We start from the raw sequence: 57,671 nt of genomic DNA, 5'->3' as shown, positions 1-57,671 counted from the left end.
GTTCTTGTACTGTGTTGTACCCTACATAACTAATTGTCAAAGTAGCATCTGCAGGAGCTTTTATCTGGTAATTCCCATCAAAATCTGAAGCCGAGGCTTTGGTGGTTCCTTTGATTAAAATCGTTGCACCTGGGATGGACATCCCTTTTTCATCTATTATTTTTCCCTTTACAGTAGCATCCTGTGCCTGCCCGTAAACGGAGAATAAGATTGATGAAAAACAAAAAATAAGTAATTTGGTTAATTTCATTTTTTTTAGTTTTTGGTTATTGTTTAATAATTTGTAGATACACTACAATGCGTTCGACCTAACAGTCGTGAAATATAATGAGACGAAAAATGAACATTTTATTTATTGAATGCATCTCAAAAGAAGATGTTGCAATTTCGTCCGCTTATATTTTTTATATTCTTTTGAGCAATGCTCGATTTTTATGTTTTAATCGTATTCGAATCCTAAGGACTTTACTTTCGTTTATAATGTTGACCTTTTGGGTAAAAAAATAAAAGAAAAACTCGCAAAACAGTATTGTTAATAATCATTTTTTCTTTGCAATACAGTAGCATTACAATTGAATAGATGGCTTAGATTAGTTATAAGTGTTAGTTTAACATTTGTAAATATTATTAAAAAATAATTACAAAAAGTAATTAATAATTAAAAAAAAAGAGTGTAAAAAAACATATTGAATAAATTAAATGTTAAAATTGATTTTTAATATTGTGTTTTTTATAATGTAAATCCTTGTTTTATTATTTATTTGTGTCAAATTGACGCATTTGATCTAAAAAACAAATAATTCTTCAAAAAAATCACACAGATTAATTTTTATAATAAAACAACAAAATATTTATATTTCGTTCGTATTGTAACTCAATGGAGTAAATAAAATCTTACTAAAAAATTTATTTTTTAACAAAATATTTAGATTTAAAATTCTCTTAAAGTTGTTTTATAAGAAATGTATTGAAGGATTTAGATTTTAAAATTGGGTTCAAGACTGTTTTCCCAGATACCAAAGTAATTGCTTTGTCCTCAGTATCAGGATTATAAATTACAACCACAATACTGTTATCGGGGTTTTTAAACGCAAGTAAATTATCTGAGTTACTGTCCAAATTGACTTTGTTTTTAAAGAGTACGTCATCACGGTCTAATTTTGTCCTTACACTACTGCTTTCAATCAGATGTGCTCCGGGTTTTACAAAATGACTAAGATGCTTCATCATATAATATTCTGGATTATACGTATAGGTTTTATTGTTTTTATTGACCGTAATCAGCGAATTTTGTTTCCATCCCCAACGGCTCACGCCACCTTCATTCAGCGCAGTATTCCAATATAGGTAGGCATTTGCACCATTCTCAAAATAATGCTTGATCAAATCCCAGCCATATTCACAATATTCCCATGAATTTTGTCCGTTACCACATTCGTGTTCGCTTTGATAAATCTTAAGTTGAGGATATTCCTGATGAATTTTTCCAACAGCATCTTTTCCGCCCCATTGAAAACCAACTCCTTTGATATAACTGGCAACTTCCTTGGAATACGCCTCTTTGAACAGTTGTTCATTTGGTCTTTCAAAAGTGCCAAAAAAGATATTCGTTTTGGTTTTCGCCATTTCTGGACCCAGAAATTTTAAAAATTTCGAAAGTCCTCCTGGCGTCCAAGTACAACTCGGATACCATTGGGCAGAGTTGAATTCATTTTGTGGCATCACCATACCTATTGTAATATTTTTCTTTTTATACGCTTCGATGAATTTTCGAAAATAGATAGCATACGCTTTAAAATAAGCCTCTTCCTGAATAAACATATCTTCACCTTCTTTGCCAAGTTGGCTATCACTAATACCATTTTCTGCAGTTCCAAATGCCGAAGGAACCTTTGCAAGAGCGTAATGTTTGTTGTATTTCATCCATGACGGCGGGCTCCAAGGGGATGCCCATAATTGCAATTTCGGATTGTATTTTTGAGCACTTTTAATGAAAGGAATTAAAGTTTCCAAGTCATTCTTGATGCTGAAATTTTTAAGTTGCAAATCACCTTCCGTTTCATCGTATGAATACCAGTCTCTCGAGAAATCATTAGCGCCAATTGGCATTCTGCAAATGGTAAATCCTGCGCCATAACCGGGTTCGAACAATTCTTTGAATATATTTTTACGGTCTTCCGTTTTTAGTTCGTTCAGTGATGTCCAGCCCAACTCGTTAAAACAACTTCCAAAACCATCGATTTGCTGCAAAACTTTATTAGGAAAAATTTCAATCTGAGTTCTATTTGTCTCAGAATTTGATGGAATATCAAATGTTTTCCATGGAGCTGTTTCAGTAGTCGAAATCCAAGTTGTTTTTTGTGCTGATACCGAAACCGCAGTCAGTGATAGAAAGAGTCCGACAATTAATACTTGTTTTTTCATTTGCTTGATACTATTAATATGCGTTTGCAATAATTTGTTCAAATAATTCTTGTTTTCCACTTATTTGTTGCGGTTCTCCATTTGCACGTGCTATTTCGCTAAGTGCTTCCAAAGAGAGTTCTCCTTTTTCATACTTGGCTCCATTGCCATTGTCAAATGATCCGTAACGCTGTTCGCGTAGTTTTTTATAACTCGTATTTTGTAAAATATGATCTGCGTAAATAAGACCTCGCGCAAAAACATCCATTCCTGAAATATGAGCAATGAACTTATCTTCTAAATCGGTAGAGTTTCTGCGCACTTTTGCATCAAAGTTGATTCCTCCGCCTTGAATTCCACCACCTTCTAAAATAACTAACATGGCTTGAGTAATTTCATAAACATTGATAGGGAATTGATCGGTATCCCAACCATTTTGATAATCACCACGATTCGCATCAATACTTCCTAACATTCCGGCATCTACCGCAACTTGTAACTCATGTTCGAAAGTATGGCCTGCAAGGGTAGCATGATTTACTTCCAGGTTCAATTTGAAATCATCTTGAAGTCCGTATTTATTAAGGAATCCTAATGTCGTTGCGGCATCAAAGTCATATTGATGCTTCATAGGCTCCATCGGTTTTGGTTCAATAAGAAAAGTTCCTTTGAAACCGTGCTTGCGTGCATAATCTCGACAAATAGTCAGGAATTGTCCCATGTGGTCTAATTCTCTTTTCATGTCGGTATTCAAAAGACTCATGTATCCCTCACGACCTCCCCAAAAAACGTAATTCTCACCACCTAAAGCAATGGTTGCATCAATTGCAATTTTGGCTTGAGCTGCAGCATGAGCAACTACATCAAAATTAGGATTAGTAGAAGCCCCATTCATATAACGCGGATTACTAAACAAGTTTGAAGTTCCCCACAACAGTTTAATTCCTGTTTCTTGTTGCTTAATTTTAGCATAAGCTACCAATTCTTGTACTCGTCTTTCAAATTCTGCCAAAGTTGGTGCTTCATCAACAATATCTAAATCATGAAAACAATAATAAGGTATTCCTAATTTGCTCATAAATTCAAAAGCGGCATCCATTTTGTCTTTGGCCCTTTGAATTGCATCTTCGTTTTTGTTCCAAGCAAATGTTTCTGTTCCAGCCCCAAATGGATCTCCACCAGTATTGCATAAGGTATGCCAGTACGCCATAGAGAAACGCAAATGTTCTTTTAATGTCTTTCCAGCTACTACTCGGTTTTCATCATACCATTTAAAAGCAAGCGGATTATCACTTTCTTTACCTTCGAATTTTATCGTGTCGATGTTTTTAAAATAAGTTTGTTTAGTTGTGTTCATTATTGTTCTAGTTTAATATGATTTTTCCATTCTTGATATAGGTCATGATATTGTGAAGTCAGCGAAGGATTGGGTTCTATTCGTTCGATGCATTTCAACCCTTTAAAAGCTTCATCAAGGGAAGCATAAAACCCAAAACCGTAGGCTGCACCACGTGCTGCACCTTCGGCTCCGGAAGTGTTGTAGAGTTCTAAAGTAGTTTGGGTAGTATTAGTGAAAATTTCTCTGAAAACAGGGCTTAAAAATAAGTTTGCATTCCCTGCTCTCACAACATCTCCAGATGCTCCTACGGATTTCATGACATCAAAACCGTAATTCATTGCAAACACAATTCCCTCACAAGCTGATCTAATGAGGTGTCCGGATTGATGGATGTTAAAGTTTAAATTCTGAATCCCTGAATTGGCATTCTTATTATTAAAAATACGTTCGACACCATTCCCAAAAGGGTAGAAGCGAAGGCCTTTGCTTCCTACTTCAACTTTTGCGGCTTCAGCATTAAGCGTTTCGTATGCAATTAGATTTGCTTTGTCAACGGACATGATTTTTCGTAGCCATTGGTACAAAATACCGGAACCATTAATGCAAAGCATCACCCCATTGTTTTTTTGAGATTCGGTGTTATTTACATGCAAGAACGTATTGATGCGATTTTCTTTGTCATAGATATCCTTGTCGCTTACAGCATAAATTACAGCTGAAGTTCCAGCTGTAGTAGCTATTTCTCCTGGCTTTAGTACATTTAGTGATAATGCATTGTTAGGTTGGTCACCGGCACGATACGTTATTTTGGTGTTTTTGTCTAGACCTAATTCAATAGCTATATCTTGATTTATAGTAGCTTGGTAGCCAAAATTGGGTACAATTTCAGGAATCATTTTCTCTGGAAGTCCCATTTCTTGAAGTATTTCGGTAGCTAAACTTCCTTTTGCAAAATTCCATAATGCGGCTTCTGATAATCCCGAAGTGCTGATTTGTGGAATCCCTGAAAGTTTTGCGGCTATAAAATCACCGGGAAGCATCATGTAGGCAGCTTTTTCAAAAACTTCAGGTTCATTGGTTTGAACCCATTTTAATTTAGAAGCTGTAAAATTCCCTGGACTTCCCAGAATTTGTTGTTGGCAGTATTCCGATCCCATACGATTGTATGTCTCGCTACCTATGATTGCAGCTCTGCTGTCGCACCAAATAATCGAAGGACGCACAGGATTCAATTTTTCATCGGTTAAAACCAAACCATGCATTTGATAGGCTATGCCAATTCCTGCTATTTGTTTTAAATCAATATGCTGTTTTGTTCCTAAAACTTGTATGCCATTCTTAACATTTTGCCACCAAGAATTAGGATCTTGTTCAGCCCAACCAAATTTAGGCGCAATAATATCCATCTCAAATTCAGGAACAGTTACTGAACCAACAGTAATTCCTTTTTCGGGATCAAATACCGATAATTTTATCGACGAGCTTCCTAAATCTATTCCTAAAAAATACATATTACTTGTTTTTAAGGGGTTGTATGTGTTGTTTATGTTTGCTTTTTTAAACTTACATTCAGATTAACTATATGCTTATGGTTAATTTGACTACAAGTGTAAGACATTTTTTTATATTAACAATATTTTATGTTTAAAAATTTGTAATTAATAATTAATTGAGGGTATTATTATACATTTGTATCAAATAAAGGCAGTGTTATCTGATAAAAATTATTTTTTTTAAATTTTAACTGCAAATGAATTTTTTAAAGATAATCTGTCAATAATTCCGTTATTTTTTTAAATATTTACAAAAAAAGCATTTGAGCTTTAAAACACAGAAAGAAAATAAGATTTGGTTTTTAATTTTTTTTCTATATTTCATTCAAATTTTTAGACTATGGTTGAAAATAACACGGAAACGAATTCCTTAAAAACAGTGGAACAATCAGCCATGAATGCAATAACGATTGACTGTGTAATATTTGGTTTTGACAACGGGATTTTAGAAGTTCTTTTGGTGCAACATGCTGAAGGTATTAGTAAAGGAAAATGGGGACTTCCGGGAGGTTGGATAAAAAAGAAAGAAAGTATAGATAATGCTGCCCATCGATTGTTGGGAGAACTTACAGGGTTAGATAAAATATTCTTAGAGCAATTGAAAGCTTTTGGAGAGCCGGATCGTTTTCCGTTAAGAAGAGTTATTACAATTGGTTATTATGCTTTGATTAAAAGGGCCGATTATAATGTAAAGGCTGGTTTTACTGCAGCTGATGCAAAATGGTATAAAATTAATGAGATACCGGATTTAATTTATGACCACAATGAAATTTTAGATTACAGCTTAAAACAATTACGCAATCGGGTGCGTCAGGCTCCCATAGGTTTTAATCTTTTGCCTGAAAAGTTTACTTTGTTAGAACTCATGCATCTTTATGAGGAGGTTTTGGGAGTAGAGATGGATAAATCTAATTTTCGTAGAAAAATTCTGCACATGAAGTTACTGCTTGCTTTGGATGAAAAGCAACAAGATGTTTCCCATAGAGCAGCAAAGTTGTATAAATTTGATGCTGAAATTTATGAAAAGCTAACTCAAAAAGGGTTCAATTTCGAGTTTTGATTTAATTTATTTCTTGAAATTAGATCTATTTTACTTATTAACAATCTCTAAAATTAACTTTTGTTACTTACTCGCATAAAAGCATATTGAGTAATTTTGTACAATGTATGCTTTAGTCGACTGTAACAATTTCTACGCTTCTTGCGAAAGGGTTTTTCAACCTCAATTTGCAGGAAAACCTATTGCAATATTGTCAAATAATGATGGTTGTGTAATTTCCAGAAGCAGTGAAGCTAAAGCGGCTGGAATCCCAATGGGTGCACCCGCTTTTAAAATCAAGGAGCTAGTAAAAGAGAAAGGAGTAACGTTATTTTCTTCGAATTATGCCCTTTATGGTGATTTGAGTAATAGAGTCATGTCAATTTTGGGACAGTTCACGCCTAATTTAGAAATTTATAGTATTGATGAAGCTTTTCTGAATTTTGACGGTATGAATGTTTTGGACTATCATGATTATGGGGTTCAAATGAAAACCCGCATCCAAAAATGGGTAGGAATTCCGGTTTGCATTGGCTTTGCCGAAACCAAAGCATTGTCAAAAGTAGCCAATAAAATAGCTAAGAAATTTCAAGAGAGAACGGCAGGTGTTTATGTAATAGACAGTGATGAAAAACGTATCAAAGCTTTAAAATGGACTAAAATTGAAGATGTTTGGGGAATTGGCTATCGGATGAATAAAAAGATGAAAGCACGAAATATTGCCACTGCTTTAGACTTTATAGCACCACAACACGAATCTTGGATTAAGAAAGAAATGGGAGTTGTAGGCCTTCGGTTAAAATATGAATTAGAAGGGAAATCTGTTTTAGATTTAGAACCTCTTGCAGATCAAAAAAAGAGTATTGCTATTACCAGAAGTTTTCCAAAACAAATCTCTGATTTTGATTTGTTGCGGGAACGTATTGCCACCTTTGCATCAGTTTGTGCTGAGAAATTACGGAAACAAAACTCTTGTTGTCATACGATTATAGTACTGTTGGTCATTGATAAACATACGGTGCAAACTTCTAAATATTATTTTAATATGGCCGTTACCCTGCCTTTTGCAACGAATTCAACCTTAACAATATCGAATGCTGCCATTGATATGTTTCAGCAATTGTATAAGGGAAATGAGAATATAAAATTCAAAAAAGCAGGCGTTATTGTCACTGAACTTATTGATGAAAACAGAAAACAGTTGCAGCTATTTGAGGAGGAAAACCCAAAACATTTGGAGTTAATGAAAGTAATGGATCGTCTCAATAATAAAATTGGAGAGAAAAAAGTAAAGTTAGCCACTCAAAATTTAAGCTTGACTTGGAATATGAATCAGAAGCATTTGTCGCCAAAATACACTACTAATTTTAAAGATATTCTAGAAATAAAATGCCAGTAAACAAAGAACAAAAACTAACATTCTTTCTGCCGGATTTTGAAAGTGATTTAAAAATTCCTTTTATATCCGAAGGCGTTTCAGCGGGATTTCCCTCACCGGCAGCTGATTTTATGGAAACGAATATCGATTTAAACAAAGAGCTAAGTGAAAATCCTTTAGCCACTTTTTATATCAAAGTCAAAGGGAATTCAATGATTGATGCGGGTATAAATGACAAGGATGTACTTGTAGTAGATCGAAGTTTAGAACCGCAAAACAATAAAATCGCCATTTGTTTTATCGATGGAGAATTTACGGTGAAACGCATTCAACTCGAGAAAGATTGTTTGTATCTCATGCCTGAAAATGCTAATTATTCTCCTATAAAAGTGAGTGAGGAAAATCAATTGATTATCTGGGGAATCGTGACTTATGTGATAAAAAAGCTTTAAAACCAGTTGCTTATTGTATTGGAGAAAGAATTTGTAGGGTGCTAATTATTGAAAACAAAAAAACCTGCCCAAACGAATGGACAGGTTCTAAATTCTAAAATATAATTAGGTATTAAAGCGTATGTTTTGGATTAAAACCATCTTCACTTAGTTCAGTGTGAACATAATCGGCAACCATTTCAGCTTCGTAGTCTGTTTTTTCTCCTTTGCTAAATTTAGAAATTAATTTCTCCATAATTTCATAAATTACAGGAACGACAATCAAGGTTAAGAATAACGAAGAAATCAATCCTCCAATAATTACCCAAGCCAAACCATTTTTCCATTCAGCTCCGGCTCCAGATGCTAATGCAATTGGGAACATACCAAATACCATCGCAATAGTTGTCATCAAAATTGGACGAAGTCTCGCGTGATTCGCTTGAATTAATGCCGTTCTTATCGATTCTCCTGCGGCTCTTCTTTGATTGGTGTAATCGACTAGCATAATTGCATTTTTACACACTAAACCAATAAGCATGATTACTCCAAGAATGGTGAAAATATTCAAAGTGTTATTCGTTAACGCTAAAGCTAACATTGCTCCAATGAACGAAAGCGGAATAGCAAATAATACCACAAATGGATGGACAAAACTGTCATATAAAGAAACCATTACAAGATAAACTAAGATTATAGCTGCTAATAAGGCTATTCCTAATGTTCCAAAACCTTCACTTTGGTTTTCTTGATCGCCACCCCAAATATAGTTTACACCAGTTGGTTTTTCTAACTTGTCAAGTTTTTCTTGCCATTGCGAAACAATGGTTCCAGAAGCCACACCTACATTTTGACCTTGTACCGTTACCGAAGCAGTTTTGTCTCTACGTTCTAATTGACTTGGTCCGGAACCTTCCTTGATTGTTGCAAATTGCGATAATTTAATTTGCTGACCAGATGAGTTGATGAAAATTAGATTACTAACATCTTCAATACTTTTTCTGTCAAAACTATTGTACCTTATATTGATGTCATATTCGTATTCACCGGCTCTGAATTTTCCATCTGTGTTTCCGGAATAAGCGGTTTGCATTGTTCCTCCTACTGTTTGTAAAGTAAGTCCAAGAGCAGCCATTTTATCTCTGTCAACCTGTACGTTAATTTCTGGATTTCCATCTTCAACAGTAAGTTTAATCTCGGTAGTACCAGGAATTGTTTTTAATTCAGCTTCAGCTAATTTGGCAAATTTCATGGCGCTTTCCACGTTTGGCCCAGTTACAATTAAACCTAAAGTTGCAATTTCAGCTGTTCCTAAAATACCAACCGGAGCTGTTTTTACTTTGGCACCAACTAATATTTTTTCTAGTTTTCTTTTGATTTTTGCGGCATAAACTGATGCTCCCTCAGTACGCTCTTTTTGTTCAATCATTTTTACGTCAATCTCAGCTTTATAAGCAGTTGCCTGTGAGGCACCAAAACCTTCGCTCGTTTGCCCAACAGTTGTAATTTGACTGTGAACATATTCTTGTGTTTTCAAAAAAGCTTCTGCTTTTTGAGTCATAAAGTTGGTTTGTTCTAATGACGCATCTTTTGGCATTTCTATTTGAACTAAAAACTCACCACTATCTGATGTTGCAAAGAATTCGCCACCTATAAAACCTCCTGCAGCTAATCCGATAGTTGATGCGAAAAAGAGGACAAGAACAATTGCTAAGGTCGTTTTATAATGATCTAAACACCATGTCAATAAATGGGAGATCCAGTTGATGAAACGGGTTAAATAGCTTTCAAATCCAAGGATAATCCTTCCGAAAAGATTTTTACCTTCAATATGTTCTAATTTTCCATAACGGGAAGACAACCAAGGAATAATGGTAAACGAAGCTAGTAATGACAATAATGTTGAGATAATAACGGTTACACAAAACTGTGTAATAATGTTTGAAACCAAACCTGAACTCATGGCGATTGGTAAAAACACAACCACAATAACTAAAGTAATTGACACTACAGTTCCACCAATTTCAGCTGTTCCGTCATAAGCAGCACGAACGCGGTTTTTACCCATTTCCATGTGCCTGTAAATGTTTTCAAGGACCACGATGGCATCATCGACAAGAATACCAACTACAAGAGATAATCCAAGTAAACTCATTAAGTTTAAAGTGTATCCCATCAAATAAATCCCAATAAATGTAGCAATTAATGATGCTGGAATAGAAACCATTACAATAAGCGAGTTTCTAATACTGTGTAAGAAAAACAACATTACAAAGGCAACTAAAAGTACTGCAATCAATAAATCATGTACAACAGAATCAGCAGCTTCAAGTGTAAAAATAGTACTGTCTTTGGCTACTTGAAGTTGTAATCCATTTTTTTTATAATCAGTTGTAAGTTTGTTTATTGTTTTAATCAATACCTCACTTACGGCAACTGCATTTGCATCAGATTGTTTAATAATTTGTAAAACGATAGCGCTTTTTTGATCGATTCGTGATATTTTTTCAGCAATTTTTTGAGTATCCTGGACATCGGCAATATCACCAAGACGAACTTGAACTCCGTTTTGAGACGAGACTACTAAATTGCGCAATTCTTCAACATTTTTATATTTCCCCGCTAAACGAATTAATATTTTTTGATCACGAGTTTGAATATTTCCTGTTGGGAAATCTAAATTGGAACTCAAAATAGTTTGCTGCACTTGCGGAACTGAAAGACCATAACCTTGCAGTTTTGCAGCATCAAGATTGACTTGAATTTCACGTTCTTGTCCTCCAATAACGTTTACTTGCGCAACACCTGCAACTCGAGAAAGAACTGGAGCTATTTTTTTATCAATTAAGTCATAAAAAGCGACTTCATCCATTTTTCCGTTGGCACCAATGGTTATAATTGGTAAATCGCTCAAAGAGAATTTAGATAATGAAGGCGTCTTGGCATCATCTGGTAAATCACTGATGATGGCATTTATTTTTCGTTGCGCATCATTCATCGAGATGTCAACTTTGGCATTTGAATTAAACGAAATCGATACGACTGACAAACTTTCGTAGGATTTAGAATCAATTTTTTTGATGTTTTCTAGAGAAGCAACGGCATCTTCTATTTTTTTGGTTACCGTGTTTTCTACCTCACTTGGTGAAGCTCCAGGATATACCGTTGCAATGGTAATTACGTTTTGTTCGAATTTAGGAATTAATTCGTAGCCCAGTTGACTGTAGCTGAATAGTCCGCCTAATATCAGCATTGTAAACAATACAATTACTAAGGAGGGACGTTTTATAGATATTTCTGCTAATTTCATATATTTGTTTTTTAGGTCTTAAAGTTTACGGTATAAAGTCTTAGTGTTTCTACTTTTGACTTTTCTACTTTTGACTTTATGACTTTCTACTATTTTATAATATCTACTTTAGATCCGTCTTGAAGGTTAATTTGGCCTGTAACAATCACAGTTTCACCATCAGAAAGACCGTTTAAAATTTCTACTTTGTCTCCAATGATTCTACCTGCGGTAACCTTTTTTAGTTTAGCAATTCCATTTTCGACTGTAAATATTTGGTTGCTGCTTACACTACCTACAAATGCATTTCTAGGAACAATCATCAACGATTGTTTTTGTTGGTTTGAAGCAAATTCAGCTGTTCCGTACATTCCTGCTTTCAAATCATTAGAGGAATTGTTGGCAATTTCTATTTCTATAGGAAAGTTTAAACGGGAATCCGCTTTTGGAGCGATAAAAGTAATTTTACCTGAAAAATTAGCATCAGGATAAACACTTGCTTTAACATTTACATTGTTTCCTAATTTTAAGCTGGCTACTTGATTTTCATTAACCGTAACTTTTAATTTTAGCCTAGTAACATTTACAATGTCAAACATTTGGGTTGCAGCACCAAGAACTGATCCTGGCTCAATATATCTTTTGTTTACAATTCCGTTAATGGTGGATTTGATGTTCGTATCACCAATATTGACTTTAGCTTGTTGCAATCTTGATTTTGCAGTAACAAGCCCTAATTTTGCCTGGTCTAATTGTTGTTTTGTAACTCCTCCTGTTTTGAATGCATTTTCAAAACGATTATAATCAGTTAATGCATTTTGGTAGGAAGCTTGTGCTGTTTCTAAGTCTGATGTTATTTGTTCACTTCTTACAATTGCCAGAGTTTGACCTATATGTACTGTCGATCCTTCATCTACTAAAACACGTACCACTCTTCCAGGTTTTTCAGCAGAAAAGCTCAATTCTTGCAGTGGCTCAAAATTTCCATTAGCCGAAAAATCAAGTGAAACTTCATCTGTTTTTACCGTTTCAACTTTAACAGAAACACTTGCATTTTTTTGAGCAACAACATCTGTTTTTGCTTTATTTTCTTTTTTATTGTTTGTTAAAACTACTGCTATGATTGCTAGTGCGCCTAAAATAATTATTCCGGTTATTATATTTTTCTTCATGTTATTAGTTGTTTAGTAATGTTTTTAATTCTCCTTTTGATTTGATTAATTGAATTTCTGCCAGTTTGTAATCTAATATTGCAGAAGTATAATTGTTCTGTGCCTCTGTCAATGAATTTTCTGCATCCAATAAATCAGTTAAAGAAGCCAATCCTTGTATGTAATTATTTCTGGTGTTGTTTAATACTTCTTGTGCTAATTGCGCATTTTCCTTTTGATTATTTATCGTAATGACGCTGTTGTTAATTTGAATGTTAGCATTTTCATACGCTAAATCAAGACTTAATTTGGTGTCTTTTATGTCTTCTTTCAAGGATCTTAAATTAACATCAGCTTGTCTTACTTTGGCTCGAGTTCCAAATCCGGTAAAAATGGGAACTTTTAAGTTCAAGCCAATAGAAGAGTAATCAGACCAGTAAACACCATCAGCAGGTTTTGCTCCCCAAGGCATTTTTGGGCCCTGACCAATATAATTGTAGCCCGCTGAAAGGGAAAGTGTTGGGTAGTATGCCGCTTCATCTGCTTTCTTTTGAAACATTAATAATTGTTCTTGTTTTTTCAAAAGCAAATATTCTGTTCTGTTTGCTGTATTTGGCGCTTCAGAGAATGCTTGAGGCGTAACTTGAAATTCAGTTTGTGGAATAGTAATTTTAGTTTCAATTGGCATTCCAATGTAAAATTTCAAAGCATTTTCTTGTAATTGAACTGCATTTAAAATTTGCTGACGTTGTGTATTGATGTTCGAAATTTTTACTAAAATTCTATCCAAGTCAATTTTTTTGGCAAGACCATTGTCAAATTGTCCTTTAATTATCGTTTTCACTTTGTTGGTATTCACATAAGTACTGTCCAGAACATTTAATTTTTGTCTTTGAACATAAACCTGATAGTAATTATTTGCAACTCTTTCAATTACTTGTTCTTCTGTTAATTGATCATTTATCTGATAGAATTCTCTAGTTGATCTGGCAGCTTTTAATCCGGTAAACACAGATTGGTCAAAAAGTGTTTGTGTTAAAGAAACCCCAGCTGTGGAGTTCCATTTTTGTCCAAAATTAAGTTTAACGGTAGTTCCAGGTTCACCACCAAAAGAGCCTCCGTCAAGGAATGTAGTTTGTAAAATAGGGTTGTATGTTAAACCTCCATTAGCTGAAATTTGTGGTAATGCTCTGGAACGAACTTCTTGAATTTGGTATTCGCTGTTTTCTACTTTAAGTTTGGCTTTTTTAGCATCTGCTTTATTTTCTAAAGCATAAGTAATCGCATCTTTAAGCGTTAGCGATTTGGTATCTTGTGATTTTGCAGTTATTGCAAATATCAAGAAGGTGATTAAAATTATATTTTTCATTATATATTAGGGTTTAGTAATTGTTTTTCAAGTTCAATAATTCCTTTTTCTGTTGCCATAGCTCTGGTGTGGTATTCTAGAATTTCAAGTTCTATTTTTTGGGCTTCTTTTTCAGATTTAGTATTTCCATTAATACTAAAAATAAGGATATAATAAAACCGTACATAGGTTTCTATGTTTAGATCACTTCGATACAAACCTTGTTTAATTCCTTTTTCAATATTTTGTTTGAATATGGTGTTGCACTCTTCTATTTCTCTTGACATTACCTTATTATGTATTTCAGGGTAGTGCTTTTTTAATTGGTAAATAGGGGAGGTGTCTGAGGATTTAAACATTTCCTTGAACATTTTTCTTATCTCAAAATTTTCCTCAATGGCATTGTAATTTTTAGCAATGATGCTATAAATAATTTGATGCACTTCTTTATGTATTGTAGCTGTGCTTTCCTCAATTAGTAATTCTTTATTACAAAAGTATTTGTAGATTGTTTTTTTAGAAATACACATTTCACCTGCAATATCATCCATTGTAATGCTCTTAAAACCTAGTTTTAAGAACATATCGCTTGCTTTTGATATTATTTTCTCTTTCATTTTGTTTAAATTAAACCAATATTTTTTTAATTTATTTGGAAGTAAATTAAAATTCGAGTACAAATCTAAGAAGGAAACCAAGAACACCAAAATAGTTTCCATTTATTTTTTGTTTTTTTAACCTTTACATAATAGGTCTTAAACTGTGAATTCTAAATTTGCAATGAGCTTAATGTCTTGTCCTGTTGTTATACCACCAGTTTGCGTATATGCATTTGATGTTAATCCAAAGTCGTTACGATTAATAGCTCCAGTTATTTCAAAGGCTGCTTTTTGATCGCCATTATAAGCGCTGATTCCAATGAATTCTGCATCAAGTTCAACAATTTTAGTGATATTTTTGATAGTTAAATTTCCTTTTAAAAAATTAATATTCTTATTTACTTTTTGAAAAGAGGTTGATTTAAAACTTATTATTGGATATTCATTAACATCCAAAAAATCATTCAGTCTTAGATGCGAATCAATTTGTTCCAGTTTCGTATCGGTGTTGTTCACATCCAAAGAAAATTCTATTGAAGCATCTTCAATTTCATTGTCCTGAATGTCTATATGGCCTTTGAATTTGTTGATTGTCCCTGCCAAATATGCAATTATCGAATGTCTTATTTTAATCAAAACATCAGATTGTGTTGAATCAATTGTCCATGTTGTTGTCATAATGATTTGGGTTATGTGGGTTGGGTTTTCATTTCAAAATAAGTAGAAATGATTGATGTATTAATATGTTAAATTTCGATGCAAATGTATATTGGAAACTTTGAATACCAAAATAGTTTCCGTTGTATTTTAATTATTTAACATTTCATTAAGAAATGCGGTTTGGAATGAAGAGTGAATACTGTAAATTAGCCAAAAATTAATTTATGCATACCATTTACCAGTATCAGGAGTTCATTTCGGAATATTTGCAATCACAATATGAACCCAAAGAGCCCAAAAATTTGTATGAACCCATACATTATATTTTAGATCTTGGAGGAAAAAGAATGCGTCCAGTACTTACACTTATGAGCGCTGAAGTTTTTGATGCGGATTATAAAAGAGCGTTGCCAGCTGCTTTGGCTGTTGAGGTTTTTCATAATTTTTCTTTGGTCCATGATGATATTATGGACGATGCTCCCTTGCGAAGAGGAAAGAAAACGGTGCATGAAAAATGGAATATCAATACGGGTATTTTATCTGGTGATGCAATGCTGATTTTAGCATACCAATATTTTGAAAAGTACGAACCTGTGATTTTTCGTAAACTTGCTAAATTGTTCAGTAAAACGGCTCTTGAAGTTTGTGAAGGACAACAATGGGACGTGGATTTTGAAGTTAGAAATGATGTGACCATTCCTGAATATCTCAAAATGATTGAGTATAAGACAGCCGTTCTTGTAGCTGCTGCAATGAAAATGGGTGCAATAGTTGCACAAACTTCAGAAGAAAATGCAAATTTAATCTATGAATTTGGTTTGAATTTGGGGTTGGCTTTTCAATTACAGGATGATTATCTGGATGCATTTGGTAATCCAGAAACCTTTGGAAAACAAGTAGGAGGTGATATCATAGAAAACAAAAAAACGTATTTGTATCTAAAAGCCATCGAGTTTTCGAATCCAGCAGAAAAAGAGCAATTGTTGCATTCATTTTCTATTAAAATGGATGATAATGCAAGTAAAATTAGTGCCGTGAAAGAAATTTTCAATTCAACTGGCGCATCTCAAGACACGCAAAAAGCTATTGAAGAGTATACATTGAAAGCTTTTGAAACCTTAGAGAAAATGGATATTTCGGAAGATAAAAAAGCGATGTTAAAAGACTTTGGCGAAAATTTAATGGGTAGAAATAAATAATATCACTATTTTTTTTGGCGAAGAATTTTATTCCAAAGAAATATTTTTTTTTCACTGCCTATTTCCTATTTTCGAATCGAGATTATTTATATGATACAACAGCGATACGGCATTTGATATGGACGATAAATATGGGTATTTATTTTTAGGTATATTCTTGTTCGTAATTTGGATTTCATTTTACATAATAAGGAAAGACATTAGAAGAAAGCTAATTAAAGTGAGTTGGTTTGGCGGCTTTGCTGGTTTTATAGCTGAATATTGGTATTTTAAAGATTATTGGCATCCCTATTCAGTACTTGGCAGAAAGATAGTTTCGGTTGAAGATTTTATTTTTGGCTTTACAATTACAGGAATTTCAGTAGTTGCATATGATATTTTCTTTAAAACTAAAGATCAAGAGTTTGTCGCTAATAATAAGAGAATATTTGGAATTATGTTCTTGATTGGCGTGGTGTCATTATTTGTGTTTAATATATTTTTAGGGTATAATTCCATTTTTGTAAGTTCGATTACATTTGTAATACTCACTGTATTTATGTTAATCAACAGAGCTGATTTGTTGAAAGAGGCTTTTTACTCAGGTTTCATTATGCTAATTATGATGTTTGTAAATTATCATATATTGTTTAATATGATTTTTATTGATTTCTGGGATAAATGCTGGCTTTTGGCCAATACTAAATATGGAATAACTATTTATGGTAATATTCCGTTAACAGAAATGATATGGTATTTTACTTGGGGAAGCTTTTCGGGTGTGGCCTATAATTTTGCTTCTGGCAAAAAAAAGATTCAACTTTCAGAATAATAGTCAGCCAAATAATTTAGTCGTAAAAAAATAAAAAATGAATTTCATTGCTCCAATAAATTCCAATAAATTACTCGAAGAAGCCGAAAAGGAATCTTTGTACCTGAAATTAATTGAACAAATCAATAAGGATTTCAATTTGGCCAACGAAGGAATTGATTTTCCGATGAGTGTTTCTCCCAATGAATTGAAGATACAATTACATGAAAAAATCTATCGACTCATTCAATATAAATTTGCCGAATATCTTAATCTACTCTACATAATTGATGTTTCTGAAGAACAAATAAAAAAACTGGATGGCTCGGATTTAGTAATTCTTGCTGAACAAGTAGCTTTTTTAATTTTAAAACGAGAATGGCAAAAAGTGTGGTTCAGGAATAAATATCGTTGATCGCTTTTTTAAGGGTTTTCATTCCTCTCTTTTGGATAGCCCCCGAAAGTTTGAGAGGGTCAGGGATTAAAAATAAACCCTGACAAACGGCATAAACGCATTACCATAGACATTGTTTTTGTCGCTTAGTACATTATAACGTGCGCCAATAGTTACATTTCCAGCTCTATAACCAGCTCCCAGAAACAACCCGGTATTCCAGTAATCTTGTGAGTTGCTGTTAGAACCAATTAAATTGACATTAATTCTTAATTCTTCCAATTCAGCCGAAAGTTGAATTTCCTTTATAGGATTAAGGAGCGCTACAATGCTTCCGCCGTATAAATGGGAAGCGTAATAATTCTTTTGCTTTATGTAAGTGTATTGGACGCCAAGACCCAAAGCTACATATTCATTGAAGTTATAAATAGCACTTGGAGCCAGAGATACATCTGTATATTGAGAGCCAAAACTTAATCCTATCCCTCCTCCAAATTGTACTTTTTTCCAGAAATCACTTTGTGAATGGTTTGCAATTGTTTGTTGTTGAGCCGATAAAAAACAGGAAGAGAATAAGGCTATCGAAATCAATAAAGATCTTAAAATGGCTAATTGATGAGTTTTTTTCATGTTTTTGGGGTTTTTTTAACAAATTTTTACGTAAAAGTACGTAAAAAATAGATTTAGATATACTGGATTATTGTACTTTTGTCAAACTATTTAACAAAAAGTATATTCACTAGCATTATGGATAGGTTTTCATTTTTAAACGCAGCACACACCGAATTTTTCGCACAATTATACGATCAATATTTAGTAAATCCAGATAGCGTAGAGCCAAGTTGGAGAAGTTTTTTTCAAGGTTTTGACTTTGGAATGACCACTTACAATGAGGAGAATCCAGTAACCTACATTGCAAATGTAGCTTCTGGGAATATGGAGAGCACTCATGTATCGGAAAAACTTCAAAAAGAATTTAACGTACTTAAATTGATTGATGGCTATCGTTCTCGTGGGCATTTGTTTACCAAAACAAATCCTGTAAGAGAAAGAAGAGCTACTTTGCCTACACTTGAAATCGCAAATTTTTCGCTTTCTCCGGCTGATTTAAATACGGTCTTTGATGCGGCAAAAGTTATCGGCATTCAGCCTTGTACACTTCAGGAAATTATAATGCACCTTGAGGCAATTTATTGTCAGCATATTGGTGTTGAATACATGTATATTCGTAAGCCTGAAATGATTAATTGGATTCAAGATAAATTAGGAATAAACGATAATCAGCCTAATTTTTCTGCTGATGAAAAGAAATCTATTCTTGACAAATTAAATGAAGCAGTTTCTTTTGAAAATTTCTTACATACAAAATATGTTGGTCAAAAACGATTTTCACTTGAAGGAGGGGAATCTGTAATTCCTGCTTTGGATGCTTTAATTGAAAAGGCTGCCGAAAAAGGAGTAGAGCAATTTGTAATGGGAATGGCACATCGTGGTCGTTTAAATGTTTTGGCCAATATTTTTGGTAAATCAACTCAAGATATTTTTGGTGAGTTTGACGGTAAAGATTACGATCAGGAATATTTTGATGGTGACGTAAAATACCACTTAGGTCTTACGGCTGATAAAGTTACCCGTACAGGTAAAAAAATAAATATCAATTTAGCTCCAAATCCTTCTCACCTAGAAACTGTAGGTGCAGTAATTGAAGGAATCACAAGAGCAAAACAAGATAAATATTTCCCTAATGATTTCTCTAAAGTATTGCCAATTGCCGTTCACGGGGATGCCGCAATTGCCGGTCAGGGAATTCTTTATGAAATAGTGCAAATGGCACAATTGGACGGATATAAAACGGGAGGTACAATTCACATTGTAATCAATAATCAGGTTGGTTTTACAACTAATTATCTGGATGCCCGTTCATCAACCTATTGTACAGATGTTGCCAAAGTAACACTTTCGCCTGTATTACACGTGAATGCAGATGATGCTGAAGCTGTAGTACACGCTATGTCATTTGCGTTGGATTTCAGAATGCAATTTGGTCGTGATGTATTCATTGACTTATTAGGATATAGAAAATACGGACATAATGAAGGTGATGAACCTCGTTTCACGCAGCCAGTTTTATATAAAATTATTGCAAAACATCAAAACCCAAGAGATATTTATGCTGAAAAGCTATTGTCAGAAGGAATTATTGATGCTACATATGTAAACGGATTAGAAAAAGAATACAAATCTAATCTTGAAGTAAATCTTGAAGCTTCCCGTAAAAAAGACTTGACAATCATTACTCCATTTATGAAAAATGAATGGAAAGGTTTTGAACAAGTAACGGATACGCAAATGCTTGAAAACGTCGATACTTCGTATTCTAAAGACGGATTAGATTCTATTATAAAAACAATCTCAAGCTTACCGTCAGATAAGAAGTTCATCAATAAAATAACTAAAATTGTTACTGATAGAAAAACAGGTTACGACAATAACACTATAGATTGGGGAACTGCTGAGGCATTAGCTTATGGTTCGCTTTTGACAGAAGGTTTTGATATTCGTATTTCAGGTCAAGACGTGGAGCGTGGTACATTCTCTCACCGCCACGCAGTGGTTAAAGTAGAAGATTCTGAGGAAGAAGTAATCTTATTGAATGCTATCGAAAACAAAAAAGGGAAATTCAATATTTTCAATTCTCTTTTATCTGAATATGGTGTTTTAGGTTTTGATTATGGCTATGCTTTAGCAAACCCAAATACACTTACAATATGGGAAGCACAGTTTGGAGATTTCAGTAATGGAGCCCAAATTATGATTGACCAATATATTTCTTGTGGAGAAGATAAATGGAACAATCAAAACGGTATTGTTTTATTATTGCCTCACGGTTACGAAGGACAAGGAGCAGAGCATTCATCTGCTAGAATGGAACGTTATTTACAATTGTGTGCCAGACAAAATATGTATGTTGCTGATTGTACAACGCCAGCCAACTTCTTCCACTTGTTGAGAAGACAAATGAAAACTACTTTCCGTAAACCACTTATTGTGTTCACACCAAAAAGTTTATTGCGTGATCCAAGAGTTGTTTCTTCTGTTGAAGAATTTGCAAATGGTAGTTTCCAAGAAACATTTGATGATGAAACAGTAAATAAAGCAGATGTGAAAACATTAGTTTTCTGTACCGGTAAATTCTATTATGACATCACTGCCGAAAGAGAAAATAACGGTCGTAATGATGTTGCTGTAGTTAGAATCGAACAATTGTTCCCATTACCGGTAGAACAATTAAAAGCCATTATCGCTAAATATCCAAACGCGGATGATTATGTTTGGGCACAAGAAGAACCTAAAAACATGGGAGCTTACAGCTATATGTTGATGAATTTCGATTTAGTAAAATGGAGATTGGCTTCACTAAAAGCATATGCAGCACCGGCAGCAGGAAGTTATACAAGAGCAAAACGCCGTCAGGCTGATGCAATACGAATGGTATTCGATAAAAATTTATTTAGATAATAAGGAGCTATTTCCTGCTGTGCGCTATATCTTTTTCTTTTTAAAGAAAAAAGAAAAAGGTAATTGCGAGAGCAATTGGACATCAGGGCTAAAATGGTACATATAATAAGCATAGGTTGTTTTTAGAACAATTTAAAATTTAAAATTCATAATTTAAAATAATAGAACATGATTTTAGAAATGAAAGTCCCATCACCAGGGGAATCTATAAAAGAAGTTGAAATTGCAACTTGGTTAGTAAAAGACGGAGACTATGTAGAGAAAGACCAAGCAATTGCTGAGGTTGATTCTGATAAAGCGACATTAGAATTACCTGCAGAAGCAAGCGGAATCATTACATTAAAAGCAGAAGAAGGTGATGCTGTAGCAGTAGGAGCGGTAGTTTGTTTAATTGATACTAGCGCTGCAAAACCATCTAGTTCTGCACCAGAAGCAGTGGTTGAAGCACCAAAAACTGAAGTTAAAGCAGAAGCGCCAAAAGCAGCTCCGGTAGCAGCAGCTCCGGTAGCAGCAGCTCCAGCAGCAACTTATGCTTCAGGAACTCCATCTCCAGCAGCAAGAAAAATATTAGACGAAAAAAATATTGCACCAGCTTCAGTAACAGGAACTGGAAAAGACGGAAGAATCACTAAAGATGATGCCGTTAATGCAGTGCCATCTATGGGAACACCTACAGGTGGATCTCGCGGAACAGAGCGTACGAAATTATCGATGTTGCGTAGAAAAGTAGCAGAAAGATTAGTAGCTGCTAAAAACGAAACAGCGATGTTGACTACTTTCAATGAAGTAAACATGACGCCAATCAACTTGATTCGTAATGAATACAAAGATGCGTTCAAAGCAAAACACGGCGGAATTGGTTTAGGATACATGTCTTTCTTTACTAAAGCTGTAACTAGAGCATTAAAATTATTCCCGGATGTAAATTCGATGATGGATGGTGATCATAAGATTGCTTTCGATTTTTGCGATATTTCAATTGCGGTTTCAGGACCAAAAGGATTAATGGTTCCTGTAGTTCGTAATGCTGAAAACTTGACTTTCCGCGGAGTTGAAGCAGATATTAAAAGATTAGCATTAAAAGCTCGTGATGGGCAAATTACTGTTGATGATATGACTGGAGGAACGTTCACGATTACTAATGGTGGTGTTTTTGGAAGTATGTTATCTACTCCAATTATTAATCCTCCACAATCTGGAATCCTTGGAATGCACAACATTATCGAACGTCCAATTGCTGTAAACGGTAAAGTGGAAATTCACCCAATGATGTACGTAGCTTTATCTTATGACCACAGAATTATTGATGGTCGTGAGTCTGTAGGTTTCTTGGTTGCAGTAAAAGAAGCTTTAGAAAACCCATTAGAATTATTGATGGACAACAATCCTAAAAAAGCATTAGAATTGTAATACTATAACTTTGTCAAATGACAAAGGAAAAATGCCAATCCCGTCTTGTAAAACAAGACGGGATTTTTTTATGTCTTAAAATCAAAACTAAAAATGTCTGGTAAATTTGTTTTTTTATGGTTACATCTTTTTATTGTGAAAAAAAATATGATAAGTGTAAATTAAAACATTAAAAAATAAGAATTCACCATTACATTACCACAACATAGCAAAAGTAAATAGAATTAAACAATTATTTAAAAGATTAAGTAATAATGATAAGTGTCAGTAATACTAGTGAATACGGCTATTTATAATTAAATAATTTGTTTGTAAAGCTGTATAGTTTTTAGATACTTCTATTTTAAAATCACAAAACAATACATTCATAAATTTGAGAATAACTAATAACTCAAAATTATGAAAAAAATTACTTTGTTCATTTTGGTGTTAATCTCCTGCATAGGATATTCGCAAAATGCACCTATAACTTTCGAGACTGGAGATCCCGGTTCTACTTGGACATTTGGGTCTTTTGAAAATGGAAGTGGAGCTGGATATTCAAAAGTTACTAATCCATTTCCGGGCGGAATTAACACTTCAGCGACGGTAGGGAAATTTATAGCAGGAACAACTGCATCTGGTGCGGCTCCCTATGCTGGATTTGAGTCTGCACATGCTTCGGGTGCAAATGGCATTGGAACTTTTACTTTAAGTGCTTCCAATAGTATCATAAAAATAATGGTATATAAAACTGTCATAAGCGATGTGGCAATCAAATTCGCAATAGCAAATGGTGGTGCTCAACCGGAAATTAAAGTGCCAAATACTAAAATTAACGAATGGGAGGAATTAACTTTTGACTTTTCAGGAAAGATAGGATTGTTTGAAACCATCAATATTGATCAAATTATATTCTTTTTAGATTTCAATGCCAGAACAACAGAAACAACCAGTTATTTTGATAATGTTACTTTTTCAGCAAAACCAACTGCTACTGTTCCAGCAGTTGCTGCGCCAACACCCACGAAACTAGCAGCAGATGTAATTTCGTTGTTTAGCAATGCTTATACTAATGTGACTGTTGATAATTGGAGAGCAGATTGGGGACAATCAGGTAATGTTTTATCTGATATTCAAATTGCTGGAAATGACACTAAAAAATATACTGATTTAAGTTATTTTGGAGTTATTACGGAAGCCAATAAAATTGACGCTTCTGCAATGCTTAATTTTCATGTTGATGTTTGGACACCAAATGTGACTACCTTTAAAATCAAAATAGTAGATTTTGGAGCTGATGGCGTTTACCAAGGAGGTGATGATAAAGAATTTGAAGTTACCCGTACATTAACATTGAGTGGCTGGAATAGTTTAGAAATTCCGCTGTCAGAATTTACAGGTTTGACTACAAAAGCGCATATTGCACAGTTTGTTTTCTCTGGAACTGCAGGAACCATATACATAGATAATGTTTATTTTAACAAAACGGCGGCAGTTATTCCTCCTCCTGCTGCTCCTTATGCGCCAGTTACATTTGAAACAGGCGAGTATGGTTCTACTTGGACTTTGACTTCTTTTGATAATCCTTCTGGACCGTCAACAACATCTTTGTTAAGTATAAATCCCGATAAAACTGGAATCAATAGCTCTAACACAGTTGCAAAATTTACAGCTTTAATTACAGGTGCATGGTATACAGGTTTTGAAACCTCACATGCTTCAGGAGTTAATGGTATTGGGACTTTTACTTTGGACGCAACAAACAGCACGGTTAAAATGATGGTGTATAAAGATGTTATCAGTAAAGTAGGAATCAAGTTTGCACGCCCTGATAATGGTTCGACAGGTGAAATCACAGTCACTAATACTAAAATTAACGAATGGGAAGAATTAACATTCAACTTTGCAGGAAAAATAGGTGAAGGAGTTTCAACAGGAATTGATCAAATTATTGTATTCCCTGATTTTATTCCGGATGGAACAACAAGAGAGGCCAATCATGTATGTTATGTGGATAATATTAGGTTTTCTGCAAAAATAGATGTGCCTGTTGTATCAAGTGTGCCAACAGTTGCAGCGCCGACACCTACGGTTATTGCAGCAAATGTTATTTCGTTATTTAGTAACGCTTATACAAATGTCACTGTTGATAATTGGAGAGCTGATTGGGGACAATCTGGTAATGTTTTATCGGACATTCAAATTGCTGGAAATGATACTAAAAAATATACAGATTTAAGTTATTTTGGAGTCATCACGGAAGCCAATAAAATAGATGCTTCTGCAATGCTTAATTTCCATGTTGATGTTTGGACGCCAAATGTAACTACATTTAAAATCAAAATAGTAGATTTTGGTGCTGATGGCGCTTATCAAGGTGGTGATGATAAGGAATTTGAAGTGACTCGTACATTAGCATTAAGTGGTTGGAATAGTTTAGAAATTCCGCTTTCAGAGTTTACAGGTTTGACTACAAAAGCGCATATTGCACAGTTTGTTTTTTCCGGATCAGCAGGAACAATATATATTGATAATGTCTATTTTAATAAAACAGCTGTAGTTGTTGTCCCAACTGTTCCTACAGTGGCTGCGCCAACGCCTGCGACAGCTCAGTCAAATGTGATTTCATTATTTAGTAATGCTTACACAAATGTAACAGTTGACAATTGGAGAGCTGATTGGGGACAATCAGGAAATGTTTTATCGGACCTTCAAATTGCGGGAAATGATACTAAGAAATATACAGATCTAAGTTATTTTGGAGTTATTACGGAAGCAAATAAAATTGACGCCACTCCAATGCTTTATTTTCATGTTGATGTTTGGACTCCAAATGTAGCTACATTCAAAGTAAAAATCGTAGATTTTGGTGCTGATGGCGCTTATCAAGGCGGTGATGATAAGGAATTTGAAGTGACTCGTACATTAACATTAAGTGGCTGGAATAGTTTAGATATTCCAATGTCAGAGTTTACAGGTTTGACAACAAAAGCACATGTTGCACAGTTTGTTTTCTCCGGATTAGCTGGCACGATTTATATGGATAATGTATATTTTAGTAAAGTAGCCACTAATCTGAGCATTGCTAATTTTGAGATTTCAAAAGTTAGAATGTATCCAAATCCGACTAGTAATTATATGACAATTGAAGCAAATAACACGATTGAAAGAGTCGCTGTTTATAATCTTTTGGGTCAAGAGGTTTTAGTAAAAAGTCCCAAAAATAATTCAACAATCTTACAAACGAGTGAACTTCAAAAAGGAGTATATATAGTAAAAACAGAGATTAACGGAAAAGTCAATGTCGCTAAAATTATTAAAGATTAAATTTGGTTATGTTAGTGTAGTGGAAAAGGGCATCAGGATAACTGATGCTCTTTTTTTTATTTCAATAAGTACAAATAATGATTGTAATAATCCACAATCGCTTTGCCTTTCATTAAAACATCGGCACCTATAATGCCATGTACTGGTTTTGATTTGTGTTGGATCAAGGCTTCATTTACATGGGATAAATCAAAAATAACGAGGTCAAACTCCAAATCTTTCCAATTACCCAATTGAAGTTTATTTTTAAAAGCAATTTGTGTAAACATTCCGTTTGCCCCTGCACCTGAAGCTTTAGTTTTAGATTTCATTGCTTCCAATGAAAATAAATCAATACTTTCAAATCCCACACAACTATTTGAGGCACCTGTATCCAAAATAAAGTTTCCTATGATACCATTGATTTTTGCCTTTATTAAAAGATGCTGTGTTTTGGTAATTTTAAATTTTATTTTCTTGTAATTTTCTTTTTTAAGGATTTCGTGCAGGTTTTTCATTTATGCCAAATTTGTTTCAGATTCTAGTTTTCTGTTAAACAAATATACAAGTAGTTTGTTGGAGTTTTTGATGGAAATATGCGAATCTTTGTTAAACCACTTTCCCTACTAGTATAAATCTTGTAGTTTTGTACACTTAAACTTTACACTTGGAAACAAATACAATAATCACCGACACACACACGCATTTATATTCTGAGGAATTTGATCAGGATCGAAATGAAATGATACAAAGAGCTATAAATGCCGGTGTTTCTCGTTTTTTTATTCCTGCAATCGATTCGTCTTGTACAGCTTCAATGTATGAATTAGAGAAAAATTATCCGGAGAATGTTTTCTTGATGATGGGTTTGCATCCCACGTATGTAAAAGAGAATTATCTCGAAGAGCTGCAGCATGTTGAAAATGAATTAGAGAAAAGGAAATTTTATGCTATAGGTGAAATTGGGATTGATTTGTATTGGGATAAAACCCATTTAGAAGAACAACAGATTGCTTTCAGATTTCAAATTCGATTGGCAAAAAAATATAAGTTACCTATTGTCATTCATTGCCGAGAAGCTTTTGATGAAATTTTTGAAATTTTGGAAGATGAAAAATCGGATGATTTATTTGGTATTTTTCATTGTTTTTCAGGTACATACGAACAAGCTCAAAAAGCAATTTCCTATAATATGAAGCTTGGAATAGGAGGTGTCGTCACTTTTAAAAACGGTAAAATTGATCAGTTTTTGAATCAAATAGATTTAAAATACATTGTTTTAGAAACGGATTCCCCATATTTAGCGCCTATTCCTTATAGAGGAAAAAGAAATGAAAGTAGCTACCTTGTAAATGTTGTAAATAAGTTATCCGATATTTATGGTCTGACGCCAAATGAAATTGCAACAATAACAACAGAGAATTCTAAAGCTATTTTTGGGATTTAAAACAAATTTACTTTTTTTTTAACTTTTTTTTTGTTCATTTGCCCACACAAACATAGAAAACTAACAATGCAGAAATTTGACGCTATTCGGCCATTTTATGACTCTGAAATTAACGAGGCTCTTCAAAGTGTGATTCATCATCCTATGATGAAAGCATTAATGAATTTTTCTTTTCCGGATGTTGCTGACGAAGTTTGGAAAGAGCAACTTCGAAAAACGCATTCTATTCGTGATTTTCAATGCAATTTTATTTATAACTCCGTTCAGAAAGTGCTAGAAAAAAGCTCAGAAGGATTAACTACTTCGGGTTTCGAAAATTTAGAGCCTAATACGGCTTACTTATTTATTTCGAATCATCGAGATATTCTTTTAGATACTACTTTGTTGAACGCAGCTTTATTTGAGCATGGATTAGTGATGACGGCTTCTGCAATTGGAGATAATTTGGTGAAAAAATCTTTTTTGAACACTTTAGCAAAATTGAATCGTAATTTTCTCGTTCAACGTGGCTTAACGCCAAGGGAAATGTTGCAAAGTTCAAAGTTATTATCAGAATATATAGGTAATTTATTGCTTCATGAAAATCGTTCAGTTTGGATTGCTCAACGCGAAGGAAGGACTAAAGATGGGAATGATGCGACAAATCCAGGTGTTTTAAAAATGTTGGGAATGGCTTCTGATGAAAAGAATTTGATGGATTATTTCAAAAAACTTAAAATCGTCCCAGTTTCCATTTCCTATGAATACGACCCAACTGACGCTTTGAAAATGCCTCAATTAATGGCTGAAGCCAATAATGAAGTGTACATAAAAGAAGAGAATGAAGATTTTATGACCATTCTTAGCGGCGCTTTGGGACAGAAGAAAAGAATTCACATTCACATAGGAAAAGTTTTAGATACAGAAATAGATGCAATCGGCGCTATAAATGACAATTGTAACAAGCAAATATTAGCTTTGGCACAAGTTATTGATGACTCAATATTGTCAAATTATAAACTGTGGCCGACCAATTATATTGCTTATGATATTGTTAATAAAATCAATACTCATTCCCATCTTTATACAGAAAATGAGAAATCACTTTTTGAACGTAGGTTAGAGATGCGTATTGATGAAACTAATCCCATTGCATTACAAGGATTTTTAGCTATGTATTCTAATCCTGTAGTTAATAAATCAAAATACCATAATGTTATCTAAAGCTAAAATACTGCTCATTTATACTGGTGGAACCATTGGTATGAGTAAAGATTTTGAAACTGGTGCGCTCAAGGCTTTCAATTTTAGTAAATTATTGCAACGGATTCCTGAACTGAAACAATTAGATTGTGAAATAGAGACTATTTCTTTCGAAATTCCCATTGATTCTTCTAATATGAATCCTCACGAATGGGCCAAAATTGGTTCGATTATAGAAGAAAATTATGCGGCCTTTGATGGATTTGTCGTACTTCATGGATCAGATACTATGTCGTATTCAGCATCGGCATTGAGTTTTATGCTCGAAAATTTGTCGAAACCAGTTATTTTTACCGGTTCGCAGTTGCCTATTGGAGATTTGCGTACGGATGCCAAAGAGAATCTGATTACCGCAATCCAAATCGCATCTTTGCGTGAAAATGGAAAAGCTGTAATAAGAGAAGTTTGCCTTTATTTTGAATATAAATTATATCGAGGTAACCGAACAATTAAAATAAATGCAGAACATTTCAAAGCATTTACATCCCCAAATTACCCTGCTTTGATAGAATCTGGGGTTCATTTAAATAGGAATAACGAATTGTTTTTACCGATACCAAGAGTTAGGAAATTAAAGGTTCATAAGGATTTAGATACTAATGTAGTCATCATAAAAATGTTTCCTGGAATTAGTGAAACGGTTTTGTCAGCTATTTTTAATATTCAAAATCTTAAAGGAATTGTATTAGAAACCTATGGGTCAGGTAATGCTCCAACCGAAGAGTGGTTTATAGATTTATTGATAAAAGCCATTGAAAAAGGATTGTATATCATTAATGTTACACAATGTTCGGGCGGAAGCGTTAATATGGGTCAATATGAAACTAGCACTGGAATGAAGAAAATAGGAGTAATTTCAGGAAAAGACATCACTACCGAAGCAGCGATCACAAAATTAATGTATTTATTGAGTCAAAAAATTGAGGCAAAAGATTTCAAAACGATTTTTGAAACTTCTTTACGGGGTGAAATGGTATAATATTCAGATTTTACTTTTCTAACTCATTTTTTTTCATGTTATTTGCAAACCAAAATAGAGAGGTGTCCGAGTGGTTGAAGGAGCTAGCCTGGAAAGCTAGTATATGGGTAACTGTATCGTGGGTTCGAATCCCATCCTCTCTGCTGAATAATTAAAAACCCAATCACTATAATTGAAGTGATTGGGTTTTTTTATGATTATAATTAGTTCAATTTTTTCTTGTACTGCAAACTTTGGATCAATATAAAAAGAAATCAATCCTTGATTTTGTTGATACTGTTTTTTTTGAAATACGATACTATTGAGTTGAATCAAAAAAATAAGAAATTGTTTTAAATTACCTTAAGGTTAAACAATTTTTATCTAGACGTTTTTTCAGTGTTAATTTTAATATTATTTCATGAATTTTCTAAATTAAAGCGTTTCGTTTTTTATAAATATAAAAAATAAGAAAAAAACTACTATATGTGTTAAATAGTGTATTTAGTCGGTTAAATTTGTAGTTTAATCTAAAATGTTTTAAATTTAAGTAAGCATTTAAGATTTGGTATACCTCTAAATAAAATTTTGAAATTAGAAAACTTGATAGTTCTAAAAAAGTTAGAGTATAGGTTTTACTGCTGAAAGGAATAGTTAAAGGATTTAAATTAAATAGTTAAAATATGGAAACAGATAACAAACAAAACACAGTGTTTTTGATCATCGGCGGATTTTTTGTTGCTAGTGTGAGTTTATCAGTAGCAATTTTAATGGGAGTTTCTATTTGGGAAATTTATACTTTGACTTAATATGACAAAAGTATCTATAGAAACCTATGAATCTTCAAATACCACTAAAGTTTTAGCTTTAATGGTATTTGAAGATAAAAATGCTTACGCTTAGATTTTAACTAAATATCTTTTAACAAAGGATAGACCTTTTTGAATTTATCAAAACTTTGCTCATAGATTTCTTTAGAATCTTTATTAGGTAAAAAGGTTTTTCCAATTTTGGGATGATTTGAAACGGTGATTCCTCTAGCTTTAAACCCAATTAAAACAGCCCCCCAAGCAGATGCTTCAATAGTTTCTGCGACGATTACTTTCATTTGGAAAATATCAGCGACCATCTGTAGCCAGAGTTCACTTTTTCCAAAACCACCGCTCGCCATTACAGTGATTTTATGTCTTTCGCCAGAGTTAGGAAGTAAGATTTCAGTGATGCTCAGCAATCCGAATAAAATTCCTTCTAAGGTGGCACGAATCAAGTGTGCTTTGGAATGGATAATGCGGATGCCTAAAAGTGTCCCTTGTGCTGAAGCATCCCAAATAGGTGCTCTTTCGCCTAATAAATAAGGGACAAAAAGCAAGCCTTCAGAGCCTGCAGGAATTGTTTCTGCTAGTTCGAATAATTCTTCAAAAGATTCATCTGTTTTTAAAATGGATTCTTTCAGCCATTGCAAAACAATTGCGCCATTATTTACGGCTCCTAATTTTAAGTATTTATTGTCTATCAAATGGTAACATTGCGTTCGCATTTTGGAATCAATAAAAGGTTTGTCAACTGGCAAACGCACCGCACCGCTGGTTCCAATAGATAACGCCATACGTCCTTTTTCCATTGCTCCTGTTCCTAAATTTGCCAATACGCCGTCACCACCACCCAAAATATAATGAAAACCATCGAATAGTCCTTTGCTTTGATGCATTGGACTAATAATAGCGGGAAGTTGCGATTCTTCTATTTTTAAATAATCCAAAATATCCAAATCCCATTCTAGAGTATGAATGTTCATTAAGCCAGTTCCGGAAGCCATCGAGGAATCAGTTACATATTCTCCCGTAAGATGATGCCAAATGTATTCTTTAATACTAATGAATTTGAAAGCCTTGGAAAAGGGTGTTATGTCATTTTCTTTCAACCAGGCAATTTTTGTCATGGGTGAAAAAGTATGAATAGGGATTCCTGTTTTTTGATAAAAATGAAGTCCTTGTCCTGATTCTTTTAATGCTTCGGCCAATGAATGAGCTCGATTATCTGCCCATAGAATCGCATCAGTAATCGGTTTTCCAGTTTTATCTATTGCAATTATACTTTGCATTGCCGAACTAAAACTGATGAATTCCGGCTTGATTTCCTTTGTGATCTCGTTAATGCATTGTAAAACGGCATCTAAAATTTCCGCTGGTTTTTGTATACTCCAATCAGGTTTTGGGTGATACATGGGGTATGACTGGGTAAATTGACGAATCACTTTCCCTGTTTTGTCAAAACACACTGCTTTAGTTGCTGTGGTGCCAATGTCTATTCCGATATAAAACTGCTCCATTTAATTATTTTTTTCAAAAGGCTGAACCTTATCCCACAAATAAATTCAGTAACAATACGCCAGCTAATCCCATTATTCCGATTATCGTTTCCATCACCGTCCATGTTTTAAATGTATCTGAAATACTGATTCCGAAATACTCTTTGAACATCCAGAATCCCGTATCATTCACATGCGAACACATTAAACTTCCTGCACCTATAGACAATACCATTAATTCAGGACTTATCCCCGAACTAACAACCAAAGGCTGCACAATTCCTGCCGCCGTTAATCCGGCAACGGTTGCTGAACCCAATGCAATGCGAATAATTGTCGCAATTAACCAACCTAAAAGTAAAGGAGAAAGTGTTGATTGTTCGAAAGAAGCAGCTAAATCAGTACCAATACCGCTGTCAATTAATACTTGTTTGAATGCCCCACCAGCCGCAATAATCATAATAATCATGGTAGCAGAACTCAGTGCCGAACTGGATTTGTCCATAATAACCTGCATTTTCCGGCCGCGATTGATGCCTAAAAATACAATTGCAAATAATACTGCAATGAGCATCGAAGTCGTTGGATTTCCAATGAATGCAAGAATATGACGGAATGAAGATGTTTCGGGTAAGGTTAATTCGCTTGTTGTTGCCAATGCCATTAAGATAACCGGAATTAGAGCCGTAAGAAAACTGATGCCGAAAGAGGGCATTTCATTTTCTTCAAATGTTTTACTTTCAAATAATCCTTTGGGAGGATTGGCTACAATTTTCTTGATGAATTCCGGAAAAATAATACCTGCAAGTAGTAACGTTGGAATAGCAATCACCAATCCGTAAAGTAATGTTTTTCCAATATCTGCCTTAAAAATTACGGCAATGGCTGTTGGTCCCGGATGAGGTGGCAAAAAACCGTGTGTCACCGAAAGTGCAGAAGCCATAGCAATTCCAAGATAAATTATGGGTTGTTTTGTGCTTTTTGCGACAGCGAAAACCATAGGAATCAAAATCACAAAACCAGCATTGTAAAACATCGAAATACCTACTGCAAAACCGGTAAGCAGCATCGCCCATTTGATGTGTTTTATACCGAAAGACCGTATCATTACCGTACTTATCCGTTGTGCCGCACCACTATCCGAAAGGATGTTTCCTAAGATAACTCCCAAAGCGATAATCAAAATCAAGGATCCCAATGTACTACCAATTCCCTGTTGCAATGAGTTTATGATATCAGGAAAGGCCATGCCTTTAGTAATTCCCACAAAAAGAGAAGCAATAATCAATGAAATAAAGGCATTGAGTTTTACCGCGGATATCAAAACAAGCAATAAGAGTATACTTGCAATTAAAATCAATATGGACATAGGCTGGAATTTTCTAAATTAGAAATTATATTGTGGAAGTCAAATCGAGTGGAGTTTAGGTTTCTTTAAACTTTTAAATAATGTCTTTTTATCACTCATTCTTTTCGACGGCATGACCGCCAAATTCATTGCGAAGTGCTGCTACCACTTTTCCTGAGAAGGTATCCTGCATTTGGGAACGGTAACGCATCATGATTGAAAGTGCAATAACTGGAGTAGGAACGCCTAAATCCAAAGCAGTTTCTAATGTCCATTTCCCTTCGCCTGAAGAATGCATGATTCCTTTAATGCTGTCTAATTTAGGGTCTTTCGAAAAAGCATTTTCGGTGAGTTCCATTAACCAACTGCGTACCACAGAGCCATGATTGAAGAGTTTAGCTGTTTTTTCGAAATCAATGTCAAATTCAGAATGTTCAAAAACCTCAAAACCTTCGGCAATAGATTGCATCATGCCGTATTCTATTCCGTTGTGAACCATTTTAGTAAAATGTCCACTTCCGGCTGCACCGGTATAAAGATGTCCATTTTCGACAGAAATATCCTTGAAAAGCTGCGCTACATATTCAAATACGGCTGCGTCTCCGCCTATCATCGTACAAGCACCATTCAAGGCTCCTGACGTTCCGCCCGAAGTTCCGCAATCCAAGAAGTCGATGCCAAGCTCTTTTAATTGGGAATAACGGAGTTTCGAATCTTTATAGTTCGAGTTTCCTCCGTCAATAATAATGTCATTTTTTTCTAAAAAAGGAATTAGGGAAGTGATTACTCCGTCTACAATTTCGCCAGCGGGAACCATTAACCAAATCACTTTTCGGTCAGTCAGTTTTTCACACAATTCGTTTACGGAATGTGCAGTTGTAATTCCTTCCAAGCCTAGTTTTGTTACAAAGTCTGTGTTTACATCTTGGGCTACTACTTCGTAACCATTTCGCTGTAAATTAAGGGCAAGGTTGAAGCCCATTTTTCCTAATCCTATAATTCCAATTTGCATGACTGTTTGTTTTTAAGTGTATTTTTAAATCCTTTTGCAAAAGCGTTCTAAAAATTTTTCAAGTAAAAATATTGGTTTTAATTTTTTAAGAAGCTATTTATTCAAGAAATATTTAAACTTGCTTAAATCAATATCTTAATTAATGTTTTTTATATAAGACTGATTAGGATTACAGCACAATTTTTTTGATAAATTATTGTTTATTACAAGGCTTGCGTTTTTTATGCATTGAAGAAATTGAAGTTGTTTCAGCGTGTGTGATTTTAGTTTATAATCAGCTTTATTTGTCAGTAAAACGTATAAGAAAAGTATCAAAATCCTATATTTGTAAAGTCATAATGAAAAATAGAAACCTCCAATAGGTTTGGGAAATTCATTAAATAATTTTTTAAATCAAAAACACTATGCGATTATTCCTGAGTTGTTTTCTTTTATTATCTGTTTTTCCTGTTTTTTCGCAAGAAAGTGTGGCTCCGGTTAGTGCTCCAAAAGTAAAAATTGATTCGTTGTACAGAGAAGATCAGTTTTACTTTGGATTTACCTACAATACGTTATTGAATAAGCCTGCGGGCTTGTCTCAAAGTAAATTATCAGCGGGTTTTTCAGCGGGTTTTCTTAGGGATATGCCAATAAATAAAAATAGGACTGTTGCAATAGCTTCGGGAGTTGGTTTTTCATATAATAATTACAATCAGAATCTTGCCATTTCAAAAACGGATCAAACACCAGTTTATTCTATTATTGATGCTGGAACAACCTTTAGTAAAAATAAATTTTCGCAACTGTTAGTTGAGGTTCCTCTAGAGTTCAGATGGAGAACATCAACGTATGAAAGCTATAAATTTTGGAGAATTTACGGCGGATTTAAATTTAGTTATTTGATATATGATCGATCCATTTATAATGATGCTCAAGGGAAAATAGTTGTTTCGGGCAATAAAGATTTTAATAAATTTTTATACGGTGCCTACATTTCATCGGGGTATAATACTATAAATGTATATGCGTATTACGGTTTAAATTCGCTGTTCAAATCGGCTAAAATTGATGGTAAACCCATCGATATGACTTCTATGAATATTGGAATAATTTTTTATATTCTATAGCCATAAATAGAACAAAAGCAGTTGCGACACACTTCCTAGCAGAAATCCGATAATTAGTTCAGTAGTTGTGTGCGCCTTCATTTCTAAACGGGAAGAAGCCACGAGACCATTGATAAGGATTAAAAAAGCAATCAAAAAAGTGCTTTGAACCTGATAATGCATGCTTAATCCAATAGAAAATACCGTTAAGGAACTAATCCCCATCATGTGTAAACTGGCTTTTGTTTTGAAAAAAGATAATATTAAAGCCTGCAATGTACTCATTAAGGCGCCCAAAAAAAAGAAATGCAACTCCGGATATCGATCTATAGTAATGCTTTTTCGAACTAATAAAATAATCAGAAACGAATGAATCAGTAACGGAATTTTGCGTTGCGAAACCTCCTCAACCATAATGGAATCAATTTTTCCCGCAGCCCGCAATATTAAAAACAGCAACCCAGGAACGATTACCGTGATGATTATAATCTGAGAAAAAATAAAAAGTTTTTCCTGATTTATGATAGCGGAAGCATTGTAAAAAAGATAAACCAGCGTTGCCATTACCGGAATAAATATCGGGTGAAAAATATAGGAGAATATTGGCAGGATTTTTTTCAAGATTTCTTAGGGTATTTATGCAAACAAATATAGCAATAATGATAAAATAGTTAGTGGGTATTTATATCGTTTTTAACGTATTTTATACTTTTATAGGTGATTTTAGCGATGTTTTAATGAATAAAAATAGCTGTAAATTGTAGCGTTTGAAAGTCTCCATTTTGAAAAGAAGTCTTATTTTTGAGGAAGTTTTATAAAGAAGCCAAGAGTTCATTTGCGCTTTCGCAAAAGTTATGTTGTGTTTCTTTCGTAATAATAATTCGTGTCAATCAATAAATCGGCGTCATTCGCATCGCTTCAATGAGTCTAAAAATCCAAAATATAATTCCACAAATTCAGGCTGAATTTGTTGGCAATAAAAGCTCTGCTTCAATTGATGCAATTTCCATTGATAGTCGTTCGTTGCAAAATGGTTCGCAAACCCTGTTTTTTGCTTTGGTTGGAACCAATAATGATGCGCATATTTACATCAAGGATTTAATTGAAAAAGGGGTTCAGAGCTTTGTCGTTAACCATATTCCGGATAATTGCGAAGGCAAAGCTAATTTTCTGATTGTTGGAAATACAGTAAAAGCCTTGCAGCAAATGGCCGCCTATTATCGCGGTCTGTTTCATTTTCCTATTATTGGATTGACAGGAAGTAATGGTAAAACGATAGTAAAGGAATGGCTTAATTTTTTATTAGGCCCAGATTATAATATTATTCGAAGCCCCAAAAGTTACAACTCACAAGTAGGAGTCCCTTTGTCAGTTTTGGCAATTAATGAACAACACAATCTCGGTATTTTTGAAGCCGGAATTTCTACCGGTTCCGAAATGGAAAAACTGGAGCCTATTATCAAACCCACGATTGGGATTTTGACGAGTATTGGTTCCGCACATGATGAAGGGTTTTCAAGTTTAGAAGAAAAAATAAAAGAGAAAATGCTCCTTTTTGAAGATTCAGAAGTAGTTATTTATCAAAAAAATGACACTGTTGATTCTTGTATTTCTAAAAATACAAAAGCATTTACATGGAGTTTTCTTTCAGAAGAAGCGGATGTTTTTGTGTTTAAAACGGCACTCATAAATGACAACACAAGTATTCAATACCAATACAAAGGAAATTCGTTTGAATTGACCATTCCGTTTCAGGATAAAGCGTCGATTGAAAATGCAATTTCGTGTTTGATGGTTTTATTGTATTTTAAATATGATGAAAAGACGATTCAAAACAGAATGGGATTGTTGTATCCGGTCGAAATGCGTTTGAAAGTTAAAAACGGAATCAACAATTGCAGTATCATTGATGACAGTTATAGTTCCGACTTTCAATCGCTTAAAATAGCGTTGGATTTTCTCGAAAGTCAAAATAAACGCCAAAAAAAGACATTAATATTATCGGATATTTTTCAAAGTGGTTTAACAAATGAAGACTTATATTCGAAAGTTGCCCAATTGATAGTTTCTAACAAAATAACCCGAGTTATCGGGATTGGAGAAGTTATCTCCTCATTCGAAAATAAATTTACGAATTGTATCACTTTCAAGAATACCGAAGCATTTATATCCAGTTTCGATGATTTGAATTTCAACAATGAAACGATTTTGATTAAAGGAGCGCGCACATTTCATTTTGAGGAAATTGTAGCTTTATTAGAAGAGAAAACACACGAAACCGTTCTTGAAATTAACTTGAACGGCATCAGTCATAATCTGAATTTCTTCAAATCAAAGCTGAAACCCAAAACTAAAATAATGGTGATGGTTAAAGCTTTTGGTTATGGAAGCGGGGGGTTTGAAATAGCTAAATTACTGGAACATCACAAAGTGGATTACCTGGGTGTGGCTTTCGCCGATGAAGGAATCTCGTTAAAAAATGGCGGAATTAATTTACCAATTATGGTATTGAATCCGGAAACTACCAGTTTTGCGGCAATCATTCAACACCAGTTAGAGCCTGAAATTTATAGTTTGAAAGGATTACGTGCCTTCTTGAAAATTGCCGAGCAAAAAAAATTGAAACATTTTCCTATTCATATAAAGCTCGACACTGGAATGCATCGATTGGGATTTGAGCACAATACAATTGATGATTTGATTGCGACTTTAAAAGGAAATCAAACCATTAAAATAAAAAGTATTTTATCGCACATGGCTACCAGTGACGATTTAGAACACAGTGATTTTGCGCATTCGCAAATTGATTTGTTTGAGAAATTATCCTCAAAATTAATGACCGAATTAGAGATAAAACCCATTCGGCATATTTTAAATACTTCGGGAATTAGTAATTATCCAGAGGCACAATACGATATGGTTCGCTTGGGAATTGGTCTTTATGGCGTTTCAAATGACAGTGAAGAACAGAAGTATTTAGAAAATGTAGGAACGCTTAAGTCAGTTATTTCACAAATCAGAACCATTCCTGCAGGTGAAAGTGTAGGCTATGGCCGACGATTTATGGCTGAGAAACCTACAAGAATAGCAACAATTCCTATTGGTTATGCAGATGGAATTTCAAGAGGTTGGGGAAATGGAGTAGGTTTTGTGACTATTAAAAATGAAAAAGCACCTATTCTTGGCAGTATTTGTATGGATATGTTAATGGTAGATGTCAGCGAAATTGATTGCAAAGAAGGGGATGCTGTAATTATTTTTGGCGAAAGCCCAACGGTAAATTATATAGCCCAAAAATTGAATACCATACCTTACGAGATACTTACCAGTGTTTCTCAACGAGTAAAGCGGGTATTTTATCGATAATTTGATTTTTTTTATAAAAAAATCAAAATAATGTTAAATTTTAACTATTTTCGTTTTTAATGTATTAACAAACTAAAAAAAATATTATGGGATTTTTCAGTGATTTCAAAGCATCTTTAATGAAAGGTGATGTATTGAGTTTAGCAACTGCTGTAGTTATTGGTGGTGCTTTTGGTAAAATTGTAGGTTCAGCTGTGGATGATGTTATTATGCCTATCGTTGGTTTATTAACTGGTGGAATAGATTTTACACAAAAATTTGTCACTTTAGACGGAAATAGTTACGAAACTTTGGCTGCTGCAAAAGCTGCTGGTGCTGCTGTAATTACTTATGGAAATCTGGTACAAGCTATCATTAATTTTATCATTATTGCATTCTTTATTTTTGTTGTTTTAAGAGCTGCTGAAAAAGCTAAAAAGAAAGAAGAAGTGGCACCAGCTGCTCCAGCTGGACCTACACAAGAAGAATTGCTTACTCAAATTAGAGATTTATTGAAAAAATAATTACCGCTACATTATATATTCTAAATTTATCCTGAATTAATTCAGGACTAAACCGCTTCGTAATTGAGGCGGTTTTTCTTTTGTTTAAAAATAGAAAATAATAAATTGTTGTATTTATAACATTTTGTTATTTTTTGTGAACACGCTTGTTTTAATTTGAATATTACTTACTTTTGCCATTCAAATTTAGTACTCAATAATAAAAATATACTATGAGAATAGCAGTTGTAGGTGCCACTGGAATGGTTGGCGAAATCATGTTGGAAGTATTGGCAGAAAGAAATTTTCCTGTAACAGAATTAATCCCTGTTGCTTCAGAGAAATCAATTGGAAAAGAAATTGAATTCAACGGAAAGAAATATAAAGTAGTTGGTATGCAAACTGCTGTAGACATGAAAGCGGATATTGCTTTGTTCTCTGCAGGTGGTGATACATCATTAGAATGGGCTCCAAAATTTGCGGCAGCGGGTACAACTGTTATCGATAATTCATCAGCTTGGAGAATGGATCCAACTAAAAAATTAATCGTTCCTGAAATCAATGCATCTGAATTGACTGCAGCAGATAAGATTATTGCAAATCCAAACTGTTCTACCATTCAAATGGTATTGGCATTAGCACCTTTGCATAAAAAATACAACGTTAAACGTGTGATCGTTTCTACTTATCAATCCATTACAGGGACTGGTGTAAAAGCGGTGCAACAGTTTGAAAATGAATGTGCCGGTATCGAAGGAGATATGGTTTATAAATATAAAATAAACCGTAACTGTATTCCGCAATGTGATAGTTTTGAGGATAACGGGTATACCAAAGAAGAAATGAAATTAGTTAAAGAAACTAAAAAAATATTAAGTGACGATAGTATTAAGGTGACGGCTACTGCTGTTCGTGTTCCTGTTGTAGGTGGTCATAGTGAAGCGGTTAATGTAGAATTCTCAAATGATTTTGATGTTGCGGATGTAAGAACTATTTTGAGCCAAACGGATGGAATTACAGTGCAAGATAATCTAGAGACCTTTACTTATCCAATGCCTAGATATGCACAAGGTAAAGATGATGTTTTTGTAGGTAGAATTCGTCGTGACGAAAGCCAGGAAAATACCTTGAATATGTGGATTGTTGCGGATAACCTTAGAAAAGGAGCTGCTACAAACACCATACAAATTGCAGAATATTTGATTGCTGCTAAATTGGTGTAATAATTCCAAAAGAATATTTTTAAACCATTTGTTTTAACGAAACACTACAGTTTTGCTAGAACAAATGGTTTTCTTTTTTACAGTTTTTCCTAATCAAAACAGTTAGTTTTTTAAAACTGCTAAGGAATATAAGTTCATTTAAGAGAACGGTTTATTTGGGTTTGTAAAATGTACGTTTCCTTAATTTTCTTATAGGGTAAAAAATGAAGCGTATTACTTTTCTAAATTGTTTCGTTACCTTTGCCAAGGATGAAACAGAATAAACTCATAGTAAGTCTTTCTTTGGTCGTTGTGGTATTGTTTTCAATACTGTTTCAGTCTTTTCATACCTATGAGCATATAGAGAAGCAACTTTTCCAAAAAGAGTGCCATCATAAATACAATGTTACCAATAAAGAGATAACGCATCAACACCATAATTTTGATCATTGTTATGTCTGTGATTTTACTTTTGGAAGTTATATTTCTCCAAAAGAGTTTTCCTATCAATTATATGCAGTTTATAAAGAAATTCCTTATTTCTTTGCTGCAAAGGAAACGGTTCTTTCGTTTTCCGGAAGTTTATATTCCCTTCGCGGGCCCCCTGTAAATAATTTAAGCTGAATTCTTTTCAGCTTCTGTTGGTTTATTTCAGCACATTTCATTTCTATTTATTTACTAAATAATTTCTGTCTCAGCTCCCTCTTCTATAGAAAGGGTTGGGATAAGGAACAATACAATCATTTTCAATGAGAAAATTTATTATAGCCCTGTTCTTAGGGTTTTCGGCGATGCTTCAAGCGCAAAACACACTTTCTGGAATAGTAACAGGTAAAAATAATCAACCCATAAAAGGGGTTTCAGTTTACGCATCAGAATTGCACAAAGGAACCGCAACTGATGAAAACGGAAAATACGTATTTACTAATCTGCCTAATGGAAACTTAAAATTGACTTTTACATTTGTTGGATATGGAACACAGAATAAAACCATAAACAGTTTGCAAAAGGAAAATACACTTCACGTAATCCTTGAAGAAACGATATTCCAGATGGATGAAGTAATTGTTTCCACCGCTTTCAATAAAATACAATCGCAAAATGTGATGAAGGTGGAGCACGAAAGTATCAAACAGATGCAACGAAAAGGAACGGCCACTTTAATTGAAGGATTGGCAACGATACCCGGGGTTTCTCAGGTGTCTACTGGAACTTCCATTGGGAAACCGGTGATTCGTGGACTAAGTGGGAATCGGGTTTTGGTATATTCCCAAGGTGTTCGTATGGAAAATCAGCAGTTTGGTGACGAACACGGTTTGGGATTAAACGACTCGGGAATAGAAAGTGTTGAGGTTATCAAAGGACCGGCTTCGTTATTATACGGGTCAGATGCTTTAGGCGGTGTACTGTATTTTAACCCCGAAAAATTTGCCGATGCCAATACCTTCAAAGCTAATTTCAGCCAGAAATTATTTTCGAATACTTTAGGTAGCAATTCGTCTTTGGGGTTGAAAACATCCACTGATAATTGGAAATTTCTCGCTCGCGGAAGTTATAATACCCATTCTGATTATAAAATTCCAAATGGTGACCGAGTAACAAATACCCGTTACAATGAAACCGATTTCAAAACAGGAATTGGTTACAGCAATGCCAAGTTTTCCAGTGTGTTGCGTTACAATTACAACAAGCTGGATTTAGGAATCCCGGAAGAAGGCATTGCAGACCAAACGACCAGTAAAGAAACAGGATTTCCAAGGCAAGGCGTTTTCAATCATTTGTTGAGTTTAAATAATGTTTTCTTTTTCGAAAAATCAAAACTGGATGTTGATTTGGGTTATATCGCCAATGACCGAAGCGAGTTTGTAGACAGCAATGTCGCTGGCTTACACATGAAACTCAAAACATTCAATTATGATGCGAAATACCATTTACCAAAAATAGGTAATGTAGAATCTATTTTTGGAATTCAGGGCATGCACCAAACCAATACCAATTCCGGGGAAGAATATCTGATTCCTGATGCGTCTACCAATGATTTTGGTGTCTTTGGAACGGCTAATTATGAGTGGAAAAAGAATGTTTTTCAAGCTGGATTGCGTTTCGATAATAGAAAAATTACCTCAATAGAACATGGAATTGCAGGTCAGGAAGGCTATTTTAAAGCCATCGATAAATCATTCGACAGTTTCAATGCTTCCTTAGGTTACAAAACCAATCTGGCCGAGGATTTAACCTTGCGCCTGAATCTGGCTTCCGGATTTAGAGCACCAAACCTTGCCGAATTAACTTCTAATGGTGTGCATGAAGGAACGAACCGCTATGAAGTAGGAAACAGTGATTTGAAAACAGAGCAAAACGTACAGACCGATTTGAATTTAGAATACAAAACAGATCATTTTGAGTTTTTTGCCAATGGTTTTTACAACCACATCAACAATTATATCTACACTTCGCCAACAGGAGCAGTTATGAATAATAATGATGTTTTTGAATACATTCAGAACAATGCCAAGTTGTACGGAGGCGAAATAGGACTGCATTTTCACCCGCATCCATTGGATTGGTTGCATTATGAAACCAGTTTTGAAACCGTAACCGGAAAGAAACAAAATGGTGATTTCCTACCGTTGATTCCTGCAAATAATTGGAATAACACCATTAGAGCCGAATACAATATCAAAAACTGGCTCGAAGATGGTTTCGCCACTTTGAATTTGTCCACGACTTTCAATCAAAATAACGTGAGTGGTTTTGAAACCAAATCCAATGGGTATTCCTTGGTAAATCTGGGTTTTGGAGGCAAAATAAAATTGGGAAAAACGGCTTTTGATATCAACCTGAACGCAAATAATTTGTTGGACAAAAGATACATCGCGCACCTTTCGCGCTTGAAAACGGATGGCATTCCTAACATAGGAAGAAACATTGTTTTTGGGGTGAATTTTATTTTGTAGGAGCTTAATCCTGCTGTACACTGTATCTTTCTTGTCCAGAACTCGTTTCAGGATCCGGAACTAAATTCAGGACAAGAAAGGATGCCGCTCCCATCAGGGCTAGGGCATTGGATTCCCCGGACGATTGTTATTGCGAGGAACGTGGCAATCACATAATAGATTGATAAGAAGTTCAAAAAACGCTATTCGAAAGAGTAGCGTTTTTTTGTGAGAACAATTTACTTGCCAAAAATCAAGTTGAAAATTAAAAATTATTGAGGTTAATTGTAGGCGTGTCAATTGCCATAATAAAGAGATCTTTAACTATTTATTATTTTGATAGATTAAAAACAACTGAAATTTATTTTTGTAAATTTCAAAAAAATAATTAGGGCAAAACTTCATTTTTAGGGCTAGATATAATTGGACAAGAGAACAAACTATAGTGGCATTGAATCTTTATTGTAAAATTCCATTTAATAAAGTTTCTTCAAATCATCCAGACATTATTCGTATTGCAAAAATAATTGATAGAAGTACAAATTCAGTAAAAATGAAAATCGGAAATTTTGGAAGTTTTGATCTAGAATTGAAAAAGAGAGGAATTGTAGGATTAGCAAATGCAAGTAAATTAGATGAAATTGTATGGAACGAATTCAATAATAATTGGGAGAATCTTGCATTCGAAAGCGAAGTGTTGATTTCTTTTGAATTATGAATATCATTTAATCGTCTTGCCAGATAAATTTTCACCCTCAAAAGAATTTTTAGAGTATCATTATCAAAATATTTTAAAAAAAAAATGAGCTATCACACTAAAATAATTTCGGGAAAGAACAAGTTAGGAAGTTTTACAACAAAGAACTTTTAATGATTTAGAAAAAAGCATCAATTTTAAACAATATGTTTTTGACACCAATGCAGAAAGGAAAGTTTTTTATAAAGGGATTGCTGAATCGACTGGTCGGTTAGAATTTAAGTGATTAATGAATTTGAAGATAAAATAGACGAAGAAAAAGATGAAGAATACATAAAAGGGTGGGATGTTATAGAGGAATTATTTGAACTTGATAAAAAATTACCTTGTGAAGCCTTTGAAATTTTTTTCAACATTTTTTATCCTGTAAAACTTCAAGAATAACTAAATCTAACTCCAGTTTATTTTATAATTATTTAAAAATAGTTTAACAAAAAACTCAAAATAGCCATTTTCGTGGACAGCGAATTCTTTCACAGTAAAGATTGGAAAAACCAAAAAAACCGCGTCAAAACCAATACGGAGTTATGGCAAAAGAAAATAGAACGCAACATCCAAAGAGACATTGAAGTCAATAATTATCTGGAATCACAAAACTGGAAAGTGCTTCGTTTCTGGAGTTCGGTGATAGAAAAAAATCTCGAGGATTGCGTGGTCAAAATTCAATCTGAGATTATTTTGAGACAAAATATAAAAATGTAATCGCAAACTTGAAACCAGAATCCACTCCCTTCCGCAACTCCACTTTTCTTTCTTTTATTTTCATAATGTTTTATTAATTGGTTCGGTTTTTCATGGTGCAATGGGTAAATTTGAAAGACAACATTAAATTTATAAAAACATGACAGTACAAATCAATACAGACAATAATGTAGAAGGACATGCACGTTTGAAAGCGTATATTGCAGAGGAATTAGGAAATGCGTTGGCGCGTTTTGAAGAAAAAGTAACCCGTTTAGAAGTGCATCTTGGTGATGAAAACAGCGATAAAGGTGGTATCAACGACAAACGATGCCTTATTGAAGCACGACCAATAAACATGCAGCCTGTAGCAGTTACCAATCATGCTGATACTACAGAGAAAGCATTTCACGGCGCCTTGGACAAAATCAAAAAAGTGTTGGAAACAACTTTCGAAAAAAAGAAAACGTATTAAATAGTTGCCTTTTGGCAAACAAAAAAATGACACTGTCTTTACAAGATGGTGTCATTTTTTTTTTGTTGCGATACTCCGTAGTAAGAGAACAGGCTTTTATTTGTCAAACAGCAATCTTGCTAATGTTTCATCTCTGTCATAAACATCATCATAGAAATGAAGCACTCCATCAGTATCTACCCAAGCAGTAAAATAACCAATATAAACCGGAATTTTATTTTTGAGCGTGTACCAGTATTCCTCACCGCTATTCATGGCAGTTTCAATTTTTGCAGGATTCCAATTTTTATCGTCTTTCATAATCATTGCGGCTAGTTCTTTTGGCTTGGCTACACGAATGCATCCGTGACTAAAAGCGCGGTCTTCTTCACTGAATAAGCTTTTTGCGGGCGTATCGTGCAAATAAATCGCATTCGAATTAGGGAATAAAAATTTTACTAAACCTAATGAGTTTTCAGGTCCCGGTTTTTGTCTTACATAATCGTCTTTCCATTCCATGTAGTGTTCGGCAAGGTAATTTGGATTCTTCTCAATTGCCGGTAGAATTTCTTTCTTTAAAATGCTTGCTGGGACATTCCAGTAAGGTCTGAATACTATGTATTTCATTGGAGCGCTAAAAACAACGGTTTTATTCATGGCTTTTCCTACTACAACTTTCGATTTTAAGACCGCTTTCCCGTCTCTAAGAAACGTTAATTCGTAAGCAGGAATATTGATGACGATTAGTTCTTTGGATTTGGTAATGTCATTTGAAATCCATCGGCAACGTTCCATATTCACCATGATGGTCTTGATGCGCTCGGCTACGGTCACATTCATACTTTTGATGTGCTCGGGCAGAATGGTTTTATTGAGGGTATTACCGTTTCTTTTTTTGTATTCCAAAATTCCTGTAGCTAATGCGGCGTCATATACAGCGCTTTTTGAATCAGAAGTGATGTCGCCGGTAATGAATAGGCGTTGTCTTATTTGAGCAATTGCTGCTGCACTGTCTCCGGGCTTGAGGGACTTAGTTTCCGAATCAATAGTTATGGGTTTCCAGCCGCCCTTTTTTTCTATTTGGCGGTATTTTTGCAGGACGTCCTTCAATAAGTAATACTGACGCAATACGCCTTTTTCATTTTTATTGATTAAGGAAGGGTCGATGAGTAATGAATCTAAATAGCTGACATAAGACTGCTTTTTTCGAGGAAGATACCATCCAATTTCTTTTGTTTTTTGGGCATCTAAACCATGAAATACTTTGTTAGCATAAAAAAAATAGAGCGCTGAGTTGAGTAGTTCAACGTCAATATTTGGTTTCTGATTGTTGTCAGCGTCATCGTAAATTTTGTCTAATTTTTCTTTGTACGGAATAATAGTTTGAACACCTTCCTGCGGCAAATTATTAATCTTGTTGTAAAATAAATTTCCAAATTCATTGATTCCGTTTTTATCAAACCATACATAATGAAATTGGTGTTTGCGATATAAGGATTCCACTTCGGGTTTGTATTTTTCTAGTTTTGAATATTTTTCAAAAAAAGTCCCGATTTGAGTGCTGTCAAAAACAGTGTTTTCTGGCGTGTTTTCATTTTCCTGATTGGCTGCAGCATTGTTTTCGCTTTTCTTTTTGCAGGAAGTTATGGTCAACGTTAATGTGAAAACAGTAATTATAATTGGAATTAGTAACTTTCTCATAGGTTGAATTTTAAGGCATTATAATTCATTTCAAGGCATTACAAAAATACGTCAAATCGAGGGTTGTAATACCGGTTTTGAAAAGAGGGTTTTTTAAGCTTTAAATCCTATCTTTACTTTTTATGTGTAAATCAATGAAAATTAATATTTAAATCACTGTTTATTAGAATTTTGAGTGTTGTGTTTGTTTTTTTATTTGAAATTCTATATTTGAAAAATCCAAAAATTATGAAAAAAATAATGCTATTCTGTGGGACTATTTTGCTGTTTTCTGCTTTCAACACAAGGAATCAAGGCGCTGAAAAAGAGAAAGAAAAAATCAATATGCTGATGGATAGTTGGCACAAAGCTGCCGCTGAAGCAAATTATAATGCCTATTTCAATTTAATGACCAAGGATGCTGTTTTTATAGGAACTGATGCCACCGAAAATTGGAATAAAGCAGCTTTTCAAGTTTGGGCAAAACCTTTTTTTGATAAAGGAAAAGCGTGGAGTTTTACGGCATTGGAACGTCATATTTACTTTGATAAAACAGAAAAAATGGCTTGGTTTGATGAATTGTTGAATACCCAGATGAAAATTTGCAGAGGTTCAGGCGTTTTGGTGAAAATAGGAAACAATTGGAAAATTCAACATTATGTTTTGTCAATGACTGTTCCTAATGACAATGTGGATGCTGTTATCAAAATAAAAGAGCCCATTGAAGAAGGCTTGATAAAGGAACTGCAGAAAAAGTAGTAATTGGATTTCTTTTTCAATTCCTATACAGAATTCATTATAATGCATTCCTCAATAAACATTCAATATTGAAGGGATTAAATTGCATACTCTTAATAAAAAGCCTTTAAAATTGCTGAATTAGTGATAATTGTTTTGGGTACCCCTATTTTAAATTGTTTTATGGTGCTAAATTATTTTTTTTTTAACTTTGCCCCCTAATAAATCGGGGTTAAGTAAAGAAAATGAAAATAGAGAAACGCTGGATCATATCCTTTGTCATAATAAGTTTAGTTTGTATCACTGGTGTATTGTGGCCAGCAGTGTCAGGAACTAGTCCTGTTCTTTTGCAATTTGCTACTACAGATCATATCGTCCCTGCCGATGTTGCGTGGATGTTAACTTCTTGTTGCCTGGTGTTAATAATGACGCCGGGATTGTCGTTCTTTTATGGAGGAATGGTAGGGAAGAAAAATGTTATATCTACCATGTTGCAAAGTTTTATTTGTTTGGGTGTAGTTACTTTATTATGGGTAGTTGTAGGCTTTAGTTTGGCTTTTGGCGAGCCTATGGGAATTCATATTGGGTCTGGTTTTTATAGTTTTGTAGGTAATCCCGGGACTTTTGCATTTATGGATTATGTAGGGATGTTGCCGCATAAAAGCATAGCCAGTACTGTTCCGTTTATGTTGTATGCTTTGTTCCAAATGAAATTTGCCGTGATTGCGCCCGCTATTATCACAGGGTCATTTGCGGAACGTGTTCGATTTATTTCCTATTTGCTTTTTATTTGCTTGTTTACGTTATTTATTTATGCGCCTTTGTGCCATGCCGTTTGGTATCCTACTGGAATTTTAGGTTCGTATTTCGGGGTTAAAGATTTTGCAGGAGGAACTGTGGTACACATGAGCGCTGGTTTTGCAGCTTTGGCAGGAGTCATTGTTTTAGGAAAACGAAAAAATAGCCGTCATGTACCTACTAATATTCCTTTTGTTTTATTGGGAACCGGAATGCTTTGGTTTGGTTGGATTGGTTTTAATGCCGGCTCTTCTTTGGAGGCTAATGGTGTTGCAGCAATGGCTTTTGCTACAACAACAACTGCATCGGCAGCAGCCATGTTAACTTGGATTTTCTTTGACAGAATAAACGGCCGTAAAGTTTCGGCATTAGGAGCTTGTATAGGTGCTGTAGTGGGACTTGTTTCAATCACTCCGGCTGCAGGATACGTGTCCGTTCCTGAAAGTATGTTTTTTGGTTTTATAGCTGCTCTTGTTTCAAATACAGTAGTAAATGCTAAATTTTTAAAAGGCATTGACGATACATTAGATGTTTTTGCATGTCACGGTGTGGGTGGAATCATGGGAATGGTTTTAACAGCTGTTTTTGCACATGGCGAGGATGCTAGTTTGCTTCATGGTGGTTGGAATGTTTTTGCACACCACATGATGGCATTGGTTTTGGTTTCTATTTATACTTTTTTTGGAGCTTATATTTTATTCAAAATAACGAATAGAATTATTCCAATGCGCGTTACTGAAGAATCCGAAATTATGGGATTAGATTTGTCACAACATGATGAAACGCTGTTTCCTATAGAATGTTCGGATGTGATTGTTGAAGCAGAATAAACTGGTTTTTGGTGGTTTTTTATTTGGATTCATTCAAAAATAATAGTTCAGCCAGTCGATTGTCTCTTTCGTAGACATCATTGTAAAAACTAATTTCACCGGAATCGTTTACCCAAGTTGTGAAATAGCCTATGTGGATAGGGATTTTCTTTTTTAGGGTACAAACCGTTTCCTTTTCTCCGTTCATAGCATTGTTAATGCGTTCAATAGGCCAGTCAGGATCATCTTTTAAAAGTAATAAAGCCAGTTCTTTGGCCTTGTTCATATTGATACAGCCATGACTGTAGGCTCTGTATTCTGATTCAAATAAGCTTTTTGATGGCGTATCGTGTAAATAGATGCCACTGTCATTCGGAAAAATAAACTTCACAAGTCCCAAGGCGTTTTTTTCTCCTGGTTTCTGCCTGATTTTACCGTTATTCCATTCCATATTATGGTCTTCAAGGTAATTTTTTTCGCGTGATATTGCAGGAATGAGCTCGGTTTCTATAATGCTGCTGGGGACATTCCAGTAGGGACTGAATACAATTTGAGTAACATGACTGCTGATAATAGCTGTTTCATTCATGGTTTCACCTACAAACACCTCCGACTCTAATTCTTTTTTGCCATTTCTTTTATAAATGAGCTTGAAGGATGGGATATTTATAAAAATATATTCATCTGCTTTAGTCATTTCTGGAGCAATCCATCGACAGCGTTCCATGTTGACGATGATGGCTTTGATGTACTTTTCTATAGGGGTATTCATCCGCTGAATTAGCATGGAGGTTATCGCATAATCAGCTTTCATGCTGTTTCTTTTTTTGTAGTTCAATACGCCGCTCATTAATGTTTTGTCGTATAAATTACTTTTGGAGTCCTGCTTCAGGTCACCCGTAACTGCCAGTCGATGTCTGATTTGGGCTATGGTTTTTGAGCTGTCTCCGGGTTGGTATTCTTTTGTCAAAATTTCAGCTGTTATGGAATTCCAATCGCCGTTTTTTTCTATTTGTCGGTATTTTTTTAAAGCAGTACGCAATTTGTAATATTGCCCAAAAAGTTGTTTTTCGTTTTTATTCAGCAATTGTGGATCAATTAATAAAGAGTCTAATAGATTTTCATAGGGAAGATTTTTTTGGACTAAAAACCAGCCAATTGCCCTTATTTTTGTAGTGTCAATTCCTTGATATACTTTTTTGGCATAGAAAATATAAAGCGAGGACAAAAGTAATTCGGTATCGGTAGGAGATAAGTCAGGAGTGTTTTGTTTGTTGAAAATTCCGTCAATTTTATCTTTGTAGGCTAAATTGGATTTTATTCCGTCCTCTTTAAGTTGATTTGCTTTAGAATATAACAAATCAGCAAACGCAATAACACCTTTGTGATCATACCAAATGGATTTGTAATTCCTTTTTTTATACAAAGCAGTTACCTCTGATTTGTAGTTTTTTAAATCAGGGTATTTCTTGAAAAATTCTGAAATAATTGTGCTGTTAATCAGGATTGTCGAATTTTCTTCTGTCGATTCTCTATAGGATGAGGGAGTAGCAGTTAGTTTTGTACTGCCTTTTTTATTATTGATAAGGTTAGCGTTGGCAAGTGAAATGCTAAAAAAGATAATTACAAACGATATAACGGAGTTTCTCATGACGTAATTATTTATATAAAGATAACGAAATGTTTCCTTGATAGACAGGAAATGATTAGTAAGTTTCTGTTTTTGTTTTCTTCTGAATAGAACAAGAATTGGAAATTTTCAAATGAATTGCATTCAGGAGCTAAATATTTTTGCAATAGCAACAGTTTTCAAAACGATTTTCTTCATTTTTTCCTCAGCAAACCTTTCGGTCTTATATATTTCCTTAATTTTGCCGAAATATTCTGAAAAAGTGGGAAGCAAAAATAAATTAAAAAGGTTCAAAGAAAACGAAACATTCAACAATGTTTTTCAACCAACAAGAGAAGAAGTAGTAGGCGATTTATTTCCGCTTAAAGGCAAATGGAACTCAGAGTTCTTTAAAAATGAAAATCCATTAGTGCTGGAATTAGGCTGCGGGAAAGGGGAATACTCAGTAGGTCTTGCTGAAAGATATCCTAATAAAAACTTTGTTGGGATTGATATTAAAGGAGCACGTTTTTGGCGTGGTGCCAAAACAGCTGTTGAGACCGGCTTGTATAACGTGGCTTTTATCAGAACCCAAATCGAATTAATCAATCATATTTTTGCTGAAAACGAAGTTGACGAAATTTGGATTACATTTCCAGATCCGCAAATAAAATACAAACGCACAAAACACAGAATGACCAATTCCGAGTTTTTGCAATTGTATAAAAAAATCCTCAAAAAAGACGGTGTCGTAAACTTAAAAACTGATAGTGAATTCATGCACGGATATACGCTGGGATTGCTGCATGGCGAAGGTCATGAAGTTTTGTATGCAAATCATAATGTGTATGTAAATGAAGGAAGTCCGGAAGAAGTGACTGCTTTTCAAACCTTTTACGAAAAACAATATTTGGAAATTAATAAAGCAATTACGTACATTAGATTCAAAATTAAAGAATAGGCTCCCATTTACAACTTGAATTTATATTCTTTATTTTAATGCGAAAAACTTGCCTATGAATTTAATTGTATCTTTATTTTTGGGATTTGTAACTGCTTTTATTGGGATTACTCCGCCAGGGTTACTTAATATGACAGCTGCAAAGGTAAATTTAAAAGAAGGTAAAAGAAGTGCATTATGGTTCATTTCAGGTGCGGTTATTATTATATTTTTTCAAGCTTATCTAGCAATATTATTCGCCCGTTATATTAATGAACACTCTGATGTTTTAATTTTATTGCGTGAAGCGGGATTTGGAGTTTTTACTGCTTTGACAATCTATTTTCTTTGGATTGCCAAAAAGCCAAAGAAAAAAAAAGGTAAGATAAAAAAGTACAGCAGTACAAAACGATTTTTTCTTGGGATGTTGCTTTCGGCACTTAATTTTTTTCCTATTCCATATTATGTTTTTGTAAGCATTACTTTGTCGTCTTACAATTTGTTTTTTTATGATATGGTCTATATTCTTGTTTTTGTGACTGGTGTGGTGATTGGTTCTTTTTTGGTTTTTTACTTCTATATCACATTTTTTCAAAAAATACAAAACAAGACGGATTATATCATGAGGAATATGAATACGATTATTGGTACGATAACCGGATTAATAGCGGCAGTAACGTTATTCAATATTATTCGATATTATTTGAGATAGTTTTTTCGATATTCAATATAGAAAGTATTTTTATCAGATTCACAACCATGTCAAACGAGAATTTTTTCGAACGAGTATACATCATAGCCAGACAAATTCCTTATGGGAAAGTCACTTCTTATGGTGCTATTGCAAAAGCTTTAGGAACAGCACGCTCTGCCCGAATGGTAGGCTGGGCGATGAATGCTTCACACAATATGGAAGATGTTCCGGCACATCGTGTGGTCAATAGAAAAGGGTTGCTTACCGGAAAACTTCATTTTGACGGAACAAATCTCATGCAGCAATTACTGGAAAGCGAAGGAATAGAAGTAGTGGATAACCAAATTTTGGATTTCGAAAAACATTTTTGGCAGCCAGAGGTTAGGGAGGAATAGTTTTTACCGTTTTGTGCGTTCGCTTTTACGTTTGTTTGTCTTTATAATTATTTTTTATCATTCTTTTTATTGTTTATTTCGGCTATTCGAATTAAATAGGCTTCGATGCTTTCATTTTCTCCAATTGGAATGTTGTTTAATAAACTGTCAAATCCATTAATTAAATTGGTGTATTTTTCAAATGTATCCTCGAGTAGTTGCTCGTTTTTTGTTTCCCAATAATTTCCTTCATCCGTAAGATCAAAATTTTCAAAATATTTTTTGTTTATATAATCGAAGATGTTGATCAATTGTTTGTGAATTTCAGGTCCGGCAAATTGTGTTTTTACTGATAGATAATTGTCGTCTAATTCATTTACGTAAACTTTTGAAGGTTCGAAATTATAGAAAGGGCTCATTTTTCCGTTGGATAGAAAAGTTAAGCAAACCACTTCGCAATTGGGTGGGTTAAAACAGATGCCGTAAATGGAATCATTATAGGAATTAAGAGTAAAAGCATGGTTTGGAAAAGCTTCTTCAAAAATGTGGAATTTCCATTGGTTTACCAATGAAATGTCAATAACCTCTTCAATCATTTTTTGTAATAGACCAGGGTTTTTTAGCGCTCCTTTATAATGAAAACTTAATCCCATAATTTTTTTCTATAAATTTAGACCAAAAAAATACTTTATTGGTGGGTAATAATGTTCTTTTTTAATTAAATCTAAAAGTAATAGCTCTCTCGCCGAGACTGATATTGTAAAATAATAACGCCGAAAATGGCTAATAACCACCGTCAATTTCTACATCAATAAATGCAATACAAATCCTTTATAATAAGAACTTTTCATAGTATATTTGCAATCTGAAATCAGTTTAAATAAAGATAATATTCTGGTGCTAAGATGCCAATAGAAAACAATAAACTAAAAATGAAATTAGATAGGAAAGACATTCTTAAAGCTTTAGAAACGATTACTATAGCTGGAGAAGGAAAAAATATGGTTGAAAGTGGTGCAATTGCAAACGTAATTACTTTTGGCGATGAGGTTGTGGTAGATTTAGTATTGCACACACCGGCAATGCACATTAAAAAACGTGCTGAAGATGACATCAAAAAAACAATTCTTGAATTAGTTTCTCCAGAGGCTAAAATTAAAATCAATAGTAAAGTAGAAGTTCCGGATAAACCAGAAGTGAAAGGGAAAGCAATACCTGGAATCAAAAATATTATCGGAGTTGCATCAGGTAAAGGAGGTGTAGGAAAATCTACTGTTACAGCAAATCTTGCGGTATCATTGGCTAAAATGGGTTTTTCAGTAGGAATCCTTGATGCGGATATTTATGGCCCGTCTATGCCAATTATGTTTGATGTAGAAAGTGAAAAACCAGTATCTATTTTGGTGGATGGAAAATCAAAAATAAAACCAGTTGAAAGTTACGAAGTAAAAATTCTATCTATTGGATTTTTTACGGCGCCTAGTCAAGCTGTAATCTGGAGAGGACCTATGGCTTCCAAAGCGTTGAACCAAATGATATTTGATGCAGATTGGGGAGAATTAGATTTCATGTTAATCGATTTACCTCCAGGGACAGGTGATGTTCACCTTTCAATCGTACAATCACTACCTATAACAGGTGTTGTAATTGTTAGCACACCTCAAGCAGTAGCTTTGGCCGATGCTAAAAAAGGAGTTTCTATGTTTATGTCAGAAGCAATAAATGTTCCTGTATTGGGAATTATTGAAAACATGGCCTATTTTACACCAGAGGAATTACCTGAAAATAAATATTATATCTTTGGAAAAGAAGGAGCTAGAAATCTTGCTGAAGATTTAGATGTTCCATTCCTTGGAGAAGTGCCAATTGTACAATCAATCCGAGAAGCGGGAGATTATGGTCGTCCTGCAGCCATGCAAACAGGTTCAATTATCGAAACTGTTTTTGAAGAAATCACCAGGAATGTTGTGCAGGAAGTAGTAAGCAGAAACGAAAGTTTGCCTGCTACCGAAGCTGTAAAGATTACGACTATGGCAGGTTGTTCAGCAGTAAATAAAAAATAGACTACTTAGACAATTTAGATAGTTAGACTTTTAGAAAAAATCTAACTATCTAAAAATCTAACTATCTAAAAATCTCAATTATGACAACAGAAGAATTAACACTAGAAGTTCAAAAAGCACTCGAAGAAATTAGACCTTTCTTGAACTCTGATGGCGGAGATATTACACTTATTTCCATCGAAGACGACAAACACGTAAAAGTGCGTCTTGAAGGAGCATGCACCAGTTGCAGTGTAAACCAAATGACATTAAGAGCTGGCGTGGAAACAACCATCAAAAAGTTTGCTCCACAAATAGAAACTGTTGTAAATATCCTATAATACGTCGTCCTGAGCGTAGTCGAAGGACGGTGTGTTCCTTTTAATAAAAAAGCTACTCGATATAATGAGTAACAAGCTTTTTTATTAAAATGGTTTTTTTTTGAGAGTTATGTGTAGGGGGTACTTTTTTTAATACTGAAATGTCTAACAGCCATTGGCTATCTTCCTCGTAATTTCAAATCTCACGCAAAAAAAATCAGGATACCAAAAAGATACAATTGATTTACCAACCAATTCCAAATAGAAAAAAATGGATGTATTAATAAAAATTAAAGATAGAGAAGGAGTAGTGCATGAATTACAGGCTCCTACAGATATGGCCATGAACATCATGGAACTATGTAAAGCCTATGAACTTCCGGTAGAAGGAACCTGTGGCGGAATGGCCATGTGCGCTTCTTGTCAATGTTATGTTCTGAATGATGTTGCATTACCTGAAATGGGCGACGATGAAGAAGCGATGCTCTCTGAAGCATTCTATGTAAAGTCAAATAGTCGTTTGGGCTGTCAAATCCCAATCACCGAAAGTTTGGAAGGTTTAGAACTGGAGTTGGCTCCGGAAAATTAATAAAAAAGCGTTCATCTTATGCTAGACTGAACGCTTTTTTTTATGTGGCTCTTCGTGAAATTTTTTCTGGAAATAAAGAATTTACTAATTCAGAATGAAGCATTTGCTCTTAAGCTAATTCCACATTCATCATGATGGTTTCTTCAATCGCATCCCAAAGTCCGATGCGTTTTTCTAAAGCTAATATCGAAATTTCTTCTACATCAGACCATTTTTGGGTATCCGTTCCACAAAGTTCTGTTATCATTTTCATCGCCATAGGACCATGATCATCAGCATCTAATTCGATATGTCTTTCGAAATAGTAAATGAGCTTGCTCAAATCAGTTTGAGGAAAATTTTCTTGAAAGTTTTTTAAAATTGCAGTGAACATACTCGGAATCAAATCTTCTCTTCCAAAGGTAAAAGCAGCAGCTATTTCATGTGATTTTCCCTCTTCAATAACTCTGAAAGTGAAATCTAAAAAAGCTTTAATATTTGGGTGTAAATTACTTTTTTTAATAGCAACAAATATGTTTTTTAGCGAATTGACTTCTGATAAAAATTGTTCAATTCCATCTGTATTTGCGCCACAAGCAATCATTGCTTCAATGTACATTTCATAATGACTTTGTCGGCGACCGTCAATTGTCAAATCTGATTCTTCAGCAAGGACTATTTCGTTAATTAGATATCTGGTTTCTGGGTTTTCTGTGGCAAACCAAGGAGTTGTCGTACAGGTTAACTTGGATTGTAATGCTTTTAGTAAGGACATAAAATCCCAAACTGCATATACATGACTCTCAAGAAAACACTGTAAGTCTTCGATAGTTTTTACTTTTTTATATAAGGGATGTTGTAACAATAACTCTTTCTGGGGTTGAATGCTATTGTTGATTGTTTCAATATTCATCAGTGGTATTTTTTGTGTAAATATAAAAAAGCTTCTTGTTTCCAAGAAGCTTTTACTATCAATTTTATAAATACTTTAATAGTTGTTTATTACTATTTGAAAGCTGGAATTCCAGTAATGTCCATTCCTGTGATTAGTAAGTGAATGTCGTGGGTTCCTTCATACGTAATTACGGATTCCAGATTCATCATGTGACGCATAATAGAATATTCTCCGGTAATTCCCATTCCGCCTAGCATTTGTCTGGCTTCGCGGGCAATATGTATTGCCATATCTACATTATTTCTTTTAGCCATAGAGATTTGAGCTGTTGTCGCTCTTCCTTCATTTCGTAAAACGCCTAATCTCCAAGTCAATAGTTGTGCTTTGGTGATTTCAGTAATCATTTCAGCTAATTTCTTTTGTTGCAATTGAGTTCCTGCAATAGGTTTGTCAAACTGGATTCTTTCTTTTGCATAACGCAATGCTGTGTCATAGCAATCCATTGCGGCACCTATGGCTCCCCAAGCAATTCCGTAACGTGCAGAATCAAGACAACCCAGCGGTGCTCCTAATCCAGATTTATTTGGCAATAAATTTTCTTTTGGTACTTTAACATTATCAAAAATCAACTCTCCTGTAGAAGAGGCACGAAGGGACCATTTGTTATGTGTTTCCGGAGTGGTAAAACCTTCCATTCCTCTTTCAACAATTAAACCGTGAATTCTTCCTTCTTCATTTTTTGCCCACACAATGGCAATATCTGCAAATGGTGCATTCGAAATCCACATTTTGGCACCATTCAGTAAATAATGATCGCCCATGTCTTTAAAGTTTGTAATCATACTTCCAGGGTCAGAACCGTAATTGGGTTCCGTTAATCCAAAGCAGCCCATAAATTCACCAGTGGCCAGTTTTGGTAAGTATTTCATGCGTTGTTCTTCGTTTCCGTATTTCCAAATAGGATACATAACCAAAGAGGATTGTACAGATGAAGTTGAACGAACACCAGAATCTCCACGTTCAATTTCTTGCATAATTAACCCATACGAAATTTGGTCTAGACCTGCACCACCATATTCTTCTGGAATATATGGGCCAAAACCGCCAATTTCACCCAAACCTTTTATGATTTGTTT

The 57,671-nt window shown here is 34.3% G+C and carries 51 protein-coding genes and 1 tRNA gene (2 of these 52 running past the window's edge); 32 read left to right on the top strand and 20 right to left on the bottom strand.

The window, feature by feature from the left end; all coding sequences use genetic code 11:
• The 4 genes from T410_RS03345 to T410_RS03330 all read right to left on the bottom strand — a co-directional run.
• A protein-coding gene (locus T410_RS03345) for a TonB-dependent receptor (protein WP_035668707.1) crosses the window boundary here: on the bottom strand, positions 1–250 show its 5' portion. 2,861 nt of this gene lie to the left of the window's left edge; only the first 250 of its 3,111 coding nucleotides appear in the window; it begins with the start codon at positions 248–250; the stop codon falls past the left edge of the window.
• Positions 251–942: 692 nt separating this feature from the next.
• Entirely contained in the window at positions 943–2,424 is a 1,482-nt protein-coding gene (locus T410_RS03340; RefSeq protein ID WP_035674027.1) for a glycoside hydrolase family 30 beta sandwich domain-containing protein, read from the bottom strand.
• Positions 2,425–2,437: 13 nt separating this feature from the next.
• Complete coding sequence (xylA, locus tag T410_RS03335; protein WP_035668702.1) at positions 2,438–3,760, bottom strand: xylose isomerase; 1,323 nt, start codon at positions 3,758–3,760, stop codon at positions 2,438–2,440.
• Positions 3,760–5,253, bottom strand: a complete 1,494-nt coding sequence (locus T410_RS03330) for a xylulokinase (RefSeq protein WP_035668700.1) — start codon at positions 5,251–5,253, stop codon at positions 3,760–3,762. The genes xylA and T410_RS03330 overlap by 1 nt, the downstream gene beginning before the upstream one ends.
• A 382-nt stretch (positions 5,254–5,635) precedes the next feature.
• Between T410_RS03330 and T410_RS03325 the strand changes: the two genes are divergently transcribed.
• The 3 genes from T410_RS03325 to T410_RS03315 all read left to right on the top strand — a co-directional run bounded on the left by T410_RS03325 (position 5,636) and on the right by T410_RS03315 (position 8,164).
• Entirely contained in the window at positions 5,636–6,355 is a 720-nt protein-coding gene (locus T410_RS03325) for an NUDIX domain-containing protein (protein WP_035668695.1), read from the top strand.
• 103 nt (positions 6,356–6,458) lie between these two features.
• Positions 6,459–7,733 carry a Y-family DNA polymerase gene (locus T410_RS03320; RefSeq protein WP_035668694.1) on the top strand — a complete coding sequence of 425 codons (1,275 nt, stop codon included), beginning with the start codon at positions 6,459–6,461 and terminating at the stop codon, positions 7,731–7,733.
• Positions 7,724–8,164, top strand: coding sequence for a LexA family transcriptional regulator (locus T410_RS03315; protein WP_035668692.1), 441 nt, complete (start codon positions 7,724–7,726; stop codon positions 8,162–8,164). Before T410_RS03320 ends, T410_RS03315 begins: the two co-directional genes overlap by 10 nt.
• A 112-nt stretch (positions 8,165–8,276) precedes the next feature.
• Here T410_RS03315 and T410_RS03310 read toward each other — a convergent pair whose 3' ends face one another.
• From T410_RS03310 to T410_RS03290, 5 genes are all read right to left on the bottom strand, one after another.
• The gene (locus tag T410_RS03310) at positions 8,277–11,453 is read right to left on the bottom strand and encodes an efflux RND transporter permease subunit (protein WP_035668690.1); all 3,177 of its coding nucleotides are present in this window, start codon (positions 11,451–11,453) and stop codon (positions 8,277–8,279) included.
• 89 nt (positions 11,454–11,542) lie between these two features.
• The gene (locus tag T410_RS03305; protein ID WP_035668687.1) at positions 11,543–12,604 is read right to left on the bottom strand and encodes an efflux RND transporter periplasmic adaptor subunit; all 1,062 of its coding nucleotides are present in this window, start codon (positions 12,602–12,604) and stop codon (positions 11,543–11,545) included.
• A gap of 4 nt (positions 12,605–12,608) precedes the next feature.
• The gene (locus tag T410_RS03300) at positions 12,609–13,952 is read right to left on the bottom strand and encodes a TolC family protein (protein ID WP_035668684.1); all 1,344 of its coding nucleotides are present in this window, start codon (positions 13,950–13,952) and stop codon (positions 12,609–12,611) included.
• Positions 13,952–14,548 carry a TetR/AcrR family transcriptional regulator gene (locus T410_RS03295; RefSeq protein WP_035674024.1) on the bottom strand — a complete coding sequence of 199 codons (597 nt, stop codon included), beginning with the start codon at positions 14,546–14,548 and terminating at the stop codon, positions 13,952–13,954. The genes T410_RS03300 and T410_RS03295 overlap by 1 nt, the downstream gene beginning before the upstream one ends.
• 138 nt (positions 14,549–14,686) lie before the next feature.
• Positions 14,687–15,208, bottom strand: coding sequence for a YceI family protein (locus tag T410_RS03290; RefSeq protein WP_035668681.1), 522 nt, complete (start codon positions 15,206–15,208; stop codon positions 14,687–14,689).
• Positions 15,209–15,414: 206 nt separating this feature from the next.
• Here T410_RS03290 and T410_RS03285 point away from each other — a divergent pair, with 206 nt between their 5' ends.
• From T410_RS03285 to T410_RS03275, 3 genes are all read left to right on the top strand, one after another.
• Complete coding sequence (locus T410_RS03285; protein WP_035668679.1) at positions 15,415–16,389, top strand: polyprenyl synthetase family protein; 975 nt, start codon at positions 15,415–15,417, stop codon at positions 16,387–16,389.
• Positions 16,390–16,507: 118 nt separating this feature from the next.
• Entirely contained in the window at positions 16,508–17,200 is a 693-nt protein-coding gene (locus T410_RS03280) for a lycopene cyclase domain-containing protein (RefSeq protein ID WP_035668677.1), read from the top strand.
• Between the two features lie 37 nt (positions 17,201–17,237).
• The gene (locus tag T410_RS03275; protein WP_035668674.1) at positions 17,238–17,594 is read left to right on the top strand and encodes a hypothetical protein; all 357 of its coding nucleotides are present in this window, start codon (positions 17,238–17,240) and stop codon (positions 17,592–17,594) included.
• Positions 17,595–17,660: 66 nt separating this feature from the next.
• On the opposite strand, the gene T410_RS03270 is transcribed toward T410_RS03275, so the two are convergent.
• Positions 17,661–18,203 carry a hypothetical protein gene (locus tag T410_RS03270; protein WP_035668671.1) on the bottom strand — a complete coding sequence of 181 codons (543 nt, stop codon included), beginning with the start codon at positions 18,201–18,203 and terminating at the stop codon, positions 17,661–17,663.
• A gap of 117 nt (positions 18,204–18,320) precedes the next feature.
• On the opposite strand from T410_RS03270, the gene T410_RS03265 reads away from it, so the two are divergent.
• The 3 genes from T410_RS03265 to T410_RS16400 all read left to right on the top strand — a co-directional run bounded on the left by T410_RS03265 (position 18,321) and on the right by T410_RS16400 (position 25,811).
• On the top strand, positions 18,321–21,092 hold the full coding sequence (locus T410_RS03265) for a 2-oxoglutarate dehydrogenase E1 component (protein WP_035668668.1): 2,772 nt from the start codon (positions 18,321–18,323) through the stop codon (positions 21,090–21,092).
• Between the two features lie 168 nt (positions 21,093–21,260).
• The gene (odhB, locus tag T410_RS03260) at positions 21,261–22,502 is read left to right on the top strand and encodes a 2-oxoglutarate dehydrogenase complex dihydrolipoyllysine-residue succinyltransferase (RefSeq protein ID WP_035668665.1); all 1,242 of its coding nucleotides are present in this window, start codon (positions 21,261–21,263) and stop codon (positions 22,500–22,502) included.
• A 399-nt stretch (positions 22,503–22,901) separates the two neighbouring features.
• Positions 22,902–25,811: a T9SS type A sorting domain-containing protein gene (locus tag T410_RS16400; RefSeq protein WP_051929341.1), complete on the top strand. Its 2,910-nt coding sequence runs from the start codon at positions 22,902–22,904 to the stop codon at positions 25,809–25,811.
• 56 nt (positions 25,812–25,867) lie between these two features.
• Here T410_RS16400 and T410_RS03250 read toward each other — a convergent pair whose 3' ends face one another.
• Positions 25,868–26,308: a retropepsin-like aspartic protease gene (locus T410_RS03250; protein WP_035668664.1), complete on the bottom strand. Its 441-nt coding sequence runs from the start codon at positions 26,306–26,308 to the stop codon at positions 25,868–25,870.
• 149 nt (positions 26,309–26,457) lie between these two features.
• On the opposite strand from T410_RS03250, the gene T410_RS03245 reads away from it, so the two are divergent.
• From T410_RS03245 to T410_RS17295, 5 genes are all read left to right on the top strand, one after another.
• On the top strand, positions 26,458–27,237 hold the full coding sequence (locus tag T410_RS03245; protein ID WP_035668662.1) for a TatD family hydrolase: 780 nt from the start codon (positions 26,458–26,460) through the stop codon (positions 27,235–27,237).
• Between the two features lie 66 nt (positions 27,238–27,303).
• Complete coding sequence (locus tag T410_RS03240) at positions 27,304–28,440, top strand: 1-acyl-sn-glycerol-3-phosphate acyltransferase (RefSeq protein WP_035668661.1); 1,137 nt, start codon at positions 27,304–27,306, stop codon at positions 28,438–28,440.
• Positions 28,430–29,458, top strand: coding sequence for an asparaginase (locus tag T410_RS03235; protein WP_035668660.1), 1,029 nt, complete (start codon positions 28,430–28,432; stop codon positions 29,456–29,458). The genes T410_RS03240 and T410_RS03235 overlap by 11 nt, the downstream gene beginning before the upstream one ends.
• A 56-nt stretch (positions 29,459–29,514) precedes the next feature.
• Positions 29,515–29,601: transfer RNA gene (locus T410_RS03230), tRNA-Ser, on the top strand.
• Between the two features lie 519 nt (positions 29,602–30,120).
• On the top strand, positions 30,121–30,246 hold the full coding sequence (locus tag T410_RS17295; RefSeq protein ID WP_255360745.1) for a hypothetical protein: 126 nt from the start codon (positions 30,121–30,123) through the stop codon (positions 30,244–30,246).
• A gap of 101 nt (positions 30,247–30,347) precedes the next feature.
• Here T410_RS17295 and T410_RS03225 read toward each other — a convergent pair whose 3' ends face one another.
• From T410_RS03225 to gnd, 3 genes are all read right to left on the bottom strand, one after another.
• Positions 30,348–31,766, bottom strand: coding sequence for a gluconokinase (locus T410_RS03225; protein WP_035668658.1), 1,419 nt, complete (start codon positions 31,764–31,766; stop codon positions 30,348–30,350).
• 28 nt (positions 31,767–31,794) lie between these two features.
• A complete protein-coding gene (locus T410_RS03220) occupies positions 31,795–33,114 on the bottom strand; it encodes a gluconate:H+ symporter (RefSeq protein WP_035668656.1) in 1,320 nt (439 codons plus the stop codon).
• A 91-nt stretch (positions 33,115–33,205) separates the two neighbouring features.
• Positions 33,206–34,105: a phosphogluconate dehydrogenase (NAD(+)-dependent, decarboxylating) gene (gene gnd / locus T410_RS03215; protein ID WP_035668654.1), complete on the bottom strand. Its 900-nt coding sequence runs from the start codon at positions 34,103–34,105 to the stop codon at positions 33,206–33,208.
• Positions 34,106–34,509: 404 nt separating this feature from the next.
• Between gnd and T410_RS03210 the strand changes: the two genes are divergently transcribed.
• The gene (locus T410_RS03210) at positions 34,510–35,211 is read left to right on the top strand and encodes a porin family protein (protein ID WP_035668652.1); all 702 of its coding nucleotides are present in this window, start codon (positions 34,510–34,512) and stop codon (positions 35,209–35,211) included.
• On the opposite strand, the gene T410_RS03205 is transcribed toward T410_RS03210, so the two are convergent.
• On the bottom strand, positions 35,206–35,811 hold the full coding sequence (locus T410_RS03205; protein WP_035668649.1) for a hypothetical protein: 606 nt from the start codon (positions 35,809–35,811) through the stop codon (positions 35,206–35,208). The genes T410_RS03210 and T410_RS03205 overlap by 6 nt on opposite strands.
• A 300-nt stretch (positions 35,812–36,111) precedes the next feature.
• Between T410_RS03205 and T410_RS03200 the strand changes: the two genes are divergently transcribed.
• From T410_RS03200 to T410_RS03165, 9 genes are all read left to right on the top strand, one after another.
• Complete coding sequence (locus tag T410_RS03200; protein ID WP_035668648.1) at positions 36,112–38,556, top strand: bifunctional UDP-N-acetylmuramoyl-tripeptide:D-alanyl-D-alanine ligase/alanine racemase; 2,445 nt, start codon at positions 36,112–36,114, stop codon at positions 38,554–38,556.
• 86 nt (positions 38,557–38,642) lie between these two features.
• Positions 38,643–39,059 (top strand): large conductance mechanosensitive channel protein MscL, encoded by a 417-nt coding sequence (gene mscL, locus T410_RS03195; protein ID WP_035668647.1) that lies wholly within the window; start codon positions 38,643–38,645, stop codon positions 39,057–39,059.
• 212 nt (positions 39,060–39,271) lie between these two features.
• Positions 39,272–40,261 (top strand): aspartate-semialdehyde dehydrogenase, encoded by a 990-nt coding sequence (locus T410_RS03190; RefSeq protein ID WP_035668645.1) that lies wholly within the window; start codon positions 39,272–39,274, stop codon positions 40,259–40,261.
• A 249-nt stretch (positions 40,262–40,510) separates the two neighbouring features.
• Positions 40,511–40,864 carry a hypothetical protein gene (locus T410_RS03185; protein ID WP_035668643.1) on the top strand — a complete coding sequence of 118 codons (354 nt, stop codon included), beginning with the start codon at positions 40,511–40,513 and terminating at the stop codon, positions 40,862–40,864.
• Positions 40,865–40,989: 125 nt separating this feature from the next.
• A complete protein-coding gene (locus T410_RS03180) occupies positions 40,990–43,197 on the top strand; it encodes a TonB-dependent receptor (protein ID WP_035668641.1) in 2,208 nt (735 codons plus the stop codon).
• Positions 43,198–43,729: 532 nt separating this feature from the next.
• Positions 43,730–43,894, top strand: coding sequence for a hypothetical protein (locus T410_RS16880; protein ID WP_193743718.1), 165 nt, complete (start codon positions 43,730–43,732; stop codon positions 43,892–43,894).
• A gap of 261 nt (positions 43,895–44,155) precedes the next feature.
• Positions 44,156–44,317 (top strand): hypothetical protein, encoded by a 162-nt coding sequence (locus T410_RS17020; protein ID WP_193743717.1) that lies wholly within the window; start codon positions 44,156–44,158, stop codon positions 44,315–44,317.
• A 72-nt stretch (positions 44,318–44,389) separates the two neighbouring features.
• Entirely contained in the window at positions 44,390–44,635 is a 246-nt protein-coding gene (locus T410_RS03170) for a DUF559 domain-containing protein (RefSeq protein WP_051929339.1), read from the top strand.
• 139 nt (positions 44,636–44,774) lie between these two features.
• Positions 44,775–45,089: an HPF/RaiA family ribosome-associated protein gene (locus tag T410_RS03165; protein WP_035668639.1), complete on the top strand. Its 315-nt coding sequence runs from the start codon at positions 44,775–44,777 to the stop codon at positions 45,087–45,089.
• A gap of 96 nt (positions 45,090–45,185) precedes the next feature.
• Here the strand turns inward: T410_RS03165 and T410_RS03160 are convergent, their stop codons facing one another.
• A complete protein-coding gene (locus T410_RS03160) occupies positions 45,186–46,769 on the bottom strand; it encodes a murein L,D-transpeptidase (RefSeq protein ID WP_035668636.1) in 1,584 nt (527 codons plus the stop codon).
• A 228-nt stretch (positions 46,770–46,997) separates the two neighbouring features.
• Between T410_RS03160 and T410_RS03155 the strand changes: the two genes are divergently transcribed.
• Together T410_RS03155 and T410_RS03150 are read left to right on the top strand one after the other, a co-directional pair.
• Positions 46,998–47,507: a nuclear transport factor 2 family protein gene (locus T410_RS03155; protein ID WP_035674015.1), complete on the top strand. Its 510-nt coding sequence runs from the start codon at positions 46,998–47,000 to the stop codon at positions 47,505–47,507.
• Positions 47,508–47,731: 224 nt separating this feature from the next.
• Complete coding sequence (locus tag T410_RS03150; protein WP_035668634.1) at positions 47,732–49,114, top strand: ammonium transporter; 1,383 nt, start codon at positions 47,732–47,734, stop codon at positions 49,112–49,114.
• Between the two features lie 19 nt (positions 49,115–49,133).
• On the opposite strand, the gene T410_RS03145 is transcribed toward T410_RS03150, so the two are convergent.
• Positions 49,134–50,744, bottom strand: coding sequence for a murein L,D-transpeptidase (locus T410_RS03145; protein WP_035668633.1), 1,611 nt, complete (start codon positions 50,742–50,744; stop codon positions 49,134–49,136).
• Between the two features lie 241 nt (positions 50,745–50,985).
• On the opposite strand from T410_RS03145, the gene trmB reads away from it, so the two are divergent.
• From trmB to T410_RS03130, 3 genes are read left to right on the top strand one after another with little or no spacing between them, the layout of a single operon-like run.
• Complete coding sequence (gene trmB, locus T410_RS03140; protein ID WP_035674013.1) at positions 50,986–51,663, top strand: tRNA (guanosine(46)-N7)-methyltransferase TrmB; 678 nt, start codon at positions 50,986–50,988, stop codon at positions 51,661–51,663.
• Positions 51,664–51,718: 55 nt separating this feature from the next.
• Positions 51,719–52,354, top strand: coding sequence for a LysE family transporter (locus tag T410_RS03135; RefSeq protein WP_035668632.1), 636 nt, complete (start codon positions 51,719–51,721; stop codon positions 52,352–52,354).
• A gap of 47 nt (positions 52,355–52,401) precedes the next feature.
• The gene (locus T410_RS03130; RefSeq protein WP_035668629.1) at positions 52,402–52,731 is read left to right on the top strand and encodes an MGMT family protein; all 330 of its coding nucleotides are present in this window, start codon (positions 52,402–52,404) and stop codon (positions 52,729–52,731) included.
• Between the two features lie 47 nt (positions 52,732–52,778).
• On the opposite strand, the gene T410_RS03125 is transcribed toward T410_RS03130, so the two are convergent.
• A complete protein-coding gene (locus tag T410_RS03125) occupies positions 52,779–53,363 on the bottom strand; it encodes a hypothetical protein (protein ID WP_035668626.1) in 585 nt (194 codons plus the stop codon).
• Positions 53,364–53,642: 279 nt separating this feature from the next.
• Between T410_RS03125 and T410_RS03120 the strand changes: the two genes are divergently transcribed.
• From T410_RS03120 to T410_RS03110, 3 genes are all read left to right on the top strand, one after another.
• Positions 53,643–54,773 carry an Mrp/NBP35 family ATP-binding protein gene (locus T410_RS03120; RefSeq protein ID WP_035674010.1) on the top strand — a complete coding sequence of 377 codons (1,131 nt, stop codon included), beginning with the start codon at positions 53,643–53,645 and terminating at the stop codon, positions 54,771–54,773.
• Between the two features lie 80 nt (positions 54,774–54,853).
• Positions 54,854–55,093, top strand: a complete 240-nt coding sequence (locus T410_RS03115) for a NifU family protein (RefSeq protein ID WP_035668624.1) — start codon at positions 54,854–54,856, stop codon at positions 55,091–55,093.
• A gap of 250 nt (positions 55,094–55,343) precedes the next feature.
• Complete coding sequence (locus tag T410_RS03110; RefSeq protein WP_035668621.1) at positions 55,344–55,661, top strand: 2Fe-2S iron-sulfur cluster-binding protein; 318 nt, start codon at positions 55,344–55,346, stop codon at positions 55,659–55,661.
• Positions 55,662–55,770: 109 nt separating this feature from the next.
• On the opposite strand, the gene T410_RS03105 is transcribed toward T410_RS03110, so the two are convergent.
• Entirely contained in the window at positions 55,771–56,553 is a 783-nt protein-coding gene (locus T410_RS03105; protein ID WP_035668618.1) for a DUF3050 domain-containing protein, read from the bottom strand.
• Positions 56,554–56,645: 92 nt separating this feature from the next.
• Positions 56,646–57,671: the 3' portion of an acyl-CoA dehydrogenase family protein gene (locus T410_RS03100; protein WP_035668615.1), read on the bottom strand. The gene runs 153 nt beyond the window's last position; 1,026 of the gene's 1,179 nt are visible here — the last part of the coding sequence; its start codon lies off the right edge, out of view; the stop codon is at positions 56,646–56,648.

It is taken from the genome of Flavobacterium sp. 83, from assembly GCF_000744835.1.
Lineage (GTDB): Bacteria > Bacteroidota > Bacteroidia > Flavobacteriales > Flavobacteriaceae > Flavobacterium.
This window is presented reverse-complemented; position numbering and strand designations above follow the sequence as displayed.

Bases quoted from the DNA above. Each gene is read 5' to 3' on its own strand.
- mscL (WP_035668647.1), top strand. From the start codon at position 38,643: ATGGGATTTTTCAGTGATTTCAAAGCATCTTTAATGAAAGGTGATGTA.
- T410_RS03340 (WP_035674027.1), bottom strand. From the start codon at position 2,424: ATGAAAAAACAAGTATTAATTGTCGGACTCTTTCTATCACTGACTGCG.
- T410_RS03285 (WP_035668679.1), top strand. From the start codon at position 15,415: ATGCATACCATTTACCAGTATCAGGAGTTCATTTCGGAATATTTGCAA.
- T410_RS03160 (WP_035668636.1), bottom strand. From the start codon at position 46,769: ATGAGAAAGTTACTAATTCCAATTATAATTACTGTTTTCACATTAACG.
- T410_RS17295 (WP_255360745.1), top strand. From the start codon at position 30,121: ATGGAAACAGATAACAAACAAAACACAGTGTTTTTGATCATCGGCGGA.
- T410_RS03145 (WP_035668633.1), bottom strand. From the start codon at position 50,744: ATGAGAAACTCCGTTATATCGTTTGTAATTATCTTTTTTAGCATTTCA.
- T410_RS03105 (WP_035668618.1), bottom strand. From the start codon at position 56,553: ATGAATATTGAAACAATCAACAATAGCATTCAACCCCAGAAAGAGTTA.
- T410_RS03310 (WP_035668690.1), bottom strand. From the start codon at position 11,453: ATGAAATTAGCAGAAATATCTATAAAACGTCCCTCCTTAGTAATTGTA.
- T410_RS03315 (WP_035668692.1), top strand. From the start codon at position 7,724: ATGCCAGTAAACAAAGAACAAAAACTAACATTCTTTCTGCCGGATTTT.
- T410_RS03305 (WP_035668687.1), bottom strand. From the start codon at position 12,604: ATGAAGAAAAATATAATAACCGGAATAATTATTTTAGGCGCACTAGCA.
- T410_RS03320 (WP_035668694.1), top strand. From the start codon at position 6,459: ATGTATGCTTTAGTCGACTGTAACAATTTCTACGCTTCTTGCGAAAGG.
- T410_RS03130 (WP_035668629.1), top strand. From the start codon at position 52,402: ATGTCAAACGAGAATTTTTTCGAACGAGTATACATCATAGCCAGACAA.
- T410_RS03210 (WP_035668652.1), top strand. From the start codon at position 34,510: ATGCGATTATTCCTGAGTTGTTTTCTTTTATTATCTGTTTTTCCTGTT.
- T410_RS03300 (WP_035668684.1), bottom strand. From the start codon at position 13,952: ATGAAAAATATAATTTTAATCACCTTCTTGATATTTGCAATAACTGCA.
- T410_RS03135 (WP_035668632.1), top strand. From the start codon at position 51,719: ATGAATTTAATTGTATCTTTATTTTTGGGATTTGTAACTGCTTTTATT.
- T410_RS03250 (WP_035668664.1), bottom strand. From the start codon at position 26,308: ATGAAAAACCTGCACGAAATCCTTAAAAAAGAAAATTACAAGAAAATA.
- T410_RS03235 (WP_035668660.1), top strand. From the start codon at position 28,430: ATGTTATCTAAAGCTAAAATACTGCTCATTTATACTGGTGGAACCATT.
- T410_RS03270 (WP_035668671.1), bottom strand. From the start codon at position 18,203: ATGAAAAAAACTCATCAATTAGCCATTTTAAGATCTTTATTGATTTCG.
- T410_RS03330 (WP_035668700.1), bottom strand. From the start codon at position 5,253: ATGTATTTTTTAGGAATAGATTTAGGAAGCTCGTCGATAAAATTATCG.
- T410_RS03185 (WP_035668643.1), top strand. From the start codon at position 40,511: ATGAAACAGAATAAACTCATAGTAAGTCTTTCTTTGGTCGTTGTGGTA.
- xylA (WP_035668702.1), bottom strand. From the start codon at position 3,760: ATGAACACAACTAAACAAACTTATTTTAAAAACATCGACACGATAAAA.
- T410_RS03115 (WP_035668624.1), top strand. From the start codon at position 54,854: ATGACAACAGAAGAATTAACACTAGAAGTTCAAAAAGCACTCGAAGAA.
- T410_RS03155 (WP_035674015.1), top strand. From the start codon at position 46,998: ATGAAAAAAATAATGCTATTCTGTGGGACTATTTTGCTGTTTTCTGCT.
- T410_RS03325 (WP_035668695.1), top strand. From the start codon at position 5,636: ATGGTTGAAAATAACACGGAAACGAATTCCTTAAAAACAGTGGAACAA.
- T410_RS03280 (WP_035668677.1), top strand. From the start codon at position 16,508: ATGGACGATAAATATGGGTATTTATTTTTAGGTATATTCTTGTTCGTA.
- gnd (WP_035668654.1), bottom strand. From the start codon at position 34,105: ATGCAAATTGGAATTATAGGATTAGGAAAAATGGGCTTCAACCTTGCC.
- T410_RS03125 (WP_035668626.1), bottom strand. From the start codon at position 53,363: ATGGGATTAAGTTTTCATTATAAAGGAGCGCTAAAAAACCCTGGTCTA.
- T410_RS03240 (WP_035668661.1), top strand. From the start codon at position 27,304: ATGCAGAAATTTGACGCTATTCGGCCATTTTATGACTCTGAAATTAAC.
- T410_RS03290 (WP_035668681.1), bottom strand. From the start codon at position 15,208: ATGACAACAACATGGACAATTGATTCAACACAATCTGATGTTTTGATT.
- T410_RS16880 (WP_193743718.1), top strand. From the start codon at position 43,730: ATGAAAATCGGAAATTTTGGAAGTTTTGATCTAGAATTGAAAAAGAGA.
- T410_RS03190 (WP_035668645.1), top strand. From the start codon at position 39,272: ATGAGAATAGCAGTTGTAGGTGCCACTGGAATGGTTGGCGAAATCATG.
- T410_RS03120 (WP_035674010.1), top strand. From the start codon at position 53,643: ATGAAATTAGATAGGAAAGACATTCTTAAAGCTTTAGAAACGATTACT.
- T410_RS03200 (WP_035668648.1), top strand. From the start codon at position 36,112: ATGAGTCTAAAAATCCAAAATATAATTCCACAAATTCAGGCTGAATTT.
- T410_RS03110 (WP_035668621.1), top strand. From the start codon at position 55,344: ATGGATGTATTAATAAAAATTAAAGATAGAGAAGGAGTAGTGCATGAA.
- T410_RS03225 (WP_035668658.1), bottom strand. From the start codon at position 31,766: ATGGAGCAGTTTTATATCGGAATAGACATTGGCACCACAGCAACTAAA.
- T410_RS03150 (WP_035668634.1), top strand. From the start codon at position 47,732: ATGAAAATAGAGAAACGCTGGATCATATCCTTTGTCATAATAAGTTTA.
- T410_RS03275 (WP_035668674.1), top strand. From the start codon at position 17,238: ATGAATTTCATTGCTCCAATAAATTCCAATAAATTACTCGAAGAAGCC.
- odhB (WP_035668665.1), top strand. From the start codon at position 21,261: ATGATTTTAGAAATGAAAGTCCCATCACCAGGGGAATCTATAAAAGAA.
- T410_RS03295 (WP_035674024.1), bottom strand. From the start codon at position 14,548: ATGAAAGAGAAAATAATATCAAAAGCAAGCGATATGTTCTTAAAACTA.
- T410_RS16400 (WP_051929341.1), top strand. From the start codon at position 22,902: ATGAAAAAAATTACTTTGTTCATTTTGGTGTTAATCTCCTGCATAGGA.
- T410_RS03180 (WP_035668641.1), top strand. From the start codon at position 40,990: ATGAGAAAATTTATTATAGCCCTGTTCTTAGGGTTTTCGGCGATGCTT.
- T410_RS03165 (WP_035668639.1), top strand. From the start codon at position 44,775: ATGACAGTACAAATCAATACAGACAATAATGTAGAAGGACATGCACGT.
- T410_RS03220 (WP_035668656.1), bottom strand. From the start codon at position 33,114: ATGTCCATATTGATTTTAATTGCAAGTATACTCTTATTGCTTGTTTTG.
- T410_RS03265 (WP_035668668.1), top strand. From the start codon at position 18,321: ATGGATAGGTTTTCATTTTTAAACGCAGCACACACCGAATTTTTCGCA.